Origin of the sequence: Mogibacterium pumilum (genome assembly GCF_002243385.1) — a bacterium.
In the GTDB taxonomy this organism is placed as follows: domain Bacteria; phylum Bacillota; class Clostridia; order Peptostreptococcales; family Anaerovoracaceae; genus Mogibacterium; species Mogibacterium pumilum.
The window spans coordinates 381880-433654 of the sequence record NZ_CP016199.1 but is presented as its reverse complement, the minus strand read 5'-3'; the positions used below and the strand labels follow the sequence as shown (position 1 = coordinate 433654).

General features: G+C 42.9%; 45 protein-coding genes. 2 read left to right on the top strand and 43 right to left on the bottom strand.

Annotated features, from left to right (window positions below):
* The 3 genes from AXF17_RS02100 to AXF17_RS02090 form a co-directional block, all read right to left on the bottom strand.
* Positions 1 to 993 (bottom strand): T7SS effector LXG polymorphic toxin (locus AXF17_RS02100; protein ID WP_157682618.1); only part of this gene is annotated, 993 nt, incomplete at its 3' end.
* 56 nt (positions 994 to 1049) lie between these two features.
* The gene (locus AXF17_RS02095) at positions 1050 to 1454 is read right to left on the bottom strand and encodes a hypothetical protein (protein ID WP_157682523.1); all 405 of its coding nucleotides are present in this window, start codon (positions 1452 to 1454) and stop codon (positions 1050 to 1052) included.
* A complete protein-coding gene (locus AXF17_RS02090) occupies positions 1426 to 1722 on the bottom strand; it encodes a TIGR04197 family type VII secretion effector (RefSeq protein ID WP_094233599.1) in 297 nt (98 codons plus the stop codon). Before AXF17_RS02090 ends, AXF17_RS02095 begins: the two co-directional genes overlap by 29 nt.
* A 183-nt stretch (positions 1723 to 1905) precedes the next feature.
* Between AXF17_RS02090 and AXF17_RS02085 the strand changes: the two genes are divergently transcribed.
* Positions 1906 to 3174 carry an ArsB/NhaD family transporter gene (locus tag AXF17_RS02085; RefSeq protein ID WP_094233598.1) on the top strand — a complete coding sequence of 423 codons (1269 nt, stop codon included), beginning with the start codon at positions 1906 to 1908 and terminating at the stop codon, positions 3172 to 3174.
* A gap of 207 nt (positions 3175 to 3381) precedes the next feature.
* Entirely contained in the window at positions 3382 to 5154 is a 1773-nt protein-coding gene (locus AXF17_RS02080; RefSeq protein ID WP_094233597.1) for a hypothetical protein, read from the top strand.
* A 105-nt stretch (positions 5155 to 5259) separates the two neighbouring features.
* Here AXF17_RS02080 and AXF17_RS02075 read toward each other — a convergent pair whose 3' ends face one another.
* The 40 genes from AXF17_RS02075 to AXF17_RS09370 all read right to left on the bottom strand — a co-directional run.
* Positions 5260 to 6036 carry a basic amino acid ABC transporter substrate-binding protein gene (locus tag AXF17_RS02075; protein ID WP_094233596.1) on the bottom strand — a complete coding sequence of 259 codons (777 nt, stop codon included), beginning with the start codon at positions 6034 to 6036 and terminating at the stop codon, positions 5260 to 5262.
* A gap of 360 nt (positions 6037 to 6396) precedes the next feature.
* Positions 6397 to 7338, bottom strand: a complete 942-nt coding sequence (locus AXF17_RS02070; protein ID WP_094233595.1) for an AEC family transporter — start codon at positions 7336 to 7338, stop codon at positions 6397 to 6399.
* Entirely contained in the window at positions 7338 to 8543 is a 1206-nt protein-coding gene (locus tag AXF17_RS02065; RefSeq protein WP_094233594.1) for an isocitrate/isopropylmalate family dehydrogenase, read from the bottom strand. The genes AXF17_RS02070 and AXF17_RS02065 overlap by 1 nt, the downstream gene beginning before the upstream one ends.
* Positions 8544 to 8736: 193 nt before the next feature.
* Positions 8737 to 10659 (bottom strand): aconitate hydratase, encoded by a 1923-nt coding sequence (locus AXF17_RS02060; protein ID WP_094233593.1) that lies wholly within the window; start codon positions 10657 to 10659, stop codon positions 8737 to 8739.
* An 8-nt stretch (positions 10660 to 10667) separates the two neighbouring features.
* Positions 10668 to 12053 (bottom strand): beta/alpha barrel domain-containing protein, encoded by a 1386-nt coding sequence (locus tag AXF17_RS02055; protein ID WP_094233592.1) that lies wholly within the window; start codon positions 12051 to 12053, stop codon positions 10668 to 10670.
* Positions 12054 to 12304: 251 nt separating this feature from the next.
* The gene (locus AXF17_RS02050; RefSeq protein ID WP_094233591.1) at positions 12305 to 13141 is read right to left on the bottom strand and encodes a 4Fe-4S binding protein; all 837 of its coding nucleotides are present in this window, start codon (positions 13139 to 13141) and stop codon (positions 12305 to 12307) included.
* Positions 13142 to 13503: 362 nt separating this feature from the next.
* Positions 13504 to 14580, bottom strand: coding sequence for a tryptophan--tRNA ligase (trpS, locus tag AXF17_RS02045; RefSeq protein ID WP_094233590.1), 1077 nt, complete (start codon positions 14578 to 14580; stop codon positions 13504 to 13506).
* A 67-nt stretch (positions 14581 to 14647) separates the two neighbouring features.
* Positions 14648 to 15265 carry a 5-formyltetrahydrofolate cyclo-ligase gene (locus tag AXF17_RS02040; RefSeq protein ID WP_094233589.1) on the bottom strand — a complete coding sequence of 206 codons (618 nt, stop codon included), beginning with the start codon at positions 15263 to 15265 and terminating at the stop codon, positions 14648 to 14650.
* A 59-nt stretch (positions 15266 to 15324) separates the two neighbouring features.
* Positions 15325 to 16683: an MATE family efflux transporter gene (locus AXF17_RS02035; RefSeq protein WP_094233588.1), complete on the bottom strand. Its 1359-nt coding sequence runs from the start codon at positions 16681 to 16683 to the stop codon at positions 15325 to 15327.
* Positions 16684 to 16938: 255 nt separating this feature from the next.
* Positions 16939 to 17481 (bottom strand): glutathione peroxidase, encoded by a 543-nt coding sequence (locus AXF17_RS02030; protein ID WP_094233587.1) that lies wholly within the window; start codon positions 17479 to 17481, stop codon positions 16939 to 16941.
* A 299-nt stretch (positions 17482 to 17780) separates the two neighbouring features.
* Positions 17781 to 18434 carry a SanA/YdcF family protein gene (locus tag AXF17_RS02025; RefSeq protein WP_094233586.1) on the bottom strand — a complete coding sequence of 218 codons (654 nt, stop codon included), beginning with the start codon at positions 18432 to 18434 and terminating at the stop codon, positions 17781 to 17783.
* A gap of 175 nt (positions 18435 to 18609) precedes the next feature.
* Positions 18610 to 18924: a YbjQ family protein gene (locus tag AXF17_RS02020; protein ID WP_094233585.1), complete on the bottom strand. Its 315-nt coding sequence runs from the start codon at positions 18922 to 18924 to the stop codon at positions 18610 to 18612.
* Positions 18905 to 19138, bottom strand: a complete 234-nt coding sequence (locus AXF17_RS02015; protein ID WP_094233584.1) for a hypothetical protein — start codon at positions 19136 to 19138, stop codon at positions 18905 to 18907. Before AXF17_RS02015 ends, AXF17_RS02020 begins: the two co-directional genes overlap by 20 nt.
* A gap of 164 nt (positions 19139 to 19302) precedes the next feature.
* Complete coding sequence (locus AXF17_RS02010) at positions 19303 to 19671, bottom strand: DUF1667 domain-containing protein (protein ID WP_094233583.1); 369 nt, start codon at positions 19669 to 19671, stop codon at positions 19303 to 19305.
* A gap of 1 nt (position 19672) precedes the next feature.
* Positions 19673 to 21004, bottom strand: coding sequence for an NAD(P)/FAD-dependent oxidoreductase (locus AXF17_RS02005; protein ID WP_094233582.1), 1332 nt, complete (start codon positions 21002 to 21004; stop codon positions 19673 to 19675).
* Between the two features lies 1 nt (position 21005).
* Entirely contained in the window at positions 21006 to 22439 is a 1434-nt protein-coding gene (locus AXF17_RS02000; protein WP_094233581.1) for an NAD(P)/FAD-dependent oxidoreductase, read from the bottom strand.
* Positions 22440 to 22585: 146 nt separating this feature from the next.
* Positions 22586 to 23176 carry a glycoside hydrolase family 25 protein gene (locus AXF17_RS01995; RefSeq protein WP_094233580.1) on the bottom strand — a complete coding sequence of 197 codons (591 nt, stop codon included), beginning with the start codon at positions 23174 to 23176 and terminating at the stop codon, positions 22586 to 22588.
* A gap of 52 nt (positions 23177 to 23228) precedes the next feature.
* Positions 23229 to 24653, bottom strand: coding sequence for a hypothetical protein (locus AXF17_RS01990; protein WP_094233579.1), 1425 nt, complete (start codon positions 24651 to 24653; stop codon positions 23229 to 23231).
* Positions 24654 to 24749: 96 nt separating this feature from the next.
* Positions 24750 to 25874, bottom strand: a complete 1125-nt coding sequence (wecB, locus tag AXF17_RS01985) for a non-hydrolyzing UDP-N-acetylglucosamine 2-epimerase (protein WP_094233578.1) — start codon at positions 25872 to 25874, stop codon at positions 24750 to 24752.
* 37 nt (positions 25875 to 25911) lie between these two features.
* The gene (locus AXF17_RS01980) at positions 25912 to 27390 is read right to left on the bottom strand and encodes an O-antigen ligase family protein (protein WP_094233577.1); all 1479 of its coding nucleotides are present in this window, start codon (positions 27388 to 27390) and stop codon (positions 25912 to 25914) included.
* A gap of 132 nt (positions 27391 to 27522) precedes the next feature.
* Positions 27523 to 29340, bottom strand: a complete 1818-nt coding sequence (locus AXF17_RS01975; RefSeq protein WP_094233576.1) for an aminotransferase class I/II-fold pyridoxal phosphate-dependent enzyme — start codon at positions 29338 to 29340, stop codon at positions 27523 to 27525.
* A complete protein-coding gene (locus tag AXF17_RS01970; protein WP_094233575.1) occupies positions 29340 to 30197 on the bottom strand; it encodes a LicD family protein in 858 nt (285 codons plus the stop codon). Before AXF17_RS01970 ends, AXF17_RS01975 begins: the two co-directional genes overlap by 1 nt.
* A 67-nt stretch (positions 30198 to 30264) precedes the next feature.
* Positions 30265 to 30870 carry a YveK family protein gene (locus AXF17_RS01965; protein ID WP_094233574.1) on the bottom strand — a complete coding sequence of 202 codons (606 nt, stop codon included), beginning with the start codon at positions 30868 to 30870 and terminating at the stop codon, positions 30265 to 30267.
* Positions 30860 to 31957 (bottom strand): glycosyltransferase, encoded by a 1098-nt coding sequence (locus tag AXF17_RS01960; RefSeq protein WP_094233573.1) that lies wholly within the window; start codon positions 31955 to 31957, stop codon positions 30860 to 30862. The genes AXF17_RS01965 and AXF17_RS01960 overlap by 11 nt, the downstream gene beginning before the upstream one ends.
* Positions 31926 to 33188, bottom strand: coding sequence for a hypothetical protein (locus tag AXF17_RS01955; protein ID WP_207651573.1), 1263 nt, complete (start codon positions 33186 to 33188; stop codon positions 31926 to 31928). Before AXF17_RS01955 ends, AXF17_RS01960 begins: the two co-directional genes overlap by 32 nt.
* 25 nt (positions 33189 to 33213) lie before the next feature.
* Positions 33214 to 34071 carry a LicD family protein gene (locus tag AXF17_RS01950; RefSeq protein WP_169711299.1) on the bottom strand — a complete coding sequence of 286 codons (858 nt, stop codon included), beginning with the start codon at positions 34069 to 34071 and terminating at the stop codon, positions 33214 to 33216.
* Complete coding sequence (locus tag AXF17_RS01945) at positions 34058 to 35248, bottom strand: LCP family protein (RefSeq protein ID WP_157682521.1); 1191 nt, start codon at positions 35246 to 35248, stop codon at positions 34058 to 34060. Before AXF17_RS01945 ends, AXF17_RS01950 begins: the two co-directional genes overlap by 14 nt.
* A 35-nt stretch (positions 35249 to 35283) precedes the next feature.
* Complete coding sequence (locus AXF17_RS01940; RefSeq protein ID WP_094233569.1) at positions 35284 to 36558, bottom strand: oligosaccharide flippase family protein; 1275 nt, start codon at positions 36556 to 36558, stop codon at positions 35284 to 35286.
* Positions 36559 to 36560: 2 nt separating this feature from the next.
* Positions 36561 to 37691 (bottom strand): DegT/DnrJ/EryC1/StrS family aminotransferase, encoded by a 1131-nt coding sequence (locus tag AXF17_RS01935; protein WP_094233568.1) that lies wholly within the window; start codon positions 37689 to 37691, stop codon positions 36561 to 36563.
* A gap of 15 nt (positions 37692 to 37706) precedes the next feature.
* Positions 37707 to 38783: a Gfo/Idh/MocA family protein gene (locus AXF17_RS01930; protein WP_094233567.1), complete on the bottom strand. Its 1077-nt coding sequence runs from the start codon at positions 38781 to 38783 to the stop codon at positions 37707 to 37709.
* 51 nt (positions 38784 to 38834) lie between these two features.
* Positions 38835 to 40154, bottom strand: coding sequence for a nucleotide sugar dehydrogenase (locus tag AXF17_RS01925; RefSeq protein WP_094233566.1), 1320 nt, complete (start codon positions 40152 to 40154; stop codon positions 38835 to 38837).
* 23 nt (positions 40155 to 40177) lie between these two features.
* The gene (locus tag AXF17_RS01920; protein WP_094233565.1) at positions 40178 to 40687 is read right to left on the bottom strand and encodes an acyltransferase; all 510 of its coding nucleotides are present in this window, start codon (positions 40685 to 40687) and stop codon (positions 40178 to 40180) included.
* A gap of 1 nt (position 40688) precedes the next feature.
* Positions 40689 to 41774, bottom strand: a complete 1086-nt coding sequence (gene wecB / locus AXF17_RS01915) for a non-hydrolyzing UDP-N-acetylglucosamine 2-epimerase (protein WP_094233564.1) — start codon at positions 41772 to 41774, stop codon at positions 40689 to 40691.
* 14 nt (positions 41775 to 41788) lie between these two features.
* The gene (locus AXF17_RS09375; protein WP_237049059.1) at positions 41789 to 44218 is read right to left on the bottom strand and encodes a glycosyltransferase family 4 protein; all 2430 of its coding nucleotides are present in this window, start codon (positions 44216 to 44218) and stop codon (positions 41789 to 41791) included.
* Positions 44219 to 44300: 82 nt separating this feature from the next.
* Entirely contained in the window at positions 44301 to 44987 is a 687-nt protein-coding gene (locus AXF17_RS01905; RefSeq protein ID WP_207651572.1) for a sugar transferase, read from the bottom strand.
* Positions 44988 to 46199 (bottom strand): DegT/DnrJ/EryC1/StrS family aminotransferase, encoded by a 1212-nt coding sequence (locus AXF17_RS01900; protein ID WP_094233563.1) that lies wholly within the window; start codon positions 46197 to 46199, stop codon positions 44988 to 44990.
* Between the two features lie 48 nt (positions 46200 to 46247).
* The gene (locus AXF17_RS01895; RefSeq protein WP_094234716.1) at positions 46248 to 48119 is read right to left on the bottom strand and encodes a polysaccharide biosynthesis protein; all 1872 of its coding nucleotides are present in this window, start codon (positions 48117 to 48119) and stop codon (positions 46248 to 46250) included.
* A gap of 164 nt (positions 48120 to 48283) precedes the next feature.
* Positions 48284 to 49189 (bottom strand): NTP transferase domain-containing protein, encoded by a 906-nt coding sequence (locus AXF17_RS01890; protein ID WP_094233562.1) that lies wholly within the window; start codon positions 49187 to 49189, stop codon positions 48284 to 48286.
* A 51-nt stretch (positions 49190 to 49240) separates the two neighbouring features.
* Entirely contained in the window at positions 49241 to 50842 is a 1602-nt protein-coding gene (locus tag AXF17_RS01885; RefSeq protein WP_094233561.1) for a BCCT family transporter, read from the bottom strand.
* Between the two features lie 31 nt (positions 50843 to 50873).
* A partial coding sequence (locus tag AXF17_RS09370) for a choline/ethanolamine kinase family protein (protein ID WP_237049058.1) occupies positions 50874 to 51775 on the bottom strand: 902 nt, incomplete at its 5' end.

The window sequence follows — 51775 nt, the reverse complement described above, 5'->3', positions numbered from 1 at the left end:
GTCCATCCCTGTAATTTTCATCAGTACAGATAGTTTCTTCTTGCTTTCGGAAGCAGATATGCTATCTGCTTTCCATGCATACCACATGTTGTCAAAGGCTTTGGTGCCGACTATTTGTGTATCGCTATAGCAGGATGCTACGATTTCAGACATATTGGAAGATTGACCTTTTCTTCCAAGCATCTCTTTGAAATACTTGCCAAACTCTTTAATGCTTTCTATTGGCCAGCCCTGTTTTTCCAGCAAAAGCACCTTGGCTGTAATATCTTCCTGGTACTTCTCCCATATTTTGTCATCTATTGACTTAGGTCTTTTAATGCCGAACATGTTTATAACATCCAGCTCCTTTACCTCCTCCTTTAGCTTTACTCGCCATGAAGCTACCAGGTTTGGATGAAATGCTCCCGCTCTAAATGACTTACCGAGATCCGACAGGGCCGCGTTTATCTGTTCGGCTGTGCTATCTCCGGTGCTGAATAGGTTCTTTGTGGCATTCTCTATATCGTAATATTCCTGCTCTTTTTCTTCCCAAATTTCAAGCATTCTGCGGCTATTATTTGCTAGATGATCATAAAGCGATGCACTTATAATTTGACTTTCTGAATATACTGAAATTGCGGCATACGTAACCGCATTTTCTCGGCAGCGTTTTGCTCTATCCTCATATGCATGTATCCTATTTCTTGCATATTCCTGTCCTTTAAGGATTTTATCTCCATCAAGGAGTTCATCTCCCACGCTGCTCATGAGGGTTTTGTATTCACTTATGTTGTATTTGATAAGTGACCTGATACTTTGTAGTACTGTCTTGTAGTCCGCAATCTGCTGTTTTAGAGCATCGAAGGCTTTCCCCTCGAGTTCGTTGTTATTGATAAATGCGTCTAGCTTCTGCTCTACATTCATGGTCTTCATGGATACATCGTTTAGGTTCTCTATAGCTTCTCTACATTGGGCTTTGATTTCTGCCGGGTCTAAGTAAAAACTTGCACTCATGCTATTGCTTCCTTTCGTGGGATACTTGTAAACTCTTGTTTCCAGGGCTGCTGAAATTATCTACCTTTATTCTCTAGCTCTTTTGCTTCTCTTGTTATTATAAGTTGTTGATATAGCCTATCTTCTTCGCTGAACAATCTCCTGTGTTGACGTTGCACTTCGTTTCTTACTTCATCATCATCGCTAGAGTTCTGCATACGCGCCATACCAAGTGAATCGTAGGTATCATCGATAATACTTATTAGTTCTGTGTCATCATGATTACAAAGTTCATGTCTGGCTTGTTCATTTAGGCGCATACTGTCACTTGCAAAATAATGTTCGTCATCTATTTGATTGCCTATTTTGCACCTCATATATTCTAGTTCATCGTGCTTACTTTCAAACTCTCTGAGTTTGCCTCGTATCTGCTCTTCTGTAAGGTTCTTCATCTTATCTATCCAGCTTTGGGGCTTGTACATGCAACATCGTACTAACATCTCGGTCAAATTCATCGAATTTCACCCCGAGGCTACGTATATTCTGTGCATCTACGGTTAGCACCTCGTCAAAAGTTGATGCAACGCTTTTCACATTGTTATATGCCATTTTGCTGCTTTTATTAGCTGTTATCGTCGATCTACCATCCTGAGAAGCTAATGGACTAAGTCTTATATCACTAGATGCGCCAGTGATGCCGCTTGCTATGGAAGATGTAGTGTCCTTGTTTATTTTTATTGATTTTGTCATTATGAAGTTTCCTATTCCCCTTCTATTTATTCTATTTTGTTTTATTATTTTACCATAAAGTCCTAAATATTATTAGGGCTACAAAAGCACTATTATCTTTAGCAAAACACTATTATTCGGAACATTTTAAATTTTCATTCAATCTACCCCCTTTTCAGATTCTTTTATGGTAGAATTCAACCTATGAAAATCTTAGTAATTACGATGTTTATACTCATGTACGTTGTGATGATCTTCTTCCAGAAGTTCCGCGTACATGCCGCACTGACTTCAGCAGCGGTTTTCTTAATAGCCGACGTGATGTCGCTGGGCACAGCGATTCACTCTGTGAACTGGAACATCTTGCTGATGATATCAGGCACTATGATTCTCGTGCACTATTTTATCGATTCCAAGATGCCGAACAAGCTCGCCGATATACTTCTGGACAAGTCAAAGAACATGATGATGGTTATCATCTTCATGTCGCTTTTTTCCGGCTTTATTTCTGCATTTGTAGACAATGTTGCGACGGTTCTAATGGTAGCACCTGTCGGACTGGCTATCTGCCGAAAGCTCGACGTATCTCCAGTTCCGATGACGCTCTCGATTGCAGTTTCTTCGAACCTACAGGGTGCAGCTACACTCGTCGGCGATACTACCTCGATGATGCTCGCATCTTATGCAAAAATGGATTTCTCGTCATTCTTCGTATTCCACGGCAAACCGGGAATGTTCTTTGCTGTTGAGCTCGGAGCACTGGCAACAGTTCCTGTCATGATGATTCTATTTAGAAAGTACAGACAGTCTGTAGTATCTGAAGAATACACGGATGTTAAAAATCTAATTCCGACATACATGCTGGTCGGACTCGTAGCAACACTTATATTCGTGTCATTCTTTCCTAATAAGCCCGATATAACTAACGGTGCTATCTGTATAACATTTGCAGTCGTTTCCATCATAATCGACTATGCGAAAAAGCGAGACGAAGACCGCACAATTGCCGCTTTGAAGGATGCGGATATCGAGACACTGCTCCTCTTATTCGGACTATTTATAGTAATCGCAGGCCTTACTGAAGTAGGTGTAATCAGTGATCTTTCTGAACTCATTGTGCACACTGGCGGAAGCAACATGTTCCTCCTCTACACGATTATCGTATGGGGTTCGATTTTAATTTCGGCTTTTGTCGACAATATCCCGTACGTTGCAACTATGCTCCCTGTCTTACAAGGTGTAGCTTCGGCGCTGGGGATTGACTCTACGTTACTTTACTTTGGGTTGCTCTGTGGAGCAACGCTAGGCGGGAACCTCACTCCGGTCGGGGCATCTGCGAATATTACGGCAGTCGGCATTTTGAGGAAGAACGGGGAGATCGTAACTTTTGCGGATTTCATGAAAATCGGCGTACCGTTTACGCTGACGGCGGCTACGGTCGGATATGTATTTATCTGGGTTATATACGGCTAGGCGGTTGATATATCCAAAAAACTAAGAGAGTGTCATTCGTATGACTCCCTTTTTTTTGTATTTTGTGCATATAGTTATTTACCATGTATATTTAAAATACATATCTAAAATTGATTTTGATACTTATTGAATATATAATTAACAAACCATATGCTGAAAAACGCAATAATTTTATAAATTTACTATTTTAAAGAAAGGACGTTTCGTATGAAGAATTTGGCGAGATACGTACTAAGTATCACATTAAGTGTAATTCTGGTTTTTTCAGCAATGCCATCGTTAGCGGTGCACGCTGATGATAATCAGGCATTAGCTGGAGCCGGGAAACACCCTATAAGTAAAACCCCTGAAGGATGGCAGGACTTAAGAGAAATTCTTGCCTTCCTTTTAAGCGGTTCCTTCGATAATAACGAAGAAAAAGCTAAAGCGGAATATGAGAAGCTCACTAGACTGGACGGAGATATTCTACTAGGCACAGATACACAGCATAAAGAAATCAAGGCTGTAAATATTAATGATACTATGAATTTTACAGGAACCTTGAAGGTTGATGTTATTAAGAAGGCGGTAGGAATGATAACTCCCGGCGTTGGCGCTTACGCAAAGCTTGATGGAGTGAGTAGTCAGTTCGTGGCAGAATTTGTTATTCCGGACGGAATGATTTACAGCAAAAAACTTACCAAAGATAATGTGAAACTAAAAAATGCGAAAGACATATTTGAAGTAACGGATGTAAAGGTTGAGGGGCAAAAAGTTACAGTAACGATGGATTTCGTTGATCCGATGCTTAAAAAAGCAAATAAAGAAAATAAGCCGTATATTGTTAGGGATTTAAATAATGCTCTAAACAAGGTTAATGGTCAACTGGAGGTTACCATTCCGGGGGTTAAGTTTGACAAAACAAAGGTGAAGCCCGGAGATGTTCTGACTGTGAAGGGAACGCTATCCGGTAATTACAAAATGCAAAACCTTGTTACTGCTCATTATGACCCTCGAATGAGAACATTGCGGAATGAATATTTAAAAGATCCGTCAAAGGTCGAAAAGTTTAAAAACACTATGCCTACTGAATACCAAGATTACCAAACTCAAGTAACAAAACTTGGTCAAGCCGTAGAAGATATTCAAAAACTCGCAGATGAAGTAAAGGCATTAAGGGATGAATTTAATAAGTTTGTTGCTGATAACAAAACAGTAATTGACCGATACCTCAATAACGATCCTTATGATAAAACTCTCTACGAAAATTATTCTGACGACAAGAATTTTGAATTTCCTACAAGTGAACCTTTTAAGATGATGACAGATAGGCTCTATAATAGGACTTATCAGCATGACGGGCATTCTGACATGGATTACGGCAACAAGGCAGCAAACAGACCTGCAAAGGCGTATTCTCTGTATGGTGAGATTAATTTATTAAGTAATAATATCGCTAAAGTTCCAAAATTATATAATCATTGGAGCAGAAATATAAGTGATGAACAAAAGGCTAAAGACAAACCTGTAATAGACAAGCTCGAAGAGATGTTAAATCGTGCACGCGAATTCGGAGACAATGAAAAGGGAAGATTACATGAACTTGCATCGCGAGAATTCGAAGCACGCGACGCTATAGTCGATATGTATATTGACAGTTTTGCATTGCAAGAGCTTCTGACAAATCCTCAATATGGCGGGATAAGATATGATAATGTTGGTGCTTCAGAATATCCTAAGTTATTTATGGGTTGGGATGCGGTTCAATCGGAAGCCGGAAGAGATTCTGTTCTTGAAAATGATGCAAATGCAGATAAAACAGCCATTCAGCTCACAGTAAAAGTAACTGATGAAAAAACAAAGATTCCAGGTAAAATTACAAAAAAGAAGTCTCCGACGACAGGTGATAAAACAAATCTAATCCTCTATACATTAAGTATATTGGTTGCATTAGGAGCCGTAGTCGCTTTAACATTCGTTAGGAAAAGAAAAGTAAGATAGACATAATGCCGGAGCGGCACGTTAGACTCACACTCTCGAGTCTAACGTGCCGCTCTTTTTACCCTATAACCCTCAGATTGGATTCTGTTCAATTATCAAATTTTACTACTGTTCTATCTTCCACTTCTTAGCAAGCTTATCGTAAGTTCCGTTTTCTTTGAGATTCTTTAGACCCTTGTTAATCTTCTTGAGAAGATCCTTATTGTCCTTTTTTACCGCAATCGCAACATCTGCAACGCTGTCCGCCTTCATATCGCCTACAGTCTTATACTTATCTCCCTGCAAGGAAACTATGTCTACAGCAACCGGCTTGTCTAAAAGGACTGCATCAACATCACCATTTTCGAGCTGCTGAAGTGCTGTTGTATTCTGGTTAAGAATTGTTGCCTTGAAAATCTTGCCTTCTTTCTTGAGCTGCTCGGCGATATCCGCCTGAGAAGTACCGGTTTGAGCTGCTACCTTGAGCCCGCTTCCGGAAGTGAAGCTATCCCAACCTGTGATGGTTGTATTGTCCTTCTTGACCAAAACTACGATTCCTGTCTTATAATATGGATCAGAGAAAGCTACCTGCTTAGAACGCTCAGGTGTCACGTTCATACCAGCGATTACGATATCTGTGCTATCCGACTTAAGTGCCGGGATGAGTGCATCGAACTCAAGCGACTCAAACTCAACCTTGAATCCCTGATCCTTTGCAATAGCCTTCATAAGATCCATGTCAAATCCTACTATATCACCATTCTTATTAGTTGTGTCGAAAGGTGGGTATGTCGGCTCTGTTGAAACCTTGTACACTTTGTCCTTGCTTCCACACGCAGAAAGTGTCCCTGCCATAATCAGGCACATCATGAGCGCCAAAATCATTCCAATAATCTTTTTCATCTATTTACCTCTTTCTCTTAAATAATGTTTACTCTAAATAATTTCCCTAAACTCCGCTACTTCTTGGACACTCACTCATAATCGACGTCTCGTACTTGTCTACCTATAGCCTGATGCGTTCCCGGCACTTGGTGAATGGTGATTAACGTTTGAGGATTGGCGATTGACGAGTGTCGAGGCTAGCTTTACGTAAATCAGTTTTGTATTTTTAATAGTTATTATGTATTAATATACTCTTATTAATCTTGGTTGTCAATACATTTTTGAATTTTATTTCATCTTTTCGTTTTTTTATTCAAAGATTGGTTCATTAAATACATAGACCACCACATTTAGGTTAATGCGTATATATCTTTATTTTTAAAACATTCCCATATTCTTAAACAGGAATAGCCAACCGAATATAGTTATAATAGAGAATCCTGTCGTGAATATTACTGCATTACCTGCCAGTTCTCCATCGCTGCCCATGGATTCCGCCATTGTATATGATGATACTGAACAAGGTGCCGCCATCATCACTATAAGAGATACGAATTCAACGTCCCTGAATCCCAGCAATGCCGCCAGAGATAAGCCGATTGCCGGCAGGATTATCAACTTTGCAATGATTACGATGCTGAGGTTTCTTTTTCCCGACTTGACGCTCTTGATATTGAATGAAGCCCCCAGCAAAATCATCGCCATCGGTGTCGTACATTCAGATAAAGAAGAGACTACTCTATCCACTGATCTAGGTATCGTTATATTGAGTCCTATCGCAATACCTGCTGCCACGGCACCGAGGATTATCGGGTTAGTGACAATCTTGCGGAGCATTTTAGAAACACTAGCACGCCCCCCGCGGTAGTATTCTAGGATTATAACCGCCAATACGTTATAGGTTGGGACAATAACTGTGACTAGTATCGCTGTCTTGGATACATTTCCCGCACCACATAAATTTATCGCTATCGGGAGTCCCATAAGCACGAAATTACTCCTATACATAGCTTGAATCATAGCTCCGCGCGTTTCAGGACGTTTCTCCAGTTTGTGAACCACCGGTATGCTGAACGCTATGTAGCAAAGCAGAAATAAAAGTGCAAATATTATTAGTCTTGGATTGAAAGCTGTACCGAGCTTCGCCCCGTAGAGATTCTCGAACATCATCGGTGGAAAGAGCACAATAAAGACGAGGTGATTGAACCTGTGCACCTCGTCGTCATTTATAAGGCCTACTCGTTTCACGAGCATCCCAATTATCAAATAAATCATCAGCGGCATGACCGCATTTATACAAATCCAGAAATTCTGTATCATTATAACCTCGACATGACTAATTCCGCGTATTCACGGCATGTTGCGCCGCCTGCCATTCCCGTCATGCGTAGTCCGAGCTCTTGGTCAGCTGCTTCAAGTGCTGCTTCAAGTTTCTTCGCTTCCTCTGCATATCCCACATGTGACAGCATCATCACCGCTGCCTTGAGCAGACTTGACGGATTAGCATATTCACCCAGCCCCTCTTCAATCATGCGTGGAGCACTGCCGTGGATTGCTTCAAATATCGCATAGTTATTACCGATATTCGCACTTCCCGCAGTTCCTACGCCACCTTGAATTTGAGCCGCCTCGTCAGTAATTATATCACCATACAGATTCGGAAGTACAATAACTTGGAAGTTACTTCTAATATCCTTGTTTACTAGATTAGCAGCCATTATATCTATGAACCACGAATCCGTCTCAATTCCTGGATAATCCTTTGCGACTTCGCGGCAGATATTTAGGAAGTTGCCATCTGTCTTCTTCATGATATTGGCTTTGGTCACAATGGATACACGAGTCTTGCCATTCGCCATTGCATATTCGTAGGCTGCTCGTGCAATTCTCTTTGTGCCTTCATCTGTCGTCACCTTGAAGTCAACAGCCAGCTCCCCCGATATATATTCTCCTCTGCTGCCGAGTGCATACTCTCCCTCAGTATTCTCACGGAAGAAGATCCAGTCAATGCCTTCTTTCGGAATTGAAACCGGTCTGACGTTGGCAAATAGATCAAATGCTTTGCGTAGATAGACGTTTGCACTCTCGATATTCGCTGTATTCATGGCAGCGTTCGGTGTTGTTGTCGGTCCTTTGAGCAGGACATCGCATTCTCTCATCGCTGCCATGACGGAGTCCGGGACTGTCTTGCCGGCGGCGAGGCGATTTTCGAGGGTGAAGCCTTCGATTGGTTTCAGGACTGCGGAGCCGCTGGTAAGTCTGTCCCGGAGGACGACTTCCAGCACTTTCTCTGCTTCGGTCATTATAATCGGACCGATGCCATCACCACCGGCGGTTCCGATTATTACTTTGTTCCCCTTCAAATTATCCGTCAAATGCCCCTCTTTAGCGTCTACAGCTTTATCTTCTCTCTCAGCTCTCATCCGCTGGTTCCTTTCAACCTGCTCACGCAGCATAATCTCAAAATTATCTACAGAACTCTTGATATCGCGCTCTATTTCGGAGCTATATGTCTTCTTATCCATTTCTTATCTCCAAATTCAAAGTCATGCATCTTCAAGTTAAGCACGCACGACTTCAACATTCACGCCCATGATTCTAAACTCAACTAGTTATGGGTTTAAGCGGCGCACTTTTCATAATTTCATCTAGTATCCAAGTGCCATGTAATCCATGACTCCATCTAGTTCCCAAGTGCCATGTCATTCATGACTCCATCTAGTTCCCAAGTGCGGCATAATCAAGCAGTCCGCCTGCCAGCAGCACTTCCTTCTGCCTCTCTGCAAGCTCCATGCGGAGTGGAATCTTCTTATCTCCAGCATATAGAATTATTCTATCGTCTCTGAGAGCCGATAGAATATTGTCCAGTCTTATCACATCGCCCTGCTCTATCTTGTCATAATCATCCGGGTTCTCGAACACAAGTGGTAAAATCCCTGCATTTACAAGATTTGCTGCATGAATTCTGGCAAAGCTCTTTACTATTACTGCCTTGATTCCAAGATATAGTGGTGCCAGTGCCGCATGTTCTCTCGATGAACCCTGTCCATAGTTTGATCCACCTATTATGAATCCTTTACCGGCTTTTTTAGCCCTAGTTGCAAATGTCTCATCCACTACGCTGAAACAGAACTCAGATATCTTAGGCACGTTCGATCTGTATGGCAATACTTTCGATCCTGCCGGCATGATGTGATCGGTGGTGATATTATCACCTACCTTGAGGATAACCGCGGCTTCTATCTGATCATCTAGCGGGCTAGTCTCTGGGAACGGTTTGATGTTAGGACCGCGGAGCACCTCTGCCGCCTCAGCATCTGCGGCTGGCAGTGGTGCGATGATTCCATCATCGTTGATGCGAAATCTGTCCGGCTGCTGCGGCTCTTCAATTGGCGGAAGTGTTGTCGGATCTGTTATATAACCCGTGAGTGCAGACGCTGCAGCGGTCTCGGGACTTACTAGATATATTTGTCCATCCTTAGTTCCAGAACGCCCAAGGAAGTTTCTATTAAATGTACGAAGACTCACGCCCTTTGAATTCGGTGAAAATCCCATTCCAATACAAGGACCACATGCACATTCCAATATCCTTGCTCCCGCATCGATCATATCTGTAAGTGCACCACTCTCTGCCATCATTGAAAAAACCTGTCTTGAACCAGGTGATATTCCCAGGCTAACACCATCTGCAATTTTATGCCCCTTCAGCACCAATGCTGTCTTGGTCATATCTGCAAATGACGAATTTGTACATGAACCGATTGCCACCTGATCGACCTTGATTCCTACCAGCTCTCTCACAGGCTTTACATTGTCAGGGCTACTTGGACAAGCCGCTAGAGGTTCTAGTTCGCTCAGATTTATTGAATAACGTTCGGTATACTTGGCATCCGGATCACTAGCTAGAGGAGACCAGTCAGCCTCCCTACCTTGAGCCTCCAGAAACTGCCTGGTCACCTCATCAGAAGGGAAAATCGAGGTAGTAGCTCCCAGCTCAGCGCCCATATTAGCAATAGTCGCACGTTCAGGAACGCTGAGCGTCGCTACACCCTCGCCGCCATATTCGATAATAGCGCCAACGCCGCCCTTTACAGACAGCATCCGCAGAACCTCCAAGATGATATCCTTGGCGCTCACATTAGGGCGGAGCTCTCCGATTAGTTCCACAAAAATCATCCTCGGCATAGGGATATGGTAAGCTCCGCCGCCCATGGCAACGGCAACATCCATGCCACCAGCACCCATCGCAAGCATTCCGAGCCCCCCGCCAGTCGGAGTGTGCGAATCTGACCCAATCAGAGTCTTACCCGGAATGCCAAATCTCTCATAATGAATCTGATGGCAGATGCCGTTGCCGGGCCTCGAGAAATACACACCGTGCTTTGCAGCCACGGTCTGAATATATTTATGATCATCTGCATTCTCAAATCCGGACTGCAAAGTATTGTGGTCGATATATGCGACGGAGCGCTCAGTCTTGACCTGTGGAATACCCATCGCCTCGAACTCCAGATATGCCATAGTTCCAGTCGCATCCTGAGTCAGAGTCTGGTCAATCCTGAGTCCAATCTCCTCGCCCATCTTCATCTCACCGCTAATCAGGTGAGCTCTAATAATTTTCTCAGCTATTGTATATCCCATTTCTTTCCCTACCAGTTTCCTTCTGCTTCGCCGGTTACAAACTTATTCACAAGAGTATCGATTTCATCAGCTCCGATAACAGAGACTCTTCCGTTCTCATATTGATCATCGATCCAGCTCTTGATATAGCGAACTACCTCACTGTGCTTATCCACCTTGCGCTCTCCCTCGAGTCGATATTTTTCATTCAGCCACACAGCAACACCAGCTGCACCGCTGTTCTGATTAATCGAAACTAGCGGAGGTCTATTTAAAAACTTCTTAGTATCGAATATATTGTAAATTTCCTCGTTTTTAAGAAGCCCATCTGCGTGAATTCCCGCCTTAGTTACATTGAAATTCTTGCCAACAAAAGGTGTCTGTTCAGGCAGATGATATCCGATTTTATTCTCGTAGTACTCAGCAAGTTCCGTGATAACCGTCGTATCCATTCCGTCAAGGGTGCCACGTAGCTGTGCATATTCGAAGACCATCGCCTCAAGAGGTACGTTTCCGGTTCTCTCTCCTATGCCAAATAACGTAGTATTTACCGCCGCTGCTCCGTATAGCCAGGCCGTTGCAGCATTAGTAACAGCTTTGTAAAAATCATTGTGACCATGCCACTCAATCATCTCACTCGGCACACCTGCATAGTGTTGCAAGCCGTATATGATGCCCGGAACAGAACGAGGCATAGCAACGCCAACGTAAGGGATTCCGTACCCAAGAGTGTCACAAGCGCGAATCCGCACCGGCATATTTGCCTCTTCAGCAAGCTCCTGAATAGCCTTGACAAAGGGCACTACAAAGCCATAGAAATCAGACCTCGTAATATCCTCAAGATGACAACGCGGCATGACTCCTGCATCAAACGCATCGGAAATAACAGACAGATAGTGCTCCATCGCCTGTCTTCTGTTCATGCCCAGCTTCGTAAATATATGATAATCCGAGCAGCTGACCAGAATTCCCGTCTCCTTGACACCGATATCATGAACGAGCTTAAAATCTTCCCTCTTAGCTCTGATCCAGGTCGTAATCTCCGGGAACTCAAGCCCAAGCTCGCGGCACTTATATATAGCGCGCCTATCTCTTTCGCTGTAAACGAAAAACTCCGTCTGCCTAATCTTGCCATTTGGTCCGGAAAGCCTCGACATCATCTTATAAATATCTACAATCTGCTCAACCGTATATGGCTCGCGCGACTGCTGTCCATCGCGGAAGGTCGTATCTGTAATCCATATCTCCTTAGGCATACCGAGCGGATTTCTTCTAAAATTAAAGGAAACCTTTGGAATCTCCGTGTACTCGAAAAACTCGCGCATTAAGTTAGGTTCTTCAACGTCCTGAAGCTGATAATTATAAGGATCCTGTTCAAGTAAATTCGATTTCTTATTAATCTTGATGTCACCCATCTGTTTCACCTCGTAAAATTTGGTTTTCCCTTACCCTTTGGTCTAGCTTTCGCATAATCTACGCACTTTGCTATAAAAGTTTTACTTCTGTATTAGATTGTATACATGTATATTAATGTGCAATATTGATTGTGTCAAGTAATCACAACTGTTGTGATGGAATTTCCACATAAAAAACCCCTCGCCAAACGCTTGGCAAAGGGGATTTTTCATGGATATTCTGTATCTTGTATGGTCTCGCTATGATCTATCTATATAAACCACTCCGGATCTTTTCTCTTAAAATGCAGTTTCTCTCTCGCAATCCTTGTCGCCTTAGCGAGTGAGCCGTAAAACCCACGTGCATCCTGCGGACAAGCCTTGATGCACGAGGTACACGAGATGCATTCCTTTGGATTAGACTTTCTGAGGTCATCAGTACTAATTGCTCCAACTGGGCACACCTCTTTGCACTTTCCACAGTTTATGCACAGAGAATTCGCTGTAGGGTGAATTGGTAGCTTCATCGGCTTACGCTTCGGAATCGAACCGGGAATAATAAGAGGAGCAAGTCTTCCTCGCATCGACGAGATGTCCGTACATACGAAGCGCTTCAGTTTCTTAGCACTAATCTTACTGAACTCAATCATCTTCTTGATGTCGTTCGAATCAGGTCTGCTCTCCGCAATTTTAGGGAACATCGAGTGCTGAGCGACAAATGCAGCTGCGCTTATCACGTTAAAGCCTCTCTCATTTGCATACGTGTATAGCTCATAGAGCGCATCACCATAACTGTTGTTTCCATATGATACAAGCGCAATGAGATATGCGCCATTACCATTTACCTTAGATAGCATCTCTTTGCAAATCTCCGGGATTCGTCCCGACATAACTGGTAGTCCCATCACGACGATAGTCTCGTCAGTACAATCAATCGATGTATTTATGCCATGGCGCTCACTTAGACAGAGCATATCGTAAAAAGAATAGCTGAGATCATCAAGGCAACTATCACGCATGTTGTCAGTTAATTCAATTGTAATCTTCTTAGTTATCTTGGCAGTCGCGCCCGATGGGCTAAAGTACATGCCTACAACGTTCTTAATCATCTTTGAATCTCACACATTTGCAGTGCTCGCAGCACTTTGAGAACATCCCTTCATAATATTACATAGATTTTACCATGCAAAAGAAAATATTATGTCTCGGTAATGTGCATTTTTGTGAAGATAGAATGAAAAAGTGAGAGAAATAAAAGTGGCAGCTCCGAATTGAAGTGCACCCCAAAAGTTAGACACCAAACTAACTTTTGGATGTGTGCTTCAAACTGCCGAACCTGCCACTTATCATTTTATTCTATTAGCTCTTGAGGTTGCTATTCCCCAGCTTAAGCACCGCAAGCTTCGTATTCAAAACGAAGCTAACACTCACTTATGGCGGTTGCTCAAAGCTTTAGGTAGTGAGCCTACACCTACTTAAGTTTGTAATCTTCGTTCCACTGATTGAAGTAATCGATCTGCATCGCTTTCTTCATCTTATCCAGAGTTGCCTCTGCTTCAGCATTCGCAAGCTCTGTACCCTTGCGGAGCATTTCAACTACCACTTCAGGATTCGCTTCGTAGTACGCACGTCTCTCTCTGATTGGCGCGAGGAACTCATTTAGCACCTTAAGAAGAAACTTCTTAACCTTGACATCACCGAGCCCCCCTCTTCTGTAGTGATCTTTGAGCTCCTCTAAATTCTTGTAATCAGATAGATACTTCTCAAATGAATCAGGCTGTACAAACGCATCTAGGTATGTAAACACCATGTTCCCTTCAACCTGACCTGGATCCTCAACCTTGATGTGATTCGGGTCAGTATACATGCTCATAACCTTAGCCTTGAGTTCCTGCTCGCTATCCGATAGATAGATGGTATTTCCGAGCGACTTGCTCATTTTAGCCTGACCATCAGTTCCCGGAAGTCTTAGGCACACCTTGTTTTCAGGTAAATAAATCTCTGGCTCAACGAGAACTTCGCCATAAGTAGCATTGAATTTACGCACTATCTCGCGGCACTGCTCGATCATCGGCTCCTGATCCTCACCAACTGGTACAATTGTGCCCATGAAAGCAGTGATATCGGAAGCCTGACTGATAGGATATGTAAAGAATCCTACTGGCAGATTTGCCTCAAACCCACGCATCTTAATCTCATTCTTAACTGTAGGATTGCGCTGAACTCTAGCTACAGTAACGAGATTCATGTAATACATAGTCATCTCGTGAAGCGCTGGAATCTGTGACTGAATAAAGATGGTTGTGCGAGCTGGATCGAGTCCGATTGCCAGATAGTCCATCGCAACCTGAAGCACGTTCTCGCGTACCTTCTCAGGGTTATCAGCATTGTCAGTCAGCGCCTGTGCATCTGCAATCATAACGAACATCTTATCTATGCTCGAATCCTCCTGCAGGATGAGTCGCTGTCTCAGCGATCCCACATAGTGTCCGATATGCAGTCTGCCGGTCGGCCTATCTCCGGTTAATACAACTTTATTTTTACTCATGTTTTTACCTCTTGTCTTTATACTCAAATCTATGGTGCAACTTGCTTTTGTCTATTTCATCTCTAACTTAGCCGCGCCATCGCGTCCCATAGATGGCATCTTCAGTCGCAACTCCATCCATATGTACATCCATCTCTTCTAGCGGAATATCATCTGTGATAAGCTTCTCAAAGCAGAGCGCAATCTTGTCAAATCCCGACGTGCTAAGAAATCTATCATAGTAACCCGCACCGTGACCGATTCTTCGTCCGTCCTTCGAGCATGCCACGCAAGGAACTATTGCTAAATCAAACTCATCCGCAGTAATTTCAGTAGCTTCAGCAAGTGGCTCTCTAATTCCGAATGCACCTCTCGCTAGTTCATCACCGCTCGTGTATTCCTTGACGACCATCTCATGCGGTCCGACGCAGAGCGGAATCCCAACGCGCTTTCCATCCTGGAGAGCTTGCTCTATAATCGCATCTGTCACAGGCTCACCGTTCATCGACATGTAGCAAAATATTGTCTTTGCATCCTTATATTCATCAGTTTCTAATACGAGATTCGCGATTTTCTGGCTCGACTCTTCGATATATTCAGGAGAAAGCCCCTTTACGATTTCTCTGCATCTTGTGCGAAGCGCCTTCTTATTCTCATGTATATTCATTTCTCTATGAGTTTCCACATTAACTCCTTTATCGTGCATCTACTGCACTTCGTAAGTCTTGCGGATATATGTAGCCATTTGTCAGATGCCGACTGCATCTACAGCTGGTTTATTATATCCTTCTTTATCTTCCTAGTATATATGATTGACATGCTAAGTCCAAAGAATTCTGCAAATACAAATGAGAACCATACGTAATCGATGTTGCCGAGCTTAGATAGGAAGTAAGCCGCTGGCAGTAACACGATTAGCTGTCTTACGATGGAGACGTACATACTGTATACACTCTTGCCGAGCGCTTGGAATACTCCTCCTCGCATGATCGAGTATCCTGCAAACGGGAACACAAGCGAGATAATTCTGAGCTCAACGGTTCCAATTCTCATCAGTTCTGGAGATGCTGCGAAGAAGCCGAGTAGCAAATGAGGGATTGCCCAGAAGATGATCATCCCCACGGTCATGATGACTATGCCGTAAATTACGGATAGTCTCATTGTCTCATCTAGTCTCTTGCGGTTCTGTGCACCGTAGTTATACGCGATAATTGGTACTATTCCGTTATCCATACCAAATACTGGCATAAAGATGAAGCTCTGGAGCTTGAAGTACGCTCCAAAGGCCGCAACCGCAGTAGTCGTAAATTGTACGAGTATCTGATTGAGTCCGAATACCATGAACGATCCTACAGACTGCATAATAATCGATGGAATTCCAATTCCGTATATCTCTTTGATAGTCTTCCATCTAGGTCTGAACCCTTTGTATGTCAGCTTGATCTCCCTATTCTTCTTGATGTTGAAATATAGTCCTAATAGCGCACCGACAGTCTGCCCAAAAACGGTAGCATATGCAGCGCCGGCGATTCCCATTTTAGGCACACCGAGCAGACCGAATATCAGAATCGGGTCCATGATAATATTTATAATAGCGCCGATGCTCTGCGTGATGAATATATATATGGTCTTGCCTGTACTCTGCAGAAGTCTCTCAATTGTAATCTGGAGGAATACCATAACAGATAGCCAGCACACGATTCTAAGGTACGTAACACCGTACTCGATTATCTCAGGATCGCTGGTCTGCATCTCGATAAAAGGCCTTGCGAACACTCCTATGATTACGAATATCGCGTAAGTTACGAAGCTCAGGAATATTCCATTTTGTGCCGTAGCATTTACCTTATCGAATTCCTTTGCTCCGAGATATCTCGACATCAAAGCGCTCATGCCGACAGCAGTTCCGACTCCAAATGCGACCATCATCGACTGGATTGGGAAGCAAAGCGATATAGCTGTGAGCGCGTTCTCGTTAATCTGTGCGACAAATATGCTATCCACTATGTTATATAACGATAGAACAAACATCGACACCATAAGCGGTACGGATAGCTTTATAATCAGCGACGGTATCGGTGCAACACCTAGCTTATTTTCTTTTGTCTCTGCAGCTGTACTCATTGTCCCCCCTGTCGTATAGTCCCAATAAACAAAAATGACTGAACGGCTGTTCCATTCAATCTTTCATTCATTATACCATTTTATAATCGATTTTTTCTAGTGTAGTTACACAAATAAGCACATGAAAATTGTATTATATGCAAATGTATGCTGTGTTTGTGGCAAAAGAAAAAAACGTAGCCTGAACTACGTCTTTCCCATTGCAGTATATTTATTATTAAGGATGTTACTGCCCGTAGGCTTGGAACAACAACTTTAGATTAGAGAAGCTACACACTTCTCCACTTCATCCATCTTCGCAGTCGGTTCAAATCTAGTAACTACGTTGCCATCTCTATCTACTACGAACTTGGTGAAATTCCACTTGATATCAGGATTATTCTTATAATCCTTGTCCATCTTCTTAACTACGACAGAAAGTCCTGTCGCCTTGAGGCCCTTACCAAAGCCCTCAAAGCCCTTCTCTTCCTTGAGAAATTTATATAGTGCTAGCTGATTCTCACCGTTAACATCAGATTTCTTCATCTGAGGGAACTTCGTGTTGTACTGCAGAGTACAGAAATCATGTATCTCCTCGTCAGTCCCAGGAGCCTGCCCCGCAAACTGGTTGCAAGGAATATCTAGCACTTCAAATCCCTTGTCGTGGTACTTCTCATACATCTCTTCAATCGGTTCGTACTGAGGCGTGAAGCCGCAACCTGTTGCTGTGTTAACAACGAGGACAACCTTTCCCTCATAGTCCTTCATGGATACCTGTCTACCATCTGCAGCTGGGACTGTATAATCGTAAAAGCCCATATCTATTACCTCCTGTTACAGCCTTTATAAAGCCTCTGGCAAATATTCCGCCACACGCCCTTCTCGTGCGGCAGACTTGCTTCCTTACTAATTCTCTAGTCTAATCTCCCCTTCGTAGACTCCCCTTGTATATACAATTATATTGCGCTAAATTGTTTTGTCAACAACCAATGATGCACTTATATAAATACTTGTTTCGTGCAGCAGCGACCCTCCTCGTGCAAATAAAAAGCGTCGTAGTACTTACCCACGACGCCGTATCTCTTTATTGATTAGCAACTTTATTAACTGCTAATCAACTACCAGCTCACCTGTCCATCGCCAGTAATGTCTATCTTATCTCCGAGAAAGGTTGGCTTCGGCTTAACGATGCACTGCACAAAAGCCTTTTCCCTAGCGAGGAATTCCCTCACTGCACGAGCTTCATCTCCGTCATATCTCTTCTCTACCGCACTTACGCCAACAACCTTGAGTCCGAGTCTCTTCGCTGTATAAAGAGATCTACCTTCGTGGTAGTATTGCGTTACGACTACTGCTGTATTCACCCCGAAGATATCTCTGGCACGATACATCGACTCATATGTCGAAAAGCCTGCGTGATCTAGGAATATATCTTGTGCCGGAACACCGTGCTTCAGGCAGTAGTTTTTCATGACCTTTACTTCATCGTAATTGGTCTTGCCGTTATCCCCAGATAGCAGCAGCTTCGGTGCCGCCCCTGCCTTATACAGCTCGATGCCGCGGTCAAGTCTATCCTTTAGAATCTTAGTCGGCTCGCCATTTCCATACACACCTGCGCCAAGTACGATTATGCAGTCATACGATTTGCCGCTAACCTGCTCTACGCTGCGGAGGCTTCTCTCGCCTTCGAACTTAACAAACAGATTGATCCCAACAATCACGACTATGACTATCAATATTAACTTCAATATCCATTTAATAATCTTGAGCATAATTATAATAATATCCCTCATAAGTGATATATGCAAGAAAGTAGCGTGTGTATAAATCAAAAACAAATGAAAACCGGGTCTTTAGCGAGGCTATCCACATGAAGTGATCAGCGATTGCTAGGAGACCCGGCAAATTTATTTACTATGCTTTGGTATTCACCGCAGCAGTAGGCAATTAGTCTACGAACTTTACAGCTGTTCCGTATGCCATAACCTCTGCAGCATTCTGCATCACTGATGCGGATGAATAACGAACTGCCACAATTGCGTCAGCTCCAACACTTTCAGCCTCTTCAACCATTCTCTTTGTTGCAAGCGCTCTAGCGTTGTTCATCATCTCGTTGTACTTAACAAGCTCTCCACCAACCAGAGTCTTGAGTCCGGCACCAAAGTCTCTGATAGCATTAACTGTCTGAATTGTGCTTCCCTTCACTAGACCGATTGTCTGAGCTTTTCTGCCTTCAATTTCGTTAGTAGTTACTAAGATCATCGTCTTCACCTTTCTGAATCTCACGGATTCTCTCAACCAAGATGTGCAGTACTCCGTATATAATCCCAGCACATATAAGTGCTACAACTATTCTTATACCAAGCGGAATTCCCGGAATAATCGCAAATCCGATAAAATACAACAAGACGGATCCAACCATAATTCCGATAATAACAACCGCTATGAGAATACTGCCAATTTTATTTTTCTCCATAAAACATCTCTTTTCTAAAATACCCGAGCTCGCAGTATTGCGAACCCCGCATTCGTCTATGATTATACCATCTAGGTGTGGTTGCGACAACAGTGAAGCGAGCTATATTTAGGATAGAGCAGAGATTGTTTATAATGAAAATTCGCAACGAAAATCCAACAACACTAATAAACCGAACTCATACTCCTGCTCGCAATCAGATTCACGCCCGTACCCATAAAGTCGCTCTCGATTATGTCGTTAATCTCCACGGGGGCCGTAACTCTGAGTCCTTTAATCTCACTCATAGCCTCGCGCCAAATATCCAGCGGAATCTCGCTTTCGGTAATTACCGGCAGCACGCGATTGACCGCACCATCGATTCTGACCGTCGATGTCAGAATTCTCATCGGACGAGTTATCTCTTGCTCCGCATAATTCAGTCCTTCTTTGCAACTGTGCCCTTCAATTCCTGTGATTTTATCATCTTCGAGATGTACAGTAACTCTGCAGCCCTTCGGACAGTTTACGCAAATCAATTCTACATCTCTCATCTTAATTCTCCTTTATCTGAATCGTCAGGTTACCATCTGCTTCTTCAAGGTGTTTGCCTGCAATTACCACCTGCTCCATCTCAGACGGAATTACCGCATCCTTGTGAATTGTGCGCAGCAGCTTATCACCCTTCAGAATTTCAATCTCTATATCACTCATCGGCTTACGAACACGGAAGTAGAACGTCACGGCCTTTGGCAGATTCTCCTTATGAAGCTTCGCCGGAACGACATATCCCACAAGGTTTCCAGCGTGTGCCTCGCAGTATGAATCGCCTGCTAAAGAAACATCCACATATTCTGATGTTGCGCCGTCCACTGTATCTTGGTTTCTATTCTGAGACTCCATTAATTGCTCCTTTAGAGCTTCATAGTATCTTATTGCACCAACTGCCGCTTCTCCAGCCTGCTTCGTAACGAAGTCAGCCAGATCGTGTACATGAAGACCGTTTCCACATGCAAATATCCCCGGAACTGATGTCATATAGTTCTCGTCGACAACCGGTCCACGAATACTTTGATCCATTTCGATTCCAGCCTCTTCAGCGAGCGTGTTTTCGGGAATCAGTCCAACGCTGAGAAGTAGTGTATCTACGTCAAAGTACATCTCACTTCCCTTTATTGGCCGTCTATTATCATCTACCTTTGTGAGCTCAATGCGTTCGAGCCTATCACGTCCATATATGTTAGTCACAGTATGAGATAGATATAGAGGAATTCCAAAGTCATCGAGACATTGTTTCATATTACGAGGTAGTCCATTGCTGTACGGCATCAGCTCCGCAACTCCGAGCACTTCAGCTCCCTCGAGGCTCATTCTGCGCGCCATTATTAGTCCGATATCTCCAGAGCCGAGTATAAATACCTTCTTTCCGACCATATAGCCATCTATATTGAGGTATCTCTGCGCCTGTCCTGCTGTATATACTCCCGTCGGACGCTCTCCTGGTATTCCAAGGGCGCCACGGCTTCTCTCGTAACAGCCAACAGCAAGGATAATGATATCTGATTGAAGTTTCTGATATCCCTCTTCCTGACTTACATACTCGATGACACGGTCTTTGCTCATGTGCGTAACCATTGCACCTAGCTTAATCTCGACACTAGATGCTATCGCTTCTATCTCGTACCTCTCTGCAAATGCAGGTCCGCTCAGCTGCTCTTTGAAGGTCGTAAGACCAAATCCATTATGTATACACTGGTTGAGCACTCCGCCAAGTTCGACATCACGCTCGATTAGAACTACGTCTTCAAGCCCTTCCTGTTTTAGCTTCGCAGCTGCCGCTAGTCCGCCGCAGCCACCGCCTATTACTACTGCCTGACAATGTCTCATCTTAGCGATTCTCCTTCTCTAAAATCTGCGAATGCTTCCCATCTTGAACTATATCGACAGGTGAGCATTTAAGTTCTCGTGCCAGAATTTCTACGACCTTAGGCTCGCAGAATCCACCCTGACACTTGCCCATTCCTGGGCGCACTCGCTTCTTGATACCCTTGACACTGCGAGCACCACACACCTCATGTATAGCTGAAACTATCTCTCCTTCGGATATGGTCTCGCATCTGCAAACTATATTTGCATACTGCGGATTTTCACGAACGAGTTTATCTCTCTCCTCTTCAGATAACTCTGAAACGACGATCGGCTTCTCCCTTGTCATCACAGCATCCGGGCTCTCCTTGAGGCAGAATCTGTCCGCCACAAAATTTTCTATCACATAGTCTGCAATCCCCGGCGCACTTGCTAGTCCAGGCGACTCAATGGAAGCGATATTTATGAAGTTAGGATGCTCTGCTCCCAGTGGCTCAATAATAAAGTCTTTGGATGTCGTGCTCGGTCTAAGTCCTGCAAAAGTGCGAATAGATTTATGAAGCGGAACGGTCTTAATTATCTTGGTGATGTGTTCACGTAAGTAGCTCGCACCATTCACGCTCGTTGCCGTCGAAATATTCTCAGCAAGCTGCTCGCTGTTCGGACCGATTAGCGTGTTGCCATAAACCGTCGGAATTGCGAGCACTCCCTTACCCTTGGCAGTCGGAACTGGGAATATAACATTATTTACGATATGTTCATCATTGCTGATAACGTAGTATTCACCTCGTCTCGGGGTCACTTCGAAGCCGACATTCTCAGTCACCATGCGGCAGATATCAGCAGCTCCTACCCCTGAGGCATTTAGCAGTACCTTCGTATGGAACGTCTCACTGCCAGCCGTAATTACATATCCCTCAGCATCTTTATCTATGCTACTTACTGCATGGTTTAGGAATAGTTCCACACCATTTCCAACCGCAACCTGCATGCAAGCTATTGCAACCTCCCACGGATATATCACCGAAGTCGTCGGAAATGATAGTGCCTTAGTTATATTGTCACTGAGGTTAGGCTCTACCGTGCGCGCCTCATCTCCACTCAGAAATTCATGAGGAATCTCCCTACAGACTGCCCTTTCTGCCAGCACATCTAGCAGCGCCTCATCTTCGTCACTGCATGCAACTACGAATGCCCCCGTATTCTTGATATGGCAGTGCAAGTCCTCGCATATCTTAGGATATTTGCGAGCACCTTTTACGTTGAGCTCCGCCTTGAGTGTTCCATCTACAGGGTCGTATCCTGTGTGAACTATCGCAGAATTAGCCATCGTTGCACCATTCGCGATATCATTTTCCTTATCTAGGACAGCTATTTTGAGCTCGTACCTCGAAAGCTCTCTGGCGAGCATCGAGCCTGTGATTCCTGCTCCTATTATGGCTATGTCGTAAAGCATATTTTCCTCCGGGTTGGTTGTCAGTTTTAATAACCGTTTAATTATATCATGATATTAATAGTTATTTTGCTGTTCGAAGCGTATTTAGTCCTTAAATATAAAAAAGGAAGGTGATAGATACCCTCCTTAATTTCGTACATTGCTAGCTATTTGTTGTACCAGTAGTTCATATCGACATCGCCACTTATTCCGTCGACCCTGCCCTTATTTGTATACTGCCACACTTCGTAGCTGCCCGTGTATGTAACTTTGTCGTAATGCTGTGCAACCCATACTTTATACTTGCTCAGCTTACTCATATTTAGATTGTTGTTGAGCCAGCTTGTACTCGCATAAATCATTGGTGTATATCCTAGCGACTCAATCGTCTCGCAGAAGCCTCTAATTGCGTCGGTTCTTTTCGCAACTGAGATGCTATTTGATCTCGCATTGCTCTGATACTCTGTATCTACGACGAGCGGAAGCTTTATATCATAGTTTTTGATGAGAGATACAAGGTATCTTGCCTCTTCAGCACCCTCTGTGTAATCTCTCGCTTCAGTGAACATATATGCCCCGACCTTTATGCCTGCTGCAATTGCACCTGATATATGCTGGTCAAACATATTATCTTTAATTAAAGCTCCATTGGTCTTGCCACGATATCCAGCTCTAACTATTGCAAAGTCAATCCCCGCAGCCTTTACCTTCTGCCAGTTGATAGAATTTTGATATGCAGAAACATCTATTCCTTTCATCTGATTAGAAATTACTCCTGAGGCATTTGCGAAATACGTCTCACCATTCAGTTTAAAGGTAGCCCGACAGCATTACTCCATCAGCATTAAACGCATACTTTTTACCGTCGAGCTCTTTGATGGTGTTTCTAACCATCTTGTGATCTTCTTCAAAATAGTACCAATATCCACCAATCTGCTGCCAGCCTGTAACTGCCGTACCAGATGTATTAAAGTAGTACCAGTTATTGGAGTTCTTCTGCCAGCCAGTCCTCATAGAACCGTCACTGCCTAAATAGTATAGATCTCCATCGATATTTCTGAGACCAGTCTCCATCTCTCCGTACTGACCTAGGTAATACCAATAACCATCGATCTTCTGCCAGCCTGTTCTACATGCGCCATCACTTCCGAAGTATCCCCAGATACCGTCTATCGATTGCCAGCCAGTTCTCATTCGACCATCATTCGCTGGTCCAAAGTAGTAGAACTTTCCGTCTACTTCTTCTACTTCAATTAACATCTCGCCATCATCATCTAAGTAATACCAATAACCACCATACTTAAACCAACGCTTCTTTAATGCAGCACCATCAGCACTGTAGTATCCCCAGCGATCATTGGTCTTAACGTTGTTGAAAAATACTTCACCAAATATCTGCCAACCCGTCTTCATGGCGCCATCATTTTCGCCTCCGAAGAAGTATTTTTTGCCATCCAGCTCCCGACTTCCAGTCAGCATGAATCCCATCCTGTCGAAGTAATACCAGTAGCCACCGATTTTCTGCCAGCCCTTTTTCATCGCACCATCCGCACCGAAATAGTGGTATGCGTCAGCAAACTTTCTCCAGCCAGTCTTCATAGCACCGTCATCCGGTTCACCGAAAAAGTAGGATAGCTTTTCAATCTCCATCAGACCGAAAGCCATCGCTCCATCTGAATGCATGTAGTACCAGTTGCTTCCTACTCTCTGCCAGCCTCTCTTCATAGCTCCGTCTGTACCAAAGTAATAGTAGTATCTCCCAATCTTCTGCCAGCCAGTTTTCATAAGTCCATCGTTTGGACAGAGGTAGTATTGCTTACCATCGATTGTATAGAGACCCTTCTGCATAACGCCAGCTTTGTCATAAAAGCGCCATCCACCAGATTCACTCTTCCAAGTTCCTGCTAATACAGGTGCCTTTAGCTCATCATAAGCTGCAGCTCTTGTACCTTTTGTGTAGTCTTCAGTCTGGTCTTCTGGTGTTTCAGCTTCTGCATTCATATCCTCTACATCACTTTCTTCATCCCGAACATCTGCTTCGTCATTCTGATCAGCAACTTCTGAAGCAGCTACTTCATTATTAGAAGCTTCGTTTACTGCTACATCTTCATCTGCAGCAGAAGCTACGAGACAGAAACCAGCCATCATCATAGCAAAGCATGTTGCCATTACTAACAGATGATGACGCGACTTTTTCATTTTAACCATGCCGTTTACCTGATTCCTATTAAACATATTGTCCTTCCCTTTTTTTTAATTTAGAAAATGGCGCTATATAGCGCCATTCCATTGTATCATGTTAAATTTTAATATGGCAAGCGTTTGGTACTATTATCGTCTTACCTCGCCAAACTCCAAAATATCAGCTATGCGCTCGCTCGCATGTCCATCACCGTAAGGATTTGATGCCCTGCTCATAGCCTTGTACTCCTCCATATCAGTCAGAAGTCTTGAGAACTCTTTATAAATGGTCTCTTCTTCCGTTCCGACAAGTTTGAGCGTGCCTGCCTGAATTCCCTCTGGACGTTCGGTAGTGTCTCTCATTACGAGAACTGGCTTTCCAAGGCTAGGGGCCTCCTCCTGAATTCCGCCAGAATCTGTCAGAATCAGATAGCTGCGGTTCAAGAAATTGTGGAAGTCCAGTACGTCGAGCGGCTCAATGATTCTGATGCGCTCTTCCTTTCCGCCTGGAGAGCTCTCGCCAAACACATCTTCTGCCGCCTGTCTTACAGCCGGATTCATGTGAATTGGATAGATTGCTTTCACGTCTGGATTCTCATCCATTACGCGACGAATCGCTCTAAACATGTTGTGCATAGGCTCGCCGAGATTTTCTCTACGATGAGCAGTGATAAGAATAAGTCTCGAATCAGAAGCCCAATCTAGATGCTCGTTTGAATAATCACCCTTAACAGTCGTGCTTAGTGCATCTATTGCCGTGTTACCTGTTATCCAAATTCTCTCAGCAGACTTACCCTCATTTACGAGGTTCATCTTGCTCTTCTCTGTTGGTGCGAAGTTGTACTCTGCAACTATGCCAACTGCCTGTCTGTTAAACTCCTCTGGGAACGGCGATTTGATGTTATACGTTCTTAGTCCAGCTTCTACGTGTCCCACAGAAATCTGTAGATAAAAGCACGCCAATGCCGTTACGAATGTCGTAGTAGTGTCTCCATGTACGAGAACTACATCAGGATTTTCACTAACAAGTACTTCTCTAATCTTCTCAAGGATATTAGTCGTAACGTCGAATAGTGTCTGTTTCTCCTTCATTATCGAAAGGTCATAATCCGGCACCACCTGAAAAGTCTCGAGAACCTGATCTAGCATCTGTCTGTGCTGTCCAGTTACGCACACGCATGTCTCTATTCCCGGTCTCTTCTTCAATTCCTTTACAAGTGGGCACATTTTAATTGCTTCTGGTCTTGTCCCGAAGACCAACATAACCTTTTTCATGATTACCTCTAAAATAATTTCAATCTAATGCCTATACCTAATCTTCTGTTTTCTTGCTATTTCTAAATCCCGTTGTCGTCAATGCCATGTAATACATCATGGTTATTGAATATGTCGTCAGCGTATTAATCGTAGAAAACACACCATTTATGCAAAATGCTATTGCTGCGAGTGATAAGAAAAGCATCTCTAAATTATTGTCAGTATATTCTTTTTTTCTAAACAATGTAATCAAAGCATAAATTCCGGTTGTTACCTCAATTATCAAGAAGCCAAAACCAGCAATATATCCTCCATTAAATGTGACCTCGAGGGTCGCATTGTGTGACTGTCTCTCGAAACCCTTCGTATATCCAGGAATGATAAACGTTCTGCTCTTGTGTCCTATAAAGCCAAGATGCTGCGAATAGATATACCAAATCCAGACTCTATGCGTTGTAAGTTTATCTAAATCGCGCCATACCTTTCTCTGAGTCTCTGTCAAGTTTTCCGGCTCCATATAATCAAAATGATATTCATCGACATTTTTAAAATTGCTCATTTCTTGCATTCTTCCGAACATCATATGAGTAATAGTGTAATGTCCTTTGATATTTAGAGCTTTTAAATTTTTCTGTAGTATATTATCCGAGAACTTGTAGGCAGATGTGATCATAACAACTGCAATGGCAAGAATCGTAAGTAAATTCTTGGTTTCAATGCGAGTCTTCACAAGTCCTTTTATCACGATAGCCGCAAAGAAAAACATGATTCCAAGTATGCCGAGAAACGAACCTCTACTTTTTGTAAGAAGTATCGCACACCAGGACATGCTCAGGCCCCATATCGCAATTGCAAGAACTAAGCCGCTTGACAGCTTTCTAAAGTCTGCTTTATCTATGAAAATCTTCTTGTAAATTATATATACATATGCTGCTATAAATGTATTTAGGTTATAACCGAGTATAGTCGGGTTCGTTAAAACGCCAGTATATCTCGGTCCATAGTACGAGTTCTTTGCGACTATCGGCGAAAATACGATATTTAAAACTAAAACGAATATTCCAAAAGCAGCAATGCCATTCGCCAGGCCGTTAACGAATATCTTTCGATTTCTTTCATTGGCAAGTCTATACGAGATTGGAACGAATACGACGCTGTATATGAGTGCCCACACAATTTGTTTTGGTGCTTTTTCCACTACTCCCGTAACCATGTACGCTGCAACTATTAGCGAAAGTGGCACCCCCAGCCATGCATTAAACTCAACTTGCTTGCTCTCGTTCCTATCCAAAGATATAAACACCAGTATCAAGAACACGAAGAACATACCGCTACTAACAACACTTACCATCCGTGTAGGGATTCCAGACTGCGATAACTTTTCCGTGAAAAAAGAAAATTTACAAAAGGCCGTCATCATCATTCCAAATACCGATAGAGAAATGACCGTGCTCTGACCCTTCTTTATCTTTACACTGCTGGCTATCCTGTCTATAAATACCATCATGTGATTTAAAGTTTTAAATTCGTACATTGTTCTTTCGTCTCTTTCCTACTTAAGCCTAGTAATTATTACTTTAAATCGCTCGTCCCTAGCACAATCTTCGTCGAATATAAGTATCTACTGATTACGTCCCTCGTATTTACAGAAACTCCCCATTAAATGCTATTTATCAAAATATGTCCTAATCGCCTGCACAACCTGTGCATTCTCATCTTCCGTTCTGATTGATAGTCTGATGAGCTGTCTGTCCGAGAGTCCTGCTTTCTTGCTCAAATCCTTGATTAAGATACCATTGTCTCTGAGCATCTTACCACAAAAGTCAGTGGCCTTACAGCAACCAAGCAGTTCAACCATGACGAAGTTAGCCTCTGTGTTGAATACTCTCAGCGATGTTATTGTCTTTAGTTCTTTTAAATATTTTTCGCGAGTCTCTTTGAAGCTGCATATTGCTGCCTTATAGCTCTTTGCATATTTCTCGGCTATCTGAAGGTAAAACTCAGATATTGAGTTGATATTCCATATGGTTAGCGATTTCTTAAGCGCAGATATCTTCTCACTATTTACAGAAACTCCAACGCCAAGTCTTAGTCCCTGCACACCATGCGCCTTTGAAATCGACTTGATAACCAGCATGTTTGCAAACTGCTCATACTCTCCACTTGATATGATCGAACCCTGCTCATCCATTGCGTAATCAATAAATGACTCGTCATAGATTAGCTGAATACCCTTATATTCACACCATTTAGCAAGCTTTAAGACATCTTCCTTCGGAATATAATTTCCAGTAGGATTGTCCGGGTTGATAACTACGAGTGAAGAAATCTCTTTGTCTCTAAAGTGATTGATTAGATTATCCACTGAATATGAGAAGTCTATACTTTCTGACTTATATACAACGCGCCTATCCTCTTCGCAACGATTGTAATACTCTTCAAAAGAGGGGCTTATAAACCCAACCTTTCCGCTAGACTCTTCGATTACACTTTTTATAATCTCCGAAGCCCCATTTCCGACAACAATCTTATCTTCGTCCACGTCAAGCACCTTTGCTGCTAGCAGGCTCACCACATGCATACCCGATGGACTCTCTGTAATCAAAGTTTCTATGTTCGCTTTAATCTCATTCATCAACCTCTGCGGTGGATAGTATGGATTTATAGGATAGCAATAGTCGAGCATCTTTGGATATCTCCAATATCCTCCGAATCTGCCGCTTATCGCATTATAAACCTCGCCCTCATCCGTTCTAAATATGCTTTCCGCAATATCTAGGTCTTGGACATCATCAATTTCGTACCACTTCTGACCAGTGAGCCTCTTTGCCTGAATTTCAGGCTTTTCAATCATTGTAATAACTTTGAGCACTTGCTCATAATACTCGTTAGCTCCGAGTGCTTTCTGATAAGCGTTCAGAAATGGCACATACTTTCGAGTGGAAAAGTCCTTTGAAAATTTATAGATATTTACTGTTTTGTAGTAGGATGGGATATCTTCAAACACGAAGTTCTTCCCAGGTACAAAGTCGATGATGTTGTCGTTATTATCAATTTTTACGACAGTCCCGTCCATCCAACTCTCGTACTTATCTACAAGCGCCAGTGTCTCGCGCGGATCGTCTATGAGGGCATCGAGAATACTGTCCTCAAATATTAAATCGCTCTCAAATAGCAGAGTATCTTCCTCTATTAGAAGCTCCGATGCTAGTGAGAGTGAATATATGTTGTTGGTGCTATCATATATTGGATTATCGATATATTGAATCGGTGCGCTTATATCTAGAGTACTGATATACTCCTTGAGTTTCTCTCTTTCATATCCGACAACTATTACAATCCTTGATACACCTCGCTTATCAATTTGACGTAGCATGCGCTCAATCATGGTCATACCATTGACTTTTACCATGCACTTAGTGTTATTTTGAGTAAGCTTCTTTAGGCGTTTTCCCATTCCTGCAGCTAATATTATCGCTTGCATTACTTTTCCTCCAACGACACTACGAAAGGCCTGTGTCCTACCCTGCTCTCAACTGGTGGGAGCTTCATATAATCCCCATACATATCTGTTAGGTACGTATCCATGTCAGCAGGAGCATAGAATCTGTGACCTTCAAACTCAATCTCTTTTGGCGGAAACAGCGTATCATTTGAATATGCAACCTTTGTAGAAACCGAGTGACATGTTGACTTTCCAGATTCGAATCCGAGATATTCGTATTTTGTGTAGTCATGGTCTAGCTTCTCTAGAAGGCTTTTCTCAGGTGTAAGCTGCATAGCCAAGTACTGTAATCTTCTGGCAATTGCACCGATTTTCCACTTTAAGCCAGACTGAGGAAGACCGACCCTATCAGGGATTCTTCTCTTAAATAGTTTCTTGTTAAGTTCACGACAGTAGTCCATGTACTCATCTATGCCATCCTCCGGCAGCCTGTCATATGGGAAAATATCGATATAGATACCATGATGCATATCGATGTTTCTCTTATTCCACTCGACAAACTCCGTGCCATTCTTCCTTATCTTTGCATAAGGAAACGGTATTTTCGGGTCAGTCTCTAGGTTCTGAAGGAAGAATTCTTCACCGAGTTCATCCTTGGCAATTTCCATAAATCTATCGTAGTCTGGTCTTGGCATACCGACGTCAATGTCGTCATCCCAAGGTATAAAGCCTTTGTGCCTAGCGGCACCTAGCGCTGTCCCACTATCTAGAAAATAGCACAGATTATTCTTCCTACACACCCTATCGAATTCAATAAGGATGCCTAATTCGATTTTCTGCACAGACTTAAGTTCTGGGAAATTCTTCGTATAATCGTCTGTCTTTATGTCAGTCATCTCAACACCTTATCCAATTCTTTTTATTATAATTTGCTTTCTTATAATACTGACCTATGAACCTCTCTTATTTTGTTAGCTTCTTCCTTCTCATCTCTAGTAGTGCACTTACGATGATTCCAACAAAGATACCTGCAACACCGCCTGTCGCATAGTACCCCTTCTTGCTTACGCTCTCAACTTCGAGAGGTTTTTTAGGCATTGAGATAACCTTTAACATATCTTCACCTCTTACCTCTTTACCTACCTCAACGAATGCCTTAGCTTCCGCATCTGCCAGCTTGAGAGCTTCATCTTCAGTATCAGCAGTGATATAGATATCTACAAACTGACCTTCCTTAGCAATGTCAACGGCAACTCTTGAGTTGAGTGCGATTCTACCATTCTCATCTAGTCCTGCATACTCAGCAACGCGGTCAAGAGTCTTCGATGATGTCGAAATCTTTGCATAGAGCCCAACAAGTTCCTCGTTCTTCTTGATGTCATCAAGAGTACTGTTTTGATATCCGTCAACAGGTGTAACTGCCACCGTGAGCTTCGCCTTGTATGAAGTGCTAGCCTTGGAGCCTTCAACCTTAGCCATTACAACTGCGCAAACTGCCATGCAGATAATCATTACTACCGCATACTTCTTAACTAGTTCGATAATTCTCTTCTCAAAACTATTTTCCATTTTGTAAGTCCTCCATACACTTTCTTATATCGACTGCAAATTCTTCTTGTTTCTTCTCGACTACTCGATTTCCGACAAATGTCTTTATATTCTCCTTTATAGTGTCCATATTATCGTGGACACTCACCAATGCTTTACCAATATCGCTATCATATGCTCCGATTTCGTACTCATCCAAGACTCTCTTCATAGGTGGATTATCAGTCGTTGAGACCGCAATCCCTTCATATGCATATTCGTAAATCTTTCCTGACGAGCAGTAGAGATTGTTTGAATTCTTCTTATGATACATCGCGATTCCTACATCGCACTTGGAAACAAAGTACTTGAGTTCATCCTGATTTAGTCTAGGTACAAGTTTTACGTTCTCGATTCCACGATCTTTGATAAAAGCTTCAATCTCATGCTTTTCTGCATTTTCCTTGCAACCAACTAAGTACAATGTATTATTGAAGTTAAGTTTCGCCGCTGCCTCGATAAGCTCCTTTGTGCCTCGCTCTAGCTCACACCCTGCTGTTGAAACGATCTTAAACGAATCATCTCCATTCAGATAGTCGAACTTCAGATTCATTACTTCCTCTGAGAAATCTTTTGAATATGACAACTTTCGGAAGTTCTCGAACACGAGGATTGTTCCAATCTTACCGTACTCTTTCTCCATGACCTGCTTGCGTTCTTCATTTGCACATACTGTGAGTGCCGCTTTCGCAATCATGCGTGATTCGAAGAAACAACCCACCTTGCTCGCAAATCCACGAGTCTCTCTCTGCAGATACAGCTCTCTAGCATCGTAGATTACAGCCTTAGGCTTCAGAATCTTGTTGAGCTTGAGTGCTGGAATAGTTGCTTTTCTGTTATCAGCAAAGATGAAATCCACATCTCCATGCTCTTTACCAATATCTATGGCCTTGCGTATGAACTCCTTATATGACTTACAGTTCACATAATATGAACTGTTATCTGCGAAATCATCTTCCTGTGTTGTGGTTATGTCTATGACGTCAGCAAATGAATTTAGAACAACGAGCAAGGCTCTCGTTCTGCCGTCAAAATTTTTATTTGCTGCACTGATGAACAGTATTTTCACTTGCCCTCCTCCATATTTTATAAACCGCGTATATGATATCTAGTACGAGTGCTCCGATAATATAGTTAAATATAGCATTGTATGTCGCACCTCTACCGATAAGAATATACAGTGTGCAGACCATACTCACCTTCATACATCTCATCGTTGGGTCTTTGGTTGCCTTTATCAGTTCATCGATAAAAGAAACCAATATTCCGTATACGATTCCAGTCAAGAAGCACATGAACCCAAAGTTCGCAAAAACATCTCCATAAAGAGTTGGATGCATAGTTCCTCGAGGGTTGTCAATGTGTTTCCATTCTTTGTACATGTCTATTGCAAAATCCCTCGGTTTGAACTTGGCAATGCTCGCTGGAACGAATAGCAGCGTCAATCTCATATAGCCTAGAGCCATACCGAACTTAGGGAAGTTGTTGTTGTGTTCAACGAAGTAATAGTATGCCTTGATAAGCCCTAGCTCTCCGCCACCTTTTCTCATATAGTCAACGGAGCGCTTAAGTATCTCGCCAAGTCCTACCTTTGGCAGCATCGTGATATCTCCAAGCCATCTAATCTGCTGGAATACAAATACCGAGAACACAAGGATTACACCCGCCGACACTCCGATTGCTACCTTCTTATTGTTCTTGTTGAATAAGAAGTAGATGATGAACGGCGTTACAAATCCAAGCAGGTTATATCTCGATTTTGAATAAAGTGCGCAGAATAGGTAAATTGCAAATGCTATCACGAAACACAGATACTTCTTCTTGCATAGGCAGGCAAATCCGATTCCAGAGAAAGCAACCATTACTTTCCCTGCCATGATCTCTATAGATGTCTGCGGCATATCGAGAGTCTGTGTCCATGTCGAGTTGAAAAGCGAATATCCTCTGCCGTAGAACCCTATCGCTACAATCGCGAAGCATATGAGGTATACGAAGAAAATCATTCTAAAAAGTGCCTCTGGAGTCTCCTCAAAATCAGATACTTCCATCTCTATCTTTTCCGCATTGAACTTTGCAAAATAGAGGAATCTCGTAAACATGTAAACTGCCATGAATAGCACTGCTAACATGGTAGCATTGACAATCGTTACCTCGGAATAGTCTCCTGAATACGCATGTGCTGTGTTAGGGATTGTAAATACTACAAAAAGCATCGACCAGAGAACCATCCCCAGCGACTTCTTCCTCCACTCGTATAGCAGAATAAGTATATTCAAAATCCACGACAGTAAAATTAGCACAATCTAGTCCTTTCACTACCCTGCACTAGCGGGTAAATAGCTCCTCTGTCACTGACACTTCAACTGGTCTATGACCAACGCGATCCTCAACAGGAGGAAGCTGATTATAATCACCATACATAAGTGTTAAGTATTCTTCGAGTTTTGCAGGCGCATAGAACTCCTCACCTTCAAACGCAATCTTTTGAGGAGGGAATAGCAGCTCGTTTGGAAAGATGATCCTATCCACAAAGGAGAAGCATGTACAGAATCCTTGTTCTCCTGTCTTCGTCTCATATCGCTTATACTCTTTCTCAATCTTTCCTTCGAGTAGACTCTCTGGATATAGCTTCAAAAGATAATACTGCATCCTTCTCGCTAAAGCTCCAATCTTCCATTTAAGACCCTCCTGTGGAACACCTACTCTGTCGGGAATATATTTCTTAAATTGAAATTTGTTGAGCTTCAAGCACTTATCGATATGTTCATCAAGGCCTTCATTCGGAAGCCCATCGTAGGGGAATATATCGATATAGATACCGTGATGCATCTTGATGTTGCGCTTATTCCACTCTATGAAGGTCGTGCCGTTCTTTCTCACTTTCGCAAATGAGAACGGTGCATTAGGGTCTGTCTTTCTAGTCTGTACAAAGTAGCCATCACCTAGTTCTTCCTGTGCAATTTCTAAAAATTTCTCATAATCCTGGCGAGGCATTCCAATGTCTATATCGTCATCCCAAGGAATGAATCCACCATGTCTAACCGCGCCAAGTGCAGATCCGCTCTCGATAAAATATGTGAGCCCTTTCTCATCACAAAGCCTTGCGACTTTTGTCAGTATATCGAGCTCAACTCTCTGAACGTCCTTTATCTCAGGAAATGCATCTACATTATAGGTTGTCATCTTCGCTGCTCTCACTCTCAATATCATCATTGCCGTTGTCTTTGTTCTTTGACTTTGACTTTGGATGCTGTATTTCTTTAATCTTCTGACGAGCCTTCTTTATGCTCTCTTCATCAGGCTTCATAACATATAGTTGCTGATTTCCGCTTGAATATACAGTAGCAAAAGCATCGTATCCTTCTAGTGAATTGGACTCGAACTTCCACTTTGGATTCTTTCCAATCTGGAACTTAACGAGAGCCTTAACTTCAGCTCTTGTAAGGTTCATCTCCATAGTTGGCGCGAGATACTTGAGGATTTTGTTATATCTAGTTAGCAGTGTTGTAGAGCCTGTAAGCTTATTCACTATCGCCTTTAGAACATCCTGCTGGTTACGAACTCGATGATTATCACCATCGCTGTAAGCACGTCTCTCTCTTGCATATGCAAGTGCCTTAGCGCCGTCAAGTTCGTTCTCGCCCTGTACAAACTGGTATCTACCTATATACGATATGAAAGCCTTATCGGAGTTGATTGTGATTCCGCCGATGGAATTTACAAGGTCCTTAAGCGTGTTGTAGTTAACCTTTACATAGTAGTTGATCTTAATACCTAGAAGGTCTTCCACATCAGACGTCGTCTCATCGATACCCATCATACCTGTATGTGTTAGCTTATCCTTCTCACCGTTCTGTAGCTCAACGAGGTAGTCTCGCGGAATCGAAGTCATCAGAATCTTGTGAGTCTTAGGATTTACCGTGATAATCATATTAACATCACTACGGGCCTCTTCAGTGATTTTGCCAGTAGTGTCCATTCCACTTATATAAATGTTAAATGGCTTACTCGTTACATCTACAGCATCCTCTGCCTTCTTCTTAGCTGTAACCTGTCCGAGGAACTCATGCGTAGCAACCGCATATGCAGTTCCAACAGTGTATACAATCATCAGAATCAAGCTCAGGATAAATGCCGTGATTTTTCTAGATTTCTTGATGTTGTCTCTAAATAGCTGTATGAAGAATATTGCACTTATTATAAGAAGTGCAACGAATGCCCCCAGCAATATCTTTGATGGGATTACATCTAGGACTAGCATCGCTGAAACAAATACTAGTAGTGCTATTAGATAAAACAATGACCATATTTTAGTAAACGTATTGAATTTGCTTCTTCGATATTTTCTTGCATAACCCATTTGTTTAAGCTCCATTCTTTAAAATCGCCTGTCTGTTAACTGTTTATTGGCTCCAGCTTCTTGAGATCACGTATGCTGTGTATAAGTGCTGGTATTAGCATTGCCGTCGTAATTACAACGACTGTTAGTGTCGCCCATGCTGCACCCTCGATTCCCAAATACTTGATTAGTAAGGCATCGAGAACCACATTGCTTATACCCGCTACAATATTGATGTAAAAGTTCAGCTTCACCTTTCGTAAGCTTGCGAGCAAGTTGCTCACGTTAACTCTAAGAGTCGATGACACGAAGTAGTTAACAGAAAGTATTCTGAACACTGAAACGGCACCCATATACTTAACACCCCATAACAACTTTATTATCCATGGAGCTAAAACAAATAGCATCCCTGCAACAACAAAATTCATAATGGCAGTGATTCCAATTAGACGTTTGGCGTTATACTTAATCCATCCGTATTCCATATTATGCTCTGCAAAATATGGATATACGAACATCACGACGCTGTTAGGTATTACTATTAAGGCTTCGGGTATTGTCGCCGCAACCTTGTATACAGCAATCTTTTCAGGACTTACTATAATGTAACCTATCAGGAATACGTCCATCAGGATAAGCAGGTTCGAAATCATCGTGTTCGCACATACATACGCTGAATACTTTATCAGCTCAAGCTTCTGGTGCTTTGATAGATAATGTGCATTCCTGAGTGTCCTGATTGAGTAAAATCTCATTCCGAAGAACGAGGTAATTATCGTTGCGAGGTAAAGAGCAATGATAATTCCACTTACTTTTATGTAATAAGCTCCTACAATCTCAACCGCCATGTATATGAAGGCATTGAGATTCGATAACAGAGCGTATCGTTTATTCTCTCGCTTGCATCTCATCAGCAAGCAATAGTATTGATATATGTAATATGTCAATGGATATAGCGCGTACACCATCAATACCGGCCTCGCTTCATCCACCTTTAACGGTGCAAACATCGCACATAAAAATACACCTATTGCGATTGCAAAGTTAAAGACCATTCCGAACTTGAACGAAAACCAATAATAAGCCTCTTTTTCCTCTTCGGGTCTCTGCTCTGAACAGAATTGGAGCATGCCATATATGATGCCCATTCCATTCAGAATCAAAAAGAAGGACATGATGTTATCCGCGTATCCAAAAATACCGTACTCGCGCTTGGTTAGGAACCTGACAACGAAGACGTTTCCGATAAACGTAAACACCTTGTTGAGAAGTCCCGAGCCCATTATATGGACTAAGCCCTTCTGATATATAAATTTAATTTTATCCCGCATACTTACTGGTCTAAAAACTCCTTAATTACTGATACAACTTCTTCCACATCCTCATCTGAGATATATGGGTGAATTGGTAGTGACAGAACTGTGTCACATAGCTTGTTCGTAACAGAGTAGTCAATTCCAAATCTATTCTCGCCACCAAATGCTTCCTGATTGTGCATCTGCTTAGGATAGTAAATCATCGACGGAATTGATTTCTCCTTGAGGTGCGCCTGTAATGCATCTCTCTGTTCTCTGCTCTCAAGCTTGATGGTGTACTGTGCCCAGCTGCTAAGGAATCCGTCAGGAATCACTGGTGTAGTTACAACACCCTCTAGAAGCTCTGTGTACCTGTCCGCCGCACTATTCACGTCTGTAACTTCGTAATCTGCAAATGCCGCTAGTTTAGGGAGCAGAATTCCCGCCTGAATCGAGTCAAGTCTTGAATTCATACCGATACGTACGTTATCGTACTTCATCTTGCCCTTACCGTGCACACAGTATGATCTGATAAGCTCAGCTGCTTCACCATCGTTTGTAAATATCGCTCCGCCATCTCCATAGCATCCGAGTGGCTTCGCTGGGAAGAATGAAGTTGTCGAGATATCTCCGAAGCTGCATGCCTTCTTGCCATTAATCTCACCGCCGAAGCCCTGTGCTCCGTCTTCGAGAACCTTAAGACCATGCTTCATAGCGATTTTTCTAATCTCTGTAAAGTTAGCAGGTAGTCCGAACAGGTCAACTGGCACTACTACGCTAGGCTTGAGTTCGCCCTCAGCAGCTACTGCAGCTATTGCCTCTTCTAGTGATACAGGATCCATATTGAAAGTATCTTCGTCTACATCAACGAAAACTGGTGTTGCTCCTAAGATTGAAACAACCTCTCCGGATGAGAAAAACGTAAAGTCAGGAACGAATACAGCATCACCCTTCCCAACTCCCCACGCCATGAGTGCAAGCTCAAGAGCGTCGGTTCCATTTGCACAAGTCACGCAGTGCTTAACACCAACATATTCAGCTAGCTTTTCTTCAAGCTCGGAAACCTTACCGCCTCCGATAAATCTGCTACTAGCAATTACTTCGTCAATCTGTTGATCTATGTCATTTTTGAGAGCAGCATACTGCTTCTTTAAATCTCTAAATTCCATTGTCTCCCTCCGCTTCTACTTGAATTCTCCTCGCATGTCAGTGCTTGCAAAATCTGTCAATGGAAGTCTCACTGGCACACCTTCCTTCTGGCTCTTATATATAGCGAGAACCATCTCAAGTGCATTTCTTCCAGCAACTCCATCTACGTAAGGTGCTCTGTCTCCCTTAATCGCTTCGATTACATCGGCAAATAGGCTTGTATGACCATTGCCATATACATTGCTCGTCTCTTCTTCTAGCCCCTTGTTCTTCTGGTCTTCAGCAGTTTCATCTTTGAAATCCCACACATCAATCGTGTTGGTGGACTTGCCTCCAACCTTGACTGTACCGTTTTCTCCAAATATATACAGCGTCTCTTCGAGGTTCTGAGGGTATACGTTAGTAGTTCCCTCAATAGTTCCGATTGCGCCGTTCTTAAACTTAACAACAGCACAGCCAACATCTTCAGCTTCAAGATAATCATGGAACTGTTGTCTAGTTGCTCCATAAACTTCCACTACCTCATCTCCCATCATCCATCTGAGAAGGTCGATTCCGTGGATGCACTGGTTCATCAAGCAGCCGCCATCTTCTTCCCAAGTCCCTCTCCAAGGAGCTTGGTCATAATATCCTTTGTTTCTATTCCAGCGAACATTGATAGATGCGTGGGAAAGCTTTCCGAAACGCTCTCCTTCGACAGCCTTTCTAACTTCCTGAATAGCTACGTTGAATCTGTTCTGGTGACAAGCCGAAACCTTTACGTTCTTCTCAGCAGCTCTCTTGATAATCTCTTCAGCATCAGCGATATTCATAGCCATAGGCTTTTCAATAATTACGCTAACTCCTGCATCGATTACATCTAGTGCAATTGCTGCGTGCTTGCCACTCTCAGTCGCAATACTGATAAGCTCAAGTTCGTTCTCTTCGAGCATCTGCTTATAGTCGGTATATCTCTTGATTGATTTATCATCAGCCAAGTTGTGCTTTGCAAGAATCTCTTCCATCTTCTCTGGCACGATATCGCATACCGCAACTATCTCTAGATTATTATTTACTGCAGCAGTCACGTGATTTGTTGCGATTCTACCGCATCCAATCAATGCATATTTCATTTACATGTCCTCCGGAATTTTAATTACTATAGTGTCTATATTGTGCCGGGCTTATAGGAGAGAAATGTTATCTCTTTCCTTTACGTCCTTGAATGCGTTACGAGTATCGAATATTGCAACTGCATTCTCTCTAATCATCTCATAGTCGTATGCATCATGAGCTGTTGCAACGAGGATAAGATCGTATCCCTTGATTATATCAGCATTAATCTCACAGATGCCTTCATGCCACTCACCATGTCTCTTGTACTTTGGAATCCATGGATCGTAGAAATCAGTCTCTGCACCTCTCTCCTTGAGAATGTCGATTACGTTAAGAGCTGGGCTCTCTCTATAGTCATCGATATTATTTTTGTAAGCAACTCCTAGAACGAGAATCTTTGATCCGTTGAGAGCTTTCTTGTGGTTGTTGAGAACCGCTGCAGCTCTGTCTACTGTGTACTCAGGCATCTTATCATTGATAATCATTGAGCTCTCAATCATCGATGTGTGGAAACCAAACTCTCTTGCCTTCCATGTTAGGTAATATGGGTCAAGAGGGATGCAGTGTCCACCGAGACCAGGGCCTGGATAGAACGCCTGGAAGCCGTATGGCTTAGTCTTTGCGGCCTCAATTACCTCCCATAGAGAAATCTCCATCTTGTTGCAGAGCATCGCAAGCTCATTAACAAGACCGATGTTGATATTTCTGTATGTATTCTCTAGGATCTTTTCCATCTCAGCGATAGCTGGTGAAGACACTTCGTAAATCTCTCCCTCGAGAACTTCTCTATACATCGCAGAAATTACTTCTGTTGCGTCTTTGCCAACAGCTCCAACTACCTTTGGTGTGTTCTTTGTCTTGTAAATCACGTTACCTGGGTCAACACGCTCAGGTGAGAATCCGAGGTAGAAGTCCTCTCCACACTTTAGTCCAGAACCCTCTTCAAGGATAGGAAGTAGCAGCTCCTCAGTAGTTCCCGGATAAGTTGTGGACTCGAGAACAACCATTGTGTCACGAGATAGGTGCTTTGAAATAGCCTCTGTGGAGGACTTTACATAGCTTATATCTGGCTCTTGGTGCTTATCAAGAGGAGTAGGTACGCAAATAGCGATGAAATCAACATCCTTTACGAACGAGAAGTCTGATGTCGCCTTCATCATACCGCTCTCTACGAGCTCCTTGAGGTCTTCATTTACAACATCACCGATGTAGTTGTGTCCCTCGTTTACCATCTTAACTTTTTCTTCCTGCACGTCGAAGCCGATGGTCTTGAAACCCGCCTTAGCTTTTTCAACAGCAAGCGGAAGACCTACATATCCTAGGCCTACAACTCCTACAGTAATGTCACGCTTTGCGATTTTCTCGAGTAAACGTTCCTTTATATTCATATTCTTCCCCTTTTCTGACCGAGTTATCTGTTGAACCATTCTATTATATTGCCGAATTCGTCGAGCTTAGCTGCTGGAACTGCAGGTACTCCAACTACTAGTGTATAGTCTGGTACATCCTTAGTTACAACTGCCCCTGCTGCTACCATCGCGCACTTTCCAACGGTATGTCCGCATACGATTGTTGCGTTAGCACCGATGGATGCTCCTTCTTTAACGAGCGTCTTCCCGTAGTTCTCAGAACCTTTTGGGTAACGTGCCCTTGGTGTAAGATCATTTGTAAATACACAGGATGGTCCGCAGAATACACCGTCTTCGAGTGTAACACCTTCGTAAACCGATACGTTATTCTGAATCTTTACTCTGTCGCCAATCTGCACGTTGTTGGCAATGTTTACATTCTGTCCAAGCGAGCAATTCTCACCTATCTTAGCTCCAGGCTGAACATGGCAGAAGTGCCAAATCTTAGTTCCTTTTCCTATTTCTACATTATCATCTACGTAGCTACTCTCATGCACAAAGTAATCTGACATTTTATTCCCCCGAAATAATCGTTTTAACTAGCTTTTCTGCTGCGTCTCCCGCACCATAGTAGTTTTCTTTTTCATTAGAAATAACGGTATTGTTAACTTTATCAAGTATGTCCGCTTCATCAATATGGGCGAGCACATTGTGGTTTCCATTCAGCGTCTCAACCCACTCCGTTTGCTCACGCAGAGTTACGCATGGTGTGTCGAGTATGTACGCTTCCTTCTGTAGGCCGCCGGAATCAGTCACTACCTTAACCGCATTCTTTGTAAAATACAGCATTTCAAGGTAACCGATAGGTTCTACACAAATTGTATTCTGTAGATTCTCCTCCTCGTTAACCTGTTCAATCATCTTTCTTGTTCTAGGATGAGCCGGGAGGATAACCGGTGCATCGAACTTCTCGAAAGTCTTGAGAATCTTGCGCACCTTCTCTGGTGTATCAGTATTCTCAGCTCTGTGAACTGTGGATAGATACCACTTATCGATCTCACCGCGCTCACCGAAGATATAATTAAGGTCTGCAAAATACTGACTGCGAGCCTTCTTGTCTATCTCCTGTGAATAGTAAAGAACCGCATCGCACATTACGTCACCGATTCTGTGGACACCATTCTTAATTCCCTCATTCTCAAGATTCTCTATAGACGCATCTGTTGAACAGAAAAGTAGGCTCGAGATGTGGTCTGTAAGGATTCTGTTCTGCTCCTCAGGCATAGCCATGTTGAAAGATCTTAGACCCGCCTCCACGTGAATTACCGGAATATGAATCTTGGATGCTGCAAGCGCTCCCGCAACTGTGGAATTAGTATCTCCATACACCATTAGATAGTCAGGATTCTCCTCGATAAGGATATCTTCAATTCCGATAAGCATCTCTGCTGTTTGCCTTGCATGTGAACCGGAGCCCACGCCTAGATTATACTTTGGCTTGGGGATATGTAGCTCTTCAAAGAAAAGCTCTGACATATTCGCATCATAATGCTGGCCTGTGTGAACGATTATCTCTTCGCAGAATTGTTCCAGCTTACGAGAAACTGCAGCCGCCTTAATAAATTGTGGTCTTGCACCAATTACGGTTACTATCTTCATCACATGCACCCCTTCTATTCAAATACCTTTTCAAATTCGCTTGCAATATTTTCATACGTGTACTTGCTCAGTACAGCTTCACGTCCAAGCATTCCCATCTGGCTTCGTTCTTCATCACTCATCGACTGAATCTTTCTGATTGCAGCCTTTATAGCATCGTTGTCACACGATTTCGTGATGATTCCGCATCCAGATTCACTTACAGGTGTGGATGGCGTTGTTATCGCCATAACTATTGGTTTCGCTGCCATCATGGAGTCAAACATTTTGTTCATGCAGATTCCAAATCTGTACAGCGGCGACTCGATTGTTCCGATGAATATCGCGTCAAAGTTATCGATTACTGCAGGGATTATTCCCTTCTCTACTGGTGGCAGGAATGTCACGTTGCTGATTCCATTCTGCTCCGCATAATTGATAAGTTCATCTTTAAGCTTACCTTTTCCAACCATAACCAAATGAACTTTTTCATCGTTGAGCTGCTTAGTAACATCGAGCAGGTTGTGAAGCCCATATGAAAGCTCGTGGCTTCCGAAGTATCCAATAATGAATTTACCTTCTGCCTTTAGCTTCTTAAACGCCTCTCTGTGCTCGTCAGGGATTTTCCTTGTTGCGTCCCATTCATTTATCACAACTCCGTTCGGTATATACCTGAAGTGATCAGCCTTCATGCCATGTTCAATCATGTATTCCTTAGCGTGAGGGAGTAGTGAAACTACAACATCTGATTTCTTATATGCATGATCCTCCGCAAACTGCATAGCGATTACGAACGGATTCTTCTTGCTCATTCCGCCTGCTTCGTAAAGCGTCAGTGGCCACATATCGTGAACTTCGTGGATGTACTTAGCTCCAGCAAGCTTCGCAATACGATACGATGGGTATGAGTCGAGCGGATAGGTCGATGACGAGATAACTACATCCGGCTTATAGTGCTCCACAATTTTCTTTTTATTCGAATTGAGCGCCTTGCAGAAATGATACATGCTGAAGGCTCTGGCAACACCATTGCTTTCGTACTCATCAGTCTTGATCCAAGCGTACTTTATTCCGTCGATTTCTTGCTCTGTAAAATTTTCAGTTATATCTGGGTTCGTCTTTCTAAGATGCGAAAAACTACCCGCGATAATAGTTACATCGTGACCCTTCTTCACGAGTTCCCTCGATATATAGTACGGTCTAAACTCCATTCCCATCTCAGGAGAACCTGCGTAGTGGTTGATAAGTAGAATTCTCTTGCCCTTCTTCTTCATCACCTCTACGAATTTATTTGCCAATCTGTCATACGTGTACTCACCCGAAACCAGGTTGTGTCCACGCACTCCCATGTTCTTGAGCTCTTCAACCGGTAGGCTCTTGAGCTTCTCTATCGCTTCGATATAGCTCTCTACGTCTCCCGCCTTTGTAACGATGCCCGCCTCTGCCTTTTCAACTAAGGTCTCAGGCGTCGTCACCGACATGAGTAGTGGCTTGCCGCCCATCATTGCATCGAACATCTTGTTCATACAAATACCGAATCTATACAGTTTCGTATTTGCCGCAAAGATTGTGACTATGTCGAAATAGCTGATGAGATTAGGAATGGCATCCTTGTCAATTGCCGGAAGGAACACTACGTTCTCTATATCCTGATCCTTTGCACTCTGTATAAGTCTATCCTTGTAGCTGCCATCACCAACCAACACAAAGCATACGTCCTTATCAGTTATTTTCTTTGCAACGGCAAGGAGCATATCCAGATTATTGGATATGGAGTGACCACCAAAATAGCCTACTATGAACTTTCCTTCATCCTTCATCCTGTTTAGAATCTGGCTATGCTCTTCAGGAATTGGTGCCGGATTTTCCCACTCTTCTTTGATTACACCATTAGTAATGCAGTTAAACTTTTCTTCAGCAAGGCCATGCTGAACCATGTATTCTTTAGAGTGATCAAGTAGCGAAACTACCTGGTCACAGTGTCTGTATGCGAAATCTTCCGCACGCTGCATAAGCTTTACAAACGGATTGCTCTTCGACATTCCGCCTAGCTCGTACAGAGTTGAGGGCCACATGTCGTGAACCTCATGAATATACTTAGCACCAGAGAGCTTTGCAATCTTGTCCGCACCGTAAGTATCAAGCGGATATGTCGAAGATGCGATTACTGCATCTGGCTGGTAGTGTTCTGATATATATTCTGCATTGGAAAATAGTTTTCTACTGAATTCGAACATACTGAATGCACGTGCCAATCCATTGCGATTATATGAAGATGTCTTAATCCACACATAACGAATTCCGTCAATCATCCTTTCCTCGAAATTCTTCGAGACATTAGGATTTGCCTTTCTTAGGTGCGAATATCCGCCCGCTATAATCGTGACTTCATGCCCCTGCCTGATCCACTCGCGAGATAGATAATATGGTCTGAACTTCCATTCCCATTTCCGGCGACCCAGCATAATGATTAATCAGTAATATCTTCAAACTATCCTCCAATGCGCTCACTTAAGTAGTAGCGATTGCAATGTATCTCCGTCTAGCTTACTTTATAACGGCACCAACCGTCTTAAGCATAGTCTTGATTTCTCCAAGGAAGCTAAAGTTCCTGAGAGCATCAAGGTTGTATTTCATCTTTTCTGGCAAAACCTTCTCGACGTACATCTCGTCAGGATTCTCCGCACTTCCGATGATTTCGTTCTCATCCTTGTATGTAATACTAGCCTCCGACGTTACACCCGCTGGCAGCAGCAGTGTTGCAAGCATCTCTTTGGAGTAGCAATCCACATATCTTGGAACCTCCGGTCTAGTGCCGACAAAGGACATGTCCCCAGTTATTACATTAAGAAGCTGCGGAAGCTCATCAAGTCTGTATTTTCTCAGCTTGTGTCCTATCTTGGTAACTCTTGGGTCATTCTCTTTGGTCACTTGTGCTCCAAGTTTCTCCGCATTTACAACCATTGTCCTGAACTTAAAAATCCTGAACTCTTTACCGTTTGTAGTCACCCTTACCTGTCTGAAAAACGCCGGGCCTGGATCGTCGACTTTTATCATCATGATTAAGATAAGAAGTATCGGCGAAATAATGATAGTCATCAGAAGTGAAATGACGAAATCAAATATTCTCTTTGCAATAAGCGAGCCTTTTCTAGAGCTTAGGATGTCATAATATTCTTTTACTTCATCGCATCTCATATGCTCCGGTAAGTCATTCCACTTGCACAAAACCATCTACTTAATAAGTCCTCTCTTCTTAAGTATATCAACGAAATTTTCTATAACGTATTCATTCTGCTCATCGGTCATCGTCGAGAAGATTGGTAATGAAATCAAGTTCTCATACTGGTGATAAGCATTTGGGTAATCTGCGATATCGAATCCAAGATTCTTGTATGCAGTCATCATCGGCAGTGGCTTGTAGTGAACGTTACACGCAATTTCACGCTCTGCCATATCCTGAATTACTGCATTTCTATCCTCTACGGAAGCTCCTGGAATCCTAACCAAGTATAGGTGACCTGTCGAGGTCATCTCATCTGTGTAATGATGCATAACCTTAATTCCATGCTTCTCGAGCGCAGCCTCATATCTCTGGTTGAGCTCCCTACGTCTCGCGAGTAGTCCGTCGTATCTCTCAAGCTGAGCGATTCCAATAGCCGCATTGATATTTGTCATATTGCACTTATAGGCTGGGTACACTACATCATATTCCCATGCACCCGCTTTGTTTTTAGATAGTGCATCCTTAGACTGTCCGTGCAGCGAGTATAATTGAAGCTCATGATAGAGCTCATCGTTATCTATGCCCTCAATGGTCTTCCACGAGAGAGCACCGCCTTCAGCAGTAGTAAGATTCTTAACTGCGTGGAAAGAGAACGATGTGAAGTCCGCTATGGCACCCGCCTTAATGCCCTTCTTTATAGAACCGAAAGCGTGTGCACCGTCGGAAATTACCGCAACTCTGCCAAGTGCTTCTTGCAGTTTATTTGCAGGCTTAAAGATATCTTTCTTTGCCTCTACTATTTCAAATAATCTGTCGTAGTCACATACCATTCCTCCTAAATCGACAGGTATTACGGCCTTTGTATTATCGTTAATTGCCTCAGCAACCTTGTCATAGTCCATTTCAAAAGTTTCAGGTGCTGAGTCGATAATCACCAGCTTCGCACCCTTGTGAACCACAGGGCTTGCTGAAGCTGTATATGTGTATGCTGGAACGATGACCTCATCTTCTTCACCAACTCCCAAAATATGAAGAGCTGCCTCGAGTGATGCCGTAGCAGAAGAAAGCGCAACAGCTTTATCAACACCGATGTACTCTGCAATTCTTCTCTCGAACTCCTTAACCTCTGGACCGGTTGTAATCCAGCCAGATTTGAGAATTTCTACAACTCTGTTAATCTCTAACTCCGATATGTCCGGTGGTGAAAACGGTACTTTCATCTGCGATATGCCTCCTAGCATTTTTTAATAACCATATTATTATACACTCTAATTTTTAGGTGAATATGTTGGGACTATGTTTTTGATATACCTCTTGATATCGTCAGGTTCTGCTTCCACATATCCCTTGAGCTCTTGGAGCTCGCTAATGAACTTCTCCTCGTCGATATTAATCGGATGACCGATGTGAATCATCTTGTTCGCAGTATCCTGAAGCCCCTCTTCGTCCATCAGTAATTCTTCAAATAACTTCTCTCCCGGTCTTAATCCGACATATTTAATCTCTATATCAATTCCTGGCTTGAGCCCAGAGAGTAGAATAAGGTTTCTAGCTAGATCATCAATCTTGACTGGTTTACCCATGTCGAGAACGAATATCTCTCCTCCCTTTGCAAATGCACCTGCCTGCAGCACCAACGAAACCGCTTCAGGAATTGTCATAAAATATCTGATTATGTCAGGGTGTGTAACCGTTACTGGTCCGCCTTCTGCAATCTGTCTTCTGAACAGCGGAATAACACTTCCATGACTTCCGAGCACATTTCCGAATCTAACCGCAACAAACTCCGTATTGGATCTGTTGTTGTATGTCTGAACAATCATTTCGCACAGACGCTTAGATGCTCCCATGATGCTGGTTGGGTTTACTGCTTTATCTGTCGAAATAAGTACGAACTTCTTAACATTCCACTTATCTGAAGCGAGTACCATCTTCCATGTACCGAGAACATTGTTCTTAACGGCTTCATTTGGACTTGCCTCCATCAACGGAACGTGCTTATGTGCCGCCGCATGATATACAATCTCCGGCCTATACATCTCAAAGATGTGGTCAATTCTCTTTGTGTTTCTTACAGATGCTATAAGTACGACAAGATTGAGCTCAGGGAATTCTCTCTTAAGCTCATTCTGAATCTCATAAGTAGTATTTTCATAAATATCAAGCATAACCAGCTGTTTTGGATTGTGGCTGGCTATCTGTCTGCAGAGCTCGCTTCCGATGGAGCCACCTGCACCAGTGACCATTACTACCTTGTCAGATACGTACTCCATAATTCCGTCTATATCGACTTCGATAGGGTCTCTGCCAAGAAGATCATTTACATCTACGTGCTTGAGCTGCGACACACTAACATCACCGCGAATAATCTGGTATATTCCCGGAACAATCATCAACTCACAGCCAGTCTGTTTGCATATATCAAGGATTCTCTTCTTTTCTTCTCCTGATGCGGATGGCATCGCAAGAAGAATCTGATTAATGGAGTACCTCTGTGCGAGCGCCTCGATATCCTTTGTTGTGCCGGCAATTCGCACGCCATTCATTCTCTTACCAATCTTGGACTCATCGTCGTCAACTAGGCAAATAATTTTCTTTTTAAGGCTAGGGTTCGCTTTGATCTCCTTGATGAGGCCTGCTCCAGCTGCACCAGCACCGATAATCATCGCTCTCTTGGCCTGTCCACGGCTGTTTCCAATGCCCTTGAGCTCTCTTGCAGCTCTAGCAACGAATCTGACAAAGAAAGTTATTGCAAATAAAAATCCACCGGAAAGCAAATAGAAGCTTCTCGGCATCCCGTAGTTCCGCTGTTCAAAGAAAGCAAATATCGTAGTAACCATTAGCGTATATAGAATAGTCGCGACGAGCACGTTAATCATATCTCTTATACCTACATACGACCAAAGGCTAGAATACATATGACAAACTGCGAATATAATAATGCCAAGAGCCATCACGACAAATTGATGCCCCTTAAACATCTCCCAGTATGAACCCATCGGTTCATCTAGCGAGAAATCAAATCTTATAAAAAGCGCCAGAAACGATGCAACTTCGATTGCTACTAAATCGCAGATTATAAGTAAGCACGTCTTAATAAGAGATGCCTTGTCAAAATTCAGTTTGCTATTAATATCCATTATCATGCCTGCTTTCCTTGAAGTCATCATGTATATTAGTCTTTCTAATTTTGCGCATATCACGCGAAATTTATCATAATATTATACCTATTATGAGCTAATTAGTCAAAACGCAAGACCCCATACAAGCTAGCAAATTGCGATAAATAACCCTCATTTTTATATTATTTCACATTAATTCCACACTCGCCCCACTGGCAAGGCGGACATATAAACTTTTCAGAGCAGTAATCGTAAGTGTATTCCCTTCCTTCACACGAGAATTTAAAACCAGTCGCACGATTGTCTACAGCCTTAACCGCTTGAAATCCCTTTAATTCAGACTCCTTTACCCCTAGCTCCTCGGCAATCTCATTTAGAATCGTCGAGCGCGTATCGTCAATATACGATCTGTCGAACTCTCTAAGCTCATCAAGCGTATCGAATTCAAAAATATATTCCGCAGAATATTTTTTTAGCTTCATCCTAAGCTCCCCGATGTGCTCGATATATATCTCTTCCCATAGTTTGTCGATAATCTCGGCATCTTCGTAGCTCTGCTTTAGAATCTCAATGAACCTCTCGCTGAACACCTCATCCCAAAATACGTGCCCAAGCATATACCACTCGTCATTTCCACCAATCTTGACTTCAGTTATGTAGCCATCTTGATCGGTTTCCATGCACCATTCTTTCGTATAACCATCTGCATATATCCCGCTGTAAAACGCTCCCTCTTCTGCATCATTAAACGGATTCTCTGCAAAATAGTTGTCCGCCGAACAAATATAAGAATTCTTAAGCACATCCTTTACCGCGTAGATGCTCGAATGATTGTTACGAACCGCGTACTCGCTATTATGAACGAGCTGTACTCCAAACTTTTCCTCGAGGTAGTCAAACTGTTCTTTTTTATAGCCTGTAACTATGTATATTTCATTTATTCCAGCTTCTTTAAGCTGCCTTATCTGGCGTTCAATCAGCACTTCTCCTTTAACTTCTATCAGTGCCTTATGCCTCTCATATGACAGTGGTGCAAATCTGCTGGATGCTCCTGCCGCTAATATTACTGCGTTATCGACCTTTAGCATTATCTGACTCCTTGCGTTTTCTTATTCCACAAATGACGGTTGTTATTCTTGTTATTCTTTTAGTGTCTCTTCTTCGATCTCATTTTCATCAGTCGATGTAAGTTTTCTAGGTGTGCCAACCTTTAGTCCTTTCATGAATGCTCCCGCATCTTTTAGGAAGCTGACCGCGATAAGCGTTATGACGGCGGCTATCGGAAAGGCTGCTATGATGCTGACCGATTGAATATTGCTCATTGAGCTTTCTGAGAACAGAAGTGCAATCGGGAGGACTATCAATAACAGGCACCACATCAGCTGAATCATGCGATTTGGCACCTCGTCATCCTTAAGTCTTCTATAGCTGTAGCACGATGCGATGTATGCAATCGAATCGAACGAGGTAGCATAGAAGGCAACCATGGTTAGGATCAGGACGATTAGCACTATCGTTGAACCTGGAAGTGTCTTAACAATATTGATGATAAGGTTGTACATATCTCCATTCTCTGTATACGACTTGATTAGCGGAATGCCGTCGACTAGCTCCTTACCTAGAGAGTAATTCCCCAGGATTATAAAGCTTATAATCGTTGACCCTGCACCGAAGCCATATCCTCCAATGATAGTCTGCCTTACTGTTCTGCCGCGTGAAATCGTTCCGATAAAGAACGGAGCAGCAACGCACCAAACCATCCAGTACGCCCAATAGTATATGGTGTAATTCTGTGGAAACATGGTCTTCCTCTCTGGGTCTGTGAATGTGGATAACCCGATAAAATGCTGTATCATTCTGCCCATTGATTCTATTCCCGTATCAATGATGTAGCCCGTCTTACCGCCGAAGAACAGCACGTATGCGAGTAGTCCAAAGAACAGGTAAATGCATATTTTTGCAAGGATGCTGATGCCCTTGAACCCATGAAGTAGTGAATACGTGTAAATCGCGCATGTTATCAGCAGAATTATTATAGAAAGTGTGATACGGCTCAACTCCACATGGAACACAATCTTGATGATGCTAGCCATCAGAGGAGTAGCAACACTAAATGTGGTCGCAGTTCCAGCGATGAGTGCGAATACAGCAAGTAGGTCGATTAGTCTACCTAGTATTCCGTCAGTGTGTTTTCCTAGGATAGGTCTGCAGGCCTCCGAGAATTTCTGTTTATCTCTATTCCTAACGTGCAGCATGAATCCGAACGAAACCGCGAGCACGAGGTAAAACGCCCACGGAATTAAGCTCCAGTGAAATAGCGGAAATACGCCTGCCCACTCTTGAATTGAACCGAGGCTTTTTACATGCGGGTCTGTCGCATATAGCACCCACTCTGCAAAAGAGTAGAACAGGATATCCGCAGCGAGTCCGCAGGTAAACATCATCGCGCCCCAAGTAAAGAAGCTGTACTTAGGCTTCTCATCTTGACCCCCGAGAATGATGTCTCCATATCTAGAAAATGCCATATAAATTGACATTGAGAATATCAAAACACCGATAATCAGGTAGTATGAACCAAATCTATCACCAAGTATATAACGAATGTCCGTCAGCACAGACTTTGATTTATTAGGGAATACAAAGAACAACACACTCATTCCACAAATTATCGCTAGCGGCACAAGTGTTATCACCCAATCAATGTGCTTTCTTGCAGCTGATACGCTATTATTATCATTCATATCGGCTTTTTCCTTTCTTTTTTCTACAAAATTACAGCTTTTCTATCAATTCTGAAGCATATTTGTAGTATTCCTTGGCATATCTGTATTGTTTTAGCGAGTATTCGCCAAATTCCACACCTAATTGCCTCTTATATTCGCACCAGTTAGACCATAGCAGTCCACAAGCTGCGATATATGCGTATATCTTTGCCCTAACTACTTCGTCACATGTTCCATCAAAATAGATATCATAGAGTTTATCTACTTCTTCTTTCGTATACATGCTGTAGAGCGAGAACATTGCTATGTCTACGTGTGGATCCTGCATTCCTGCATACTCCCAGTCAATAATTCGAATATCATCCGTTCCACTTCCATCGTCGCAGAACAGGAAGTTATCCGGAACTGCATCAATGTGCGCTAGGCACTTGTGCGTATTGAGCGATTCAATGAACTCCTTGAGTTTGTAAATCTTTTCCTTTGTTGCACCATAATCCCTATAAATCGATTTATTCTCACCCCATAGACCTTCATAGAGCTCAATTTCTCCGAATATATCAAATGTATGCTCAACTTTTAGATCTAAATTGTGGAATTTCTTGAGAATCTTCATACATTTTGCGACTTCTTCCCAATTTTTGGGGTCACAATTGCGCGTATCTTCGAGAAATTTCGTTACTTTATATCCATTTTTTACATCAAAGTAGATGATATCGTCGCATATTCCCTTATTTTTTATTGCTTCATACACCTGGTGCTCGTGCTCTCTGTTAATGAGTCTTTCTGTACCCTCGCCAGGTATTCTCATGATGTACTTTTCTCCCTTACATTTGAACAGGAATGATCTGTTCGTCATACCTTTCTTGAGCACTTCGATATTTGTTATTTCACTCGTATCTACATCAAACACTTTTGCAAGTATATCGATTGCATCCGACTGCAGGCTCTCCG

Bases quoted from the DNA above. Each gene is read 5' to 3' on its own strand.
- AXF17_RS01975 (WP_094233576.1), bottom strand. From the start codon at position 29,340: ATGCAAGCGATAATATTAGCTGCAGGAATGGGAAAACGCCTAAAGAAG.
- AXF17_RS01995 (WP_094233580.1), bottom strand. From the start codon at position 23,176: ATGAAAGGAATAGATGTTTCTGCATATCAAAATTCTATCAACTGGCAG.
- AXF17_RS01945 (WP_157682521.1), bottom strand. From the start codon at position 35,248: ATGGGTTATGCAAGAAAATATCGAAGAAGCAAATTCAATACGTTTACT.
- AXF17_RS01920 (WP_094233565.1), bottom strand. From the start codon at position 40,687: ATGTCAGATTACTTTGTGCATGAGAGTAGCTACGTAGATGATAATGTA.
- AXF17_RS01895 (WP_094234716.1), bottom strand. From the start codon at position 48,119: ATGGATATTAATAGCAAACTGAATTTTGACAAGGCATCTCTTATTAAG.
- AXF17_RS02070 (WP_094233595.1), bottom strand. From the start codon at position 7,338: ATGATACAGAATTTCTGGATTTGTATAAATGCGGTCATGCCGCTGATG.
- AXF17_RS02095 (WP_157682523.1), bottom strand. From the start codon at position 1,454: ATGTACAAGCCCCAAAGCTGGATAGATAAGATGAAGAACCTTACAGAA.
- AXF17_RS01970 (WP_094233575.1), bottom strand. From the start codon at position 30,197: ATGACTGACATAAAGACAGACGATTATACGAAGAATTTCCCAGAACTT.
- AXF17_RS02075 (WP_094233596.1), bottom strand. From the start codon at position 6,036: ATGAAAAAGATTATTGGAATGATTTTGGCGCTCATGATGTGCCTGATT.
- AXF17_RS01980 (WP_094233577.1), bottom strand. From the start codon at position 27,390: ATGTACGAATTTAAAACTTTAAATCACATGATGGTATTTATAGACAGG.
- AXF17_RS02015 (WP_094233584.1), bottom strand. From the start codon at position 19,138: ATGGAGAAAAATAAAATTGGCAGTATTCTCATAGCGGTTGTTATTATC.
- AXF17_RS02005 (WP_094233582.1), bottom strand. From the start codon at position 21,004: ATGAGACATTGTCAGGCAGTAGTAATAGGCGGTGGCTGCGGCGGACTA.
- AXF17_RS02060 (WP_094233593.1), bottom strand. From the start codon at position 10,659: ATGGGATATACAATAGCTGAGAAAATTATTAGAGCTCACCTGATTAGC.
- AXF17_RS01925 (WP_094233566.1), bottom strand. From the start codon at position 40,154: ATGAATATAAAGGAACGTTTACTCGAGAAAATCGCAAAGCGTGACATT.
- AXF17_RS02090 (WP_094233599.1), bottom strand. From the start codon at position 1,722: ATGACAAAATCAATAAAAATAAACAAGGACACTACATCTTCCATAGCA.
- AXF17_RS02055 (WP_094233592.1), bottom strand. From the start codon at position 12,053: ATGGGTGACATCAAGATTAATAAGAAATCGAATTTACTTGAACAGGAT.
- AXF17_RS01935 (WP_094233568.1), bottom strand. From the start codon at position 37,691: ATGGAATTTAGAGATTTAAAGAAGCAGTATGCTGCTCTCAAAAATGAC.
- AXF17_RS09375 (WP_237049059.1), bottom strand. From the start codon at position 44,218: ATGCTGGGTCGCCGGAAATGGGAATGGAAGTTCAGACCATATTATCTA.
- AXF17_RS02040 (WP_094233589.1), bottom strand. From the start codon at position 15,265: ATGCACGATAAAGGAGTTAATGTGGAAACTCATAGAGAAATGAATATA.
- AXF17_RS02085 (WP_094233598.1), top strand. From the start codon at position 1,906: ATGAAAATCTTAGTAATTACGATGTTTATACTCATGTACGTTGTGATG.
- AXF17_RS02020 (WP_094233585.1), bottom strand. From the start codon at position 18,924: ATGATCTTAGTAACTACTAACGAAATTGAAGGCAGAAAAGCTCAGACA.
- AXF17_RS01900 (WP_094233563.1), bottom strand. From the start codon at position 46,199: ATGAAAGTACCGTTTTCACCACCGGACATATCGGAGTTAGAGATTAAC.
- AXF17_RS02080 (WP_094233597.1), top strand. From the start codon at position 3,382: ATGAAGAATTTGGCGAGATACGTACTAAGTATCACATTAAGTGTAATT.
- AXF17_RS02035 (WP_094233588.1), bottom strand. From the start codon at position 16,683: ATGAGTACAGCTGCAGAGACAAAAGAAAATAAGCTAGGTGTTGCACCG.
- AXF17_RS01950 (WP_169711299.1), bottom strand. From the start codon at position 34,071: ATGACAACCTATAATGTAGATGCATTTCCTGAGATAAAGGACGTTCAG.
- AXF17_RS01885 (WP_094233561.1), bottom strand. From the start codon at position 50,842: ATGAATGATAATAATAGCGTATCAGCTGCAAGAAAGCACATTGATTGG.
- wecB (WP_094233564.1), bottom strand. From the start codon at position 41,774: ATGAAGATAGTAACCGTAATTGGTGCAAGACCACAATTTATTAAGGCG.
- AXF17_RS02065 (WP_094233594.1), bottom strand. From the start codon at position 8,543: ATGGATAAGAAGACATATAGCTCCGAAATAGAGCGCGATATCAAGAGT.
- AXF17_RS02025 (WP_094233586.1), bottom strand. From the start codon at position 18,434: ATGCTCAAGATTATTAAATGGATATTGAAGTTAATATTGATAGTCATA.
- trpS (WP_094233590.1), bottom strand. From the start codon at position 14,580: ATGAGTAAAAATAAAGTTGTATTAACCGGAGATAGGCCGACCGGCAGA.
- AXF17_RS02010 (WP_094233583.1), bottom strand. From the start codon at position 19,671: ATGAGAGATGTAGAATTGATTTGCGTAAACTGTCCGAAGGGCTGCAGA.
- AXF17_RS02050 (WP_094233591.1), bottom strand. From the start codon at position 13,141: ATGATTAAGAACGTTGTAGGCATGTACTTTAGCCCATCGGGCGCGACT.
- wecB (WP_094233578.1), bottom strand. From the start codon at position 25,874: ATGAAAAAGGTTATGTTGGTCTTCGGGACAAGACCAGAAGCAATTAAA.
- AXF17_RS02000 (WP_094233581.1), bottom strand. From the start codon at position 22,439: ATGCTTTACGACATAGCCATAATAGGAGCAGGAATCACAGGCTCGATG.
- AXF17_RS01990 (WP_094233579.1), bottom strand. From the start codon at position 24,653: ATGTTTAATAGGAATCAGGTAAACGGCATGGTTAAAATGAAAAAGTCG.
- AXF17_RS01905 (WP_207651572.1), bottom strand. From the start codon at position 44,987: ATGGTTTTGTGCAAGTGGAATGACTTACCGGAGCATATGAGATGCGAT.
- AXF17_RS01940 (WP_094233569.1), bottom strand. From the start codon at position 36,558: ATGCGGGATAAAATTAAATTTATATATCAGAAGGGCTTAGTCCATATA.
- AXF17_RS01965 (WP_094233574.1), bottom strand. From the start codon at position 30,870: ATGGAAAATAGTTTTGAGAAGAGAATTATCGAACTAGTTAAGAAGTAT.
- AXF17_RS01890 (WP_094233562.1), bottom strand. From the start codon at position 49,189: ATGCTAAAGGTCGATAACGCAGTAATATTAGCGGCAGGAGCATCCAGC.
- AXF17_RS01930 (WP_094233567.1), bottom strand. From the start codon at position 38,783: ATGAAATATGCATTGATTGGATGCGGTAGAATCGCAACAAATCACGTG.
- AXF17_RS02030 (WP_094233587.1), bottom strand. From the start codon at position 17,481: ATGGGCTTTTACGATTATACAGTCCCAGCTGCAGATGGTAGACAGGTA.